A 56173-nucleotide genomic window follows, 5' to 3' on the forward strand; every position below is an offset into this window, starting at 1 on the left:
ACCCGTTCCCATGCCGAACACGGAAGTTAAGCGTCTCAGCGCCGAAAGTAGTTGGGGGATCTCCCCCTGTGAGGATAGGACGTTGCCAGGCAAGAACAGAGAGGACGACCGAGCATACGCTCGGTCGTTTTTTTGTTTCATTGAAACTTTATCCCTTCTTTTTCGTACTAAGTATGAGAAAGAGGGGATTGTTTTGTATATTCGTTTAGCCACTTTAAAGGATATTTCGAGGATTACAGAAGTTTCAACTGCAAGCTTTCGACAAGAGGCAGACACCTTGCAGCTACCAGTAAGAGATTTGAATGTCGAGCCTCCTGGATACGACAATGAACCAATGACACACTATTTGATCGAAGAGTTGACAACCTATGTGACGGAGCAAGACGGTAAACTTGTAGGTGGCATTGTGCTTACATTGACAGGGGAAGACTATGCACGAATCGATCGTGTTTTTGTACATCCTGATGTTCAAGGGCAAGGAATCGGTAAGGCATTGATTCAATACGTGGAAGCTGAGTATCCACATGTACGAATTTGGGAGCTAGAAACATCAACTTATCAAAAGAGAAATATTCGCTTTTATAAACAGTTAGGATTCCAAGTCGTGTATGAGTCGGATGATGAAGTATGTTTTGTCAAACGAACAAAAGCAAAACCGAGTACACATTGCTTTGAAGAACGGTCATGTGAAGGATGGCAGGCGTACGGGGTAAACGCGAGTCATCTGGCAGTGACGAACAGTAACATTTCTTTATTTGATGCGAGTAACTGTAATTTCAGTCAAAGTCGTTTTCGGAACATTAATTTCCGCGACAGTAAGTTCAGTGATTTGAATTTGTCAGGTTCACAATTCAATTTTGTAACGATGCAAGAGAATGAACGTACTATTCAAATGCATCATTCGAATCTGAGAGGTGCTACATTTAATCAATGTGACCTGACGAATGTGACGTTAACAGGATGTGACATCAAAGGTATGAAGATAAATGGTATTTCAATTGACACCTTGATCAGTACAAAGAGAGGAGAAATGTAATGGAAAACCTTGTACAACTCCAATTAGACCTACAACAACGTATCGCCGAACGCGATCGACTTGTTCGCAAACAAAAGACACTTGAAAAACAATTAAAGGAACATGAAGCGGTACGGAAAGAATTGTTGAATACATTTACGAAAGAACAGCGTGATGTTTACGATCTTGAAAATTTTTCGCTCGTCAATACGTGGCGGAAGTTACGAGGCACGTTTGATGAGCAACGCATAAAGGAAGTAGAAGAAGCTGCTCGTGCCGAACTGAAATTGCGCGAACACGAGAAGATGATTGATGAATTGACGCTCGAGCATCGAGATTTACAAGAACAGCTCGAGAGATATGAAAGCATCGATACGGAGTGGGAGACTTTCCTCGAAACAAAAGAAGCTCACCTCACAAAAGATCCAGTTGTTCGCCGAGACCTACATGATCTCACCAATCAACAAGCTAAGACGAATGAACTTCTCATCGAATATCGAGAAGCCATTGTTGCGGGTAAAGCAGCACGAGCAACGATTACGAGGACGCTAAAGCACTTAGACAGCGCCAAAGGTTGGTCGACATATGATACGTTCTTCGGGGGAGGTTTGTTTGCGACGGCAATGAAACATGATGCGCTAGATGCTTCCGAGCAAACGATGCATGAATTACAATCTGCATTGGAACGTTTTTCCCGTGAATTAGCAGATGTCCAAGAAATTGTTCAAGAATTGCATGTCGATCGAGGTTCACTCATTCAGTTCGCAGATTACTTTTTAGATGATATTTTTTCAGAATGGACGATGCATGGGCGAATCAATGATTCATTAGATCAAGTGAACGGACTGGATAAGGAGATCAGTCAGCTGATTGCTCGTATGACGATACAAGTGGAACAGTTAGAACAGAAACTTGAAGAGACTGAAGAAAAAAGAAGACAGCTCATCCTAACGCGATGAGCTGTCTGTCGTAAGAGAACAAACTGAAGAGGTTCATGATGTAGCAGATTCGTTTTCTTACTTGAAAGGAGAAACGCACGGATGAATAAATCAATCTCATTTCTCATTAGAGGAATGGGAATCACAGGTGCCTTACTCGTATTATCGATTCCTTTTTTCTTTAACCCTCCTATATCGACCACACTTAAAGTGGTCAGTCTTGGATTATTGATGATTTTCATCATTTTCGCTGCATCAGCCATCAGACTTCGGAAACGGATGGAAGATGAATGACGCGTTCTATCGTTAAAGGTGATCCAAAGTAGGCGCGAGCGTTTGATTCACCTACATGAGGTCAGCTAATTCGGAGTGCTCGTTCATTCCGGTCGTTTTAACCAGTGGCGAAGTCCTTTCCCTGCATGAGGTCCTGCCTCGTAACGAGGAATGACGTGCAGATGGGCATGAGGCACGGTTTGGTTTGATGCAGTGCCGACGTTCCAACCTAGTGTGTATCCGTCAGGTTGAAACGTTTGATCAAGATGTTCCTTCGCCTGATGAAGTAATTCGTATGTATGTTGCCACTCTAAAGGCGTTAAGTCGAATGTCGTCGCGCGGTGTGCTTTCGGGACAATCACACCCGAGCCAACGAGGACATCTTGCTCGTGGTCATGCATGAGAAAGTAACAAGAGTCATTCTCGGCAATAATAGTTTGATGTGGATCGAGTGTCGGGTGACAAAATGGACAAGTAGACATGAGATAGGTACACTTCCTTTCTATATTAAGTGTACCAAAGGGGGAGAATCATGGAACGACTCATCAATGAAATCGTGCAAAATGTGCAAACAGGAAAACGAACGCTGATTGCGATTTCCGGACATGGGGCAGCAGGAAAATCGACGTTGGCCGAAACATTACGGGAACAACTCGGTGATATAAACCTGCTTCACACAGATCCATACATCATCGATTCACAGTTACGGAAACAAACGATCCTCACATATCAACACGATGGAAAAACCCATCATTATAAGATGACGGCGTGTCATCCGGCTGCGCATCATCTGCTGTCACTCGAGCGTGACGTTCTTATGATTCGAGAGGGAATCGGCTTTTACACCATCGATGTCTCATATTTAGAACGTACGTGGATTGACCCGAAAAAAATGATTACGATTATTGAGGGCATGAGTGTCGCATTTCTGGATCTCTCTTCTTTTGACCAGTCGATTTATCTTTATACGGACGGAGAGACAGAATTTAGACGCAGAGCGAATCGTGATATCCAGGAACGAGGAATGAAAATGGATTACTTACGCGCCTCGCATGACGAGCGACGTCTTCAATATGAGTTGTTCATGCATCCGTATCGCCATCACTTCCAAACCATCGTCAATACGAGTGGGGATATGATTCAAATTGAAAAAACCGCTCACGAGGAGCGGTGACTGCGTAGCGTATCTTGAATACCGAGACCGAGCTGTTCTTGCTCACGTTCGAGTTGTTCCCAGGTGAGGGAGCGATGACGCAATTCGACGTCAGTCGCCATCGACTCGAGCGTTCGTTGTGTTTCGATGTTGTCGAGCCAGTAGTAGAGGTCGATTCCATCTTCATGCAGACGCCAAAATGATTTGACGACCTCAAACTCATCGGCCCACTCACCGACCGGTTTGAATCCATACTTTTCGACAAACGGATAAGGACGCTCTTCTCCGAGCGGGTCAATCACGTTCCGAACAAACATCGGTTCAAGTCCAGCATGAGCCGTTGCGTCGAGCAATCGTTTCAGTTCAGGCATCGGTTCGATTTCAATGTGTTCAATCACGTCAAACCAGACACGTTTCATGTCCTTGTCCCATAACGTTGCTTCCACGCTGTATGGGGCGCCAGCAGACGAAGGGGCATACATCGTCAATTCGAAGGAGAACGGAACATCTTCCTTCGCACCAGGTTCTAGTACGACAGTGAGTGGAATCGGGATCTCTTGGATGTCGGCTTCTCGATTGAACTCATTTCCTTCCATGGTGATGTCTTTAAATGTCGTCAAAAAGTTAAGTGTCAGTTCTTGTAACCGGACGACAGTCGTCGTCGGGTTGGATACATGCAGGGTCCCGGTCACTACCTGCTTCGGAATGAGTGCTGCCGGGTCAAACGTGATGTCGGCTTCGATCTCCGAAAAGAACCATTTCTTGAATCGGTTTCCCCATTTGGACATGGCGGTCGCGCCCCTTTTCTCTAAATTCTATGCTGTTATACCTGTTCCCGATTCCATTTTTCAAAAAACATTGAGAAAAAGGTTGCTTTTTATAACTGTCTCACTTATTATAGAGGATGTCGAAACAATTCAAACCATCGCGGGGTGGAGCAGTCTGGTAGCTCGTCGGGCTCATAACCCGAAGGTCGTCGGTTCAAATCCGGCCCCCGCAACCAATTTTTATTTAATTTCATATGTCGTCGCGGGGTGGAGCAGTCTGGTAGCTCGTCGGGCTCATAACCCGAAGGTCGTTGGTTCAAATCCAGCCCCCGCAACCAATTTTTAAATGAGATAGCGAAACGATGGCGTTTCGTGTTTTTTTTTGCTTAAAATGAAGTGTACAATGAGTACGTATGAGAAGTGATAAAAGGAGAACCATTCATGTATACATTGATTACGCATTCTGCGGCGGAGACGCAGGCAGTGGCAGAACGTTTGGCCACGCTCGTCGAAGCAGGAACGGTCATCACGTTAAACGGTGACCTTGGTGCCGGCAAGACGACGTTCACACAAGGGTTCGCAAAAGGACTCGGAGTCACGCGGAACGTCAACAGTCCGACCTTCACCATTATGAAACAATACAAAGGGCGATTGCCGCTCTATCATATGGATGTCTATCGTCTTGAGGATACGGGGGATGACATCGGGCTTGAGGAATATATTAACGGTGATGGTGTCGCCATCGTAGAGTGGTCGAACTTGATCGAGTCTTCTCTTCCGGAAGAACGCTTGGCGATTACGATTGAACGGGTCAGTGATGAAGAACGGAAATTGACACTCGCTCCAACGGGTGAGCGTTACGTTCAAATCGCCAAGGAGGTGCTCGCATGAAGCAATTGATGATTGATACCGCGACGACACGTTTGTCTGTCGCATTAAGTGAGGCTGGAGAAATTCAAGCAGAAGCGACGGTCATGGTCTCGAAAAACCATGCGGTCACACTCATGCCGATGATTGAACAACTCATGGCAGCTGTGAAATGGACTCCGAATATGCTCGAACGCATCGTTGTTACGACAGGTCCTGGGTCGTACACGGGGATTCGGATTGGAGTGACGACGGCGAAGACACTTGCTTATACATTGAACATTCCACTAATCGGCGTGTCTGCCCTTCAACTCATGGCAGCGGCCCCAAATACGGAATTGCCCGTTGTCTCGTTGATTGACGCACGACGCGGCAACGCCTATATCGGATATTATCAACAGAACAAGGCACTGACGCACGATCAACATGCGTCTGTCGCCGACTGGCTACGACTGAATATCCAAGGACGTTTCCTCGTCGTTGGAGACGTTGAACCGTTCCGTGACGTGTTGAGTGAATATGAGTATGTCGAAGCGCCGGCTGCACATCGTTACGGCCGCGCGAGTGATTTGGTCGTCTTTAGCGATGAGACGAGTGATGTCCATGCGTTTGAGCCAGAGTATTTGCGACTCGCTGAAGCGGAAGCGAAATGGTTAGAGGGTCAAAACAATGGCTGACGTTAAAATTCGTCGAATGACGTGGCTCGATGTCGAAGAAGTGACGAAAGTCGAAGAAGCGTCGTTCTCCATTCCTTGGACAAAAGAGGCGTTCATGAACGAGATGCTTCGAAATGAACAGGCTATTTATTTTGTCGCGGTCCATGACAAACGGGTCGTCGGTTTTGTCGGAGTATGGCAAATCGTCGACGAAGGACATATCACGAACATTGCCGTCTTACCTGAATTCCGTGGGCAAGGAATCGGTAATCAACTGTTAGCGGAACTTGTCGCGTTTGCCAAGTCAAAGGGGCTTGTCGGATTGACGTTAGAAGTCCGTGTGTCGAACGTTGGGGCGCAAAAACTGTATGAACAGTTTGGGTTTATGCAAGCGGGACGAAGAAGACGCTACTATCAGGATAATAATGAAGACGCCTATATTTATTGGGCGAAGTTAGGAAGTGACTCAGAATGAACACATCACTGATTCTCTCGATCGAGTCGAGCTGTGACGAGACGTCTGTTGCGCTCGTCAAAGACGGAAAGACGCTCTTGTCGAACGTTGTCTCTTCTCAAATTGAGAGCCATAAACGATTTGGTGGCGTCGTCCCTGAAGTGGCGTCTCGTCATCACGTGGAGCGGATCACGTATGTCATTGACGATGCGTTGAGCGAAGCAGGCGTGACGATGGAAGACGTCGATGCGGTCGCCGTCACACAAGGACCGGGTCTCGTCGGTGCCCTTCTCGTCGGGATTAGTGCGGCCAAAGCATTGTCGTTCGCCCATCAAAAACCGCTCATCGGCGTCCATCATATCGCGGGACACATTTACGCGAACGAACTCGTCGAAGAGATGGAGTTTCCACTCGTCTGTCTCGTTGTCTCGGGTGGACATACAGAACTCGTCTATATGCCAGAACACGGTGTCTTCGAAGTCATCGGGGAGACACGTGACGACGCGGCAGGTGAGGCATACGATAAGGTCGCGCGCACGCTCAGTCTCCCATATCCGGGAGGTCCTGCGATTGACCGCTTGGCAGCGGTTGGGGAAGATACGTACAACTTCCCACGTGTTCGTCTCGAACCGGGTAGCTTCGACTTCAGCTTTAGTGGCTTGAAGTCATCGGTCATCAACGCCGTACACAATGCGGAGCAACGTGGGGAGACGGTCATTCCGGAAAACTTGGCAGCGAGTTTTCAAGCAAGTGTCGTCGAAGTGCTCGTTGAGAAAGCGATTCGCGCCGTGAAAGAAAAAGGAGCGAAGCAATTGCTTGTTGCCGGTGGTGTCGCGGCAAACCGTGGACTTCGCGCAGCGCTTCAAGAAGCGACTGCTGCTGAAGGGATTCAACTTGTCATCCCACCACTCGATCTTTGTGGAGACAATGCCGGCATGATTGGGGTCGCGGCACATCACGCGTATGTGCGCGGGAAGCGCGATACACTAGCGATGAATGCGGTTCCTGGGTTATCCTTAGAAGAGAGCATGACAGTCTAGGGGGAAATAGAGACATGACGAAACGCATCATCATTGGAGGACTCATCGTACTACTCGTCGTCGCGACGTTTTTACAAGTACGAGAAATCATCCGCGCTTACAATATCGCCTATCAAGAGGAAATTGTGCCAGAAGAGACACGAGTGAAGTCGTTGACTGGAGAAGAGTCATTAGAAGGTATCGGTCGTGTGACCGGAGAGAATACGCTCATCGAGTCATTGTATGGTTACACGAGTGTCATCGACCAAGAACCAGAGCGTGTGATTGTCGTTGATCGCAATCTCGGTGTTCAGCCAAAAGCGAGCGATGCTTACTATGAAATTGAGCGGGGTCGCGAGGCAACAGAAGAAGAGGCTGCGAAGTTTGATGATTTGATCGAGAAGCTCGACGAACAGCAACTGTTCGCACAAGTCATCTCGACACACGAAGCACGCTATGTGACGAATGACGAAAAATCGTTGACGTTCTATAAAGTGTTCACACGTGACGTCGATACGAACGAGGCGGTCTTCTTTATCGCTGAGGACGGGACGAAGCTCGATTTCCATACGGTAGGATTCCAACCGTTACGATACTTTTAAGATAAAGAGAGGCCAGCGTATTAAAAACGCTGACCTCTTTTTTCATGCCTTCAAATTGGCAACGATCTTCCCGACGACATGTCGGTCCGAGAGTTCGACCAATTTCTTCGGGATATCCGCAAATGGAATTTTCTCTTGAATCATCGGTTGAATCTCACCCGCTGCAAGCAGTTCGAGCATGTGCGTACCGATGCGGACGATGTTTGCTTCGCTCACACGGTCTTGTTGATGATGAATCGCATTAAGTGCGACCTCATGGTAGGAGATGACACGTGTGAACGGTTTGATGACACTCATGTCAGGGGCTCCTGCGATATGGGCGATGTGTCCGTTGTAGGCGATAACTTGGAGGGAAGCGGTCGCCGTCTCCCGACCGACGGGATCGATGACGGCGTTGACACCGTGACCGCTCGTCAGTTCCATCACCCGTTGTTGCCAATCTTCCGTATTGTAGTCAATCGCCTCGTCGGCTCCGAGCTGTTTGACCCAGTCATGGTTACGCGCTGAAGCGGTCGTGATGACACGTTTTCCAAGATACTTCGCCAGCTGAATGGCAAAGCCACCGACACCACCGGCACCCGCGTGAATGAGGATTGTATCGATTGCATTCATCGGAAGTTTTTCAAAAATGGCTTGGTACGCTGTGAATCCAGCTGTCGGTAAAGCGACCGCATCAGCGAACGAGATCGATTCTGGAATCGGGACGACCATGTGCGCCTTGGCACGAGTGAACTCGGCGAAGCCACCCCATTCATTCCAGTTGCTGTGGTAGAGGACACGGTCACCGATTTGTACGTTCGTCACGTCATCCGCGACAGCGGCAATCGTACCCGCGACATCGAGCCCGAGTACGTGAGGATATGACCATTCGGGTTTGCCGTTAGTCGCCGTTTTATAGTCGACGGGGTTGAGCCCTGCATATTCTCCCTCAATCAATACCTCGCCGGAGCGAAGCGTCGGTGTATCGACCTCCTCGATTTGCATCGTCTGCCACGTGTTCGGTTCATGTAGTAATAAAGCTTTCATCTAACATCCACTCCTTATAAATTTATTTATCGATTGATGATTTAAACGTTATTTGTCTTATGATTTACTGCCTTTTATACTGAAGATAATGAATATAAAAGGAGTTTACACAGATGATTGATTTTGAATGGTATCGCAGTTTTATCCACGTGTACCAACAACGTTCCGTATCGGCAGCGGCGCGTGTTCGCTTTTTGACCCAACCGGCTGTCAGCCAACATATCGCCGCACTCGAAGCAGAACTCGAAACGTCCCTCTTCACACGGGCACCACGTCAGATGATTCCGACGGATGCGGGGAAGGAACTATACACGCAAGTGGTCGGCTTGATTGACCGTCTCGAGGAACTATCGCTTGAGATGAAATATGTCTCAGGGGAACAACCGCGTCCTGTCCTCAAGTTCGGTGGACCGACCGAGTTCGTCACACATGAGATTATACCCGCTTTGCCGCTTGATGCTGCACAGTACATCGCAGATTTCGGGATGACAGCAAATTTAATCAAACGCTTAGCAGACGGGGAGCTCGACTTTGTCATCGCGACGAAGCGGATGGAGGAGCCTGGTATCCAATACGTCCCGATTGCCGACGAATCGTTTTTGTTAGTGGCACCGAACGATTGGGAAATCCCAACCGACGAGTTAAAAGACTGGATGGATCGTCAGCCGTGGATCAGTTACGGACTGGAGCTTCCCATCATCCGGCGTTACTATCAGACACAGTTCGGGGAACGTCCAGACATCCGTCCGGAGATGATCTTACCAAACGTCGACGCCATCCTTGCGGCAATCGAATCGAAGTGCGGCATCAGTATCTTACCGAACTATTTGATTCGACACGCACTCGAGCGAGGAAGCGTTCAAATCGTAGCACCGGAGCGTTTTGCGACGAACGTTATTTACCTCGCGCATCGGACCGAATCGAAGCATGACCCTGTCATCAACCAAGTCATCCGAGCGCTGCAGGATGCAAAATGAAGTAGGACCCACGTGGGTCCTACTTTTTATAATGCATTTTTTAGGATTGTCGCTACGTCTTGTTGACGGAGCGGGACGTACTGGCCGATTTGTTCAGCGACCATTGCCCGTTCTGCCATCAATTCGAGATGCGTGGCGTCAATTTCATAATCACTGAGACGTGACGGTGCACCAATCGATGTCCAGAAGCCTTGTAACGCCTGAACTGTCTCCTCGACAAGGACGTCATCCGATTTGTCGTTCACGTCAATGCCGAAGACGCGTTCACCGAGTTGAATGATGCGTTCAGGACATGTCTTCCCGACATAGCGAAGCCATTCCGGGAAGAGAATCGCAAGTCCGCCACCGTGTGGGATATCGTAGACGGCAGAGACCGCGTGTTCAATCATATGAGTCGCCCAGTCCGTCTTCACGCCCATCGATAAGGTCCCGTTTAAGGCAAATGTTCCGTTCAACAACATCGTTTCCCGTGCGTCGAAATCATTCAAGTTTTCAACGAGGCGAGGTGCCGTCTCCATCATGGTCCGTAAAATCGATTCCCCGAACCGTTCTTGGAGTAAAGCGTTCTCTGAAGCGTGGAAATATTGTTCGAAGACGTGCGACATGATATCAACGATTCCGTAAACCGTTTGGTTCGCCGGTACACTCAACGTATAGGTCGGGTCGAGTACGCTGAATTTCGGGTAAGTGAGGGGCGAGCCGAACGAGCGCTTATCTTGCGCCTCCCAGTTGGTGATGACGGCGCCACCGTTCATTTCTGATCCCGTTGCCGCCAATGTTAAGACTGTCCCAATCGGTAATGCATCTGTGACGGGGACTTGTCGTGTCACGATGTCCCACGGATTCCCGTCATATTTTACACCGGCTGCGATTCCTTTCGCACAGTCGATGACGCTACCTCCACCGACAGCTAGGATGAGGTCGATTTGATGTTCATGGACTAAGTCAATCCCTGTTTGAACTGTCGTTAGACGCGGATTTGGTTCGACACCAGAAAGTTCGACGACGGTTACGTTCATGTCGGCTAATAGAGCGGTTACTTCTTCATAAAGACCGTTCGCTTTGATGCTCCCTCCACCGTATAAAAGAAGGACACGGTCCCCGTATCGTGGGATTTCGGTACGGAGTGATTCCAGTTGTCCTTTTCCGAATAAAAGTTTGGTCGGGTTGTGATATTGAAAACGTTCCATTGGTTAATAAACCTCCTTGATTTCTTCTAAGTATTGAACGTCCCGACTAGCGAGAAGTGCCTCTGCTTCTTTGCGATACGTTTGATAGTGGGGTGAGGCGATATGCGCATCGAATGCCTCCTTGTCAGCCCACTGTTCGTAAAAGACGAACGTGTCTGGGTTGCCTTCGACACGGTGTAGCGTATAGAAGACACAACCTGCCTCCGCGCGTGATGGGGTGACGACTTGGCGTAAGTGTGTCTCAAGCGCGGACCCGAGACCGGGCTTCGCTTGAATCTGAGCTAAGATGGTAATCATCTTCATTCCTCCTCATCTATAAAACCCGCCTGTTTGAGAACAGGCGGGTCGCTCTCTTTCATCGATTGGCAACGAGAAAGAATCGATTAGTTTAACGTGTTGATGACGGCTTTTGCGACAGCAACGGTCGATTGTGGATTTTGGCCTGTTACCAAGTTTCCATCGACTTGAACGTTTTCTGTGAAGTTGTCTGCGAGCACGATGTTCGCACCGAGTTCACGAAGACGCGTTTCAAGCATGAACGGCATGTAGATATCAAGACCTGTCGCACGTTCTTCTTCATCCGTGAACGTCGCAATCGTTTTACCGTTCACGAGTGGTGTGCCGTCAGACAATGTCGCACCGACAAGACCAGCGGGACCGTGGCAGACGGCAGCAACCGTTTTGCCTGCTTCAAATAGTGAACGGATCGCAACATTCAATGCTTCGCTTTGTGGAAGGTCGAACATCGTTCCGTGACCACCTGGCATGAAGATGGCATCGAATTGATCGAAGTTGGTAATCGTCTTCAAATCAATCGTATCTTCGAGAAGGGGAGCCGTCGCTTGAATGTCAGCCGGTACTTCGCCTTCTAAACTGCGTGCGTCGATTGGAGATTGACCACCGTTCGGGCTAGCGACTGTGATGTCATATCCTTGTTGTTTGAACTCAACGTATGCCTCACCAAACTCGGACAACCAAAGTCCAGTCGTGTGACCGTCCTTCATTTCTTTTGCGTTCGTCACGACCATTAATACATGTTTACTCATCTGTCATTCCTCCTAAGAAATCATCCGTCATTTCGGTACGTGACTAGAATAACGCGCACTCTAACGAAAAACAAATTAAGAAAAATCACCTTATCTATAAATAAATTTATACATAAATGAAAAAGCCGTCCCCTTCGAAAAAGAGGACGGACTGTTTACGCTTTCGGTTGTCGATAATTCTCTCGGTGCCACGTATTGATGCGGCTCACGATGAACACGAGAAGGGCAAGGATCCACATGAAGAGCGTCTCTTCATAGAAGTGGGCCCACACCGATCCCGGCGAATAGAACGTGTGAACAGTCACATCGACCGGCCAGACGACAATACGGATGAAGAGCGTGCTCATGAGCAGGCCACTGAAAAGACTGAGTAGAATCCCTGGCCACGTCTGAATGATGAAGCCGATGACGACTGGTAAAAAGTAAAAAAGAATAGAAGGGACAATCGTCGGCTCCCCGCGGATGAGTTCAGATACGAACTCGGTTCCGGTTGGCACGATATAGGCCAGTCCCGTGAGGAACGCTTGGATGAGCTCGATTCGCATGGCACGTGTACGCATCATGTATGGAGTTCCTCCCATTCCGCATAAAGTGCGGTGATGGATTCTTTCGCTGCGTCCGATTCGGTCGACAACTCCTGGGCACGGGCGAAGTCGTTGAAGACGTCCGGCTCACAAAGCAACTGTTCGATTTCGTCGAGGCGATTTTCATGTTGCTCGATTGCCAACTCAATCTCTTCGATGCGCTGTTTGATGCGGCGCTCTTCCCGTTGTTGTTCCTTATCGGCACGCTGTTTTTTCACGACGACCTGCTTTGTCTCTTCACGGGCGAGTCGCGCGAGTTCTTCTAGTTCTTCTTTCTTCTCGACGTAGTACGAATAGTCACCGAGATACTCGTCGATGCCGTTCGGCGTGATTTCTAACACACGCGTCGCGAGACGGTCGATGAAGTAGCGGTCGTGCGAGACGAAGAGAATCGTACCTGGATAGTCGAGAAGGGCGTTCTCTAAGATCATCTTCGAGTCGAGGTCCAAGTGGTTCGTCGGCTCATCCAAAATGAGGAGGTTCGGTTGCTCGAGCTTCAGCTTGGCCAACGTGAGACGTGCGCGTTCGCCGCCTGATAATTCATGGACACGCTTCATGACGTCATCGCCGCTGAAGAGGAACTGTCCGAGAAGACTCCGCACTTCTTGCTCGCGCATGAGTGGCCAGTCGTTCCAAATCTCGTCGATGACACGGTTCGCGTCCGACAAGTTCTGCTGCTCCTGATCGTAGTAGCCGATCTCGACGCCGGTCCCGTAGCGGATATCACCGGTAAGGGCGGCTTGTTGTTTCGTCAACACTTTGAGAAGTGTCGACTTCCCGACCCCGTTCGGACCGACGAGAGCGACGGATTCCCCGCGCTGTAGCTGGAAACGGAGATTTTGGGCAATCGGTTCTTCATACCCGATGGCGAGGTCACTCGCGCTCAACACATCGTTCCCGCTCTGTCGTTTGATGGAGAACGAGAGGACCGCACTGCGTTCGTCACCGTCCGGAGCATCGAGACGGTCGACTTTCTCCAGACGCTTCCGTACGCTTTGCGCCCGTTTCGTCGTTGTCGCCCGGGCGATGTTTCGCTGAATGAAGTCCTGCATCTTGGCAATCTCTTCTTGCTGCGACTCAAACTGCTTCTTCTCTTGTTCGTAGAGAGCGGCCTTCTGTTCGAGATACTTCGTGTAGTTCCCGACGAAGCGGCGGCTCCGGTGACGCGACAACTCATAGACGACCGAGACGACACGGTCGAGGAAGTATCGGTCGTGGGAGACGATGAGGACGGCCCCTTTATAGCCGCTTAAGTACTTCTCAAGCCATGCGAGCGTCTCGATGTCCAAGTGGTTCGTCGGCTCGTCCAAGATGAGCAGGTCGGGACTTTGAAGGAGCATCTTCGCCAAGGCGAGACGCGTCCGTTGTCCACCAGAGAGCGTGTCGATCCGACGCTCGAAGTCGTCCGGATAAAAGCGCATCCCGTGAAGGACCGAGCGGATGGTCGCTTCATATTGATAACCGCCACGCTCTTTGAATGTATGCTGCTCTTCATCGTAAGAGGAGAGGAGGCGTTCATACGCAGCGGCGTCATTTAGGATTCGTTCTGAGCCCATGTCGGCTTCCATGCGACGGAGCGTCTTCTCTTGCTCAATCAAGTCCGTGAAGACGGTGAGCATCTCGTTCCAAATAGTCTCGTCGGATTCTAACCCTGAGTCTTGGGCGAGATAGCCGATTGTGACGTCTTTTGGCTTCATGATGTCCCCGGAGTCATAGTTATATTCACCAGCGATGACTTTCAAAAGCGTCGACTTCCCGGCCCCGTTTCGGCCGACGAGGGCGACGCGTTCGCCTTCTTGGATTTCGAGTTTGACGTTTTCTAAAATCGGCTCGACGCCGAAGGATTTGGATAAGTTATTGACTTGCAGTAGGATCAAGTGAAAAAACCCCTTTCTCTCTATTTAGTATACTGTATTTTTCAGCGATTTTAGGTATATTCGTTGAGTGGTCATGTGAATTCGTTTACAATCAAGGTGTATGAAATTCAGATTCGTTTGTAACGTGTCGTAAAAAGGAGGCTCTTTCCGTTGAGTCAAAACGAACCAAAGATTCCACAAGCGACAGCCAAACGGTTGCCACTATACTATCGATTTATTCAAAGCCTGCACGCGTCAGGTAAACAACGTGTCTCTTCAGCAGAACTGAGTGAGGCGGTCAAGGTCGATTCGGCTACGATTCGCCGTGATTTCTCGTACTTCGGTGCGCTCGGTAAAAAGGGATATGGCTATAACGTGCAGTATCTGTTAGACTTTTTCCGAAAGACACTGAATCAGGACGAGATTACGAATGTCGCCTTGGTCGGGGTCGGTCACCTTGGGACGGCATTCGTCAACTATAACTTCCTTAAAAACAATAACACACATATCGTCGTCGGGTTCGACGCAGACGAGACAAAAGTCGGCACGACGATGTCAGGCGTCCCAATTCATCACGTCGATGAGATGGAACAGATTATGAAGCAAAACAAGATTGACGTCGCCATTTTGACGGTACCTTCTGCCTATGCGCAGTCCGTCGCAGACGACTTGGTCCGTTTCGGTATCAAGGGCATCTTGAACTTCACACCGGCACGACTTACCGTACCGGACACGGTTCGCGTCCATCACATCGATTTGTCGATTGAGCTGCAGTCACTCATTTACTTTATGCAACACTATCCAACCGCTGAGGGGGTCCATCAATAATGGAATTACTAGCATCATCACTCGTCGTCGGGATTCCGGGTGGGGCGAGTCTATTCATCATCGCCATCATCGCGCTCATCATCTTCGGACCGAAGAAATTACCGGAGTTTGGTCGCGCGGCCGGACAAACGCTTCGTGAGTTCAAAAATGCAACGAACGGCATGATGAACGAGCACGACGAGAACGACAAGAAAGCTATCGAAAAGAAAGAGCAGTAAGCCATGAATCATCAACCTGATCAAGAGCGGGAAATCACCGATCACTTGACAGAGCTGCGGAGACGACTGATGCTATCTGCATTTGTCGTCTTTGCCTTCTTTTTGATGGCTTTGCCGAGTGTCAAATATGTACTCGCGTACTTGCAAGAAGATCTCGTCGAACGCGGGCTCGAACTGAACGCCTTTGGGGTCGCGGACCCGCTCATGATTTACTTGAACTTGGCGCTCATCATCGGCCTGATTGCGGCGAGCCCATTCCTACTGTATCAAGTGTGGGCGTTTGTCGCACCCGGTCTGCATCCGAATGAACGAAAAGGTACGCTCGCTTATATCCCGATCATCTTCGGATTGTTCTTGATCGGCCTTGCGTTCGCCTACTACTGGTTATTCCCGCTCGTCCTCGATATCTCGACGGACCTCGGGCAAGACCTCGGACTCGAACAAATCATCGGGGCGAACAATTACTTCACGTTCTTGTTGCAACTGACGATTCCGTTCGGTCTATTGTTCCAATTGCCGGTCGTGACGATGTTCTTGACCCGAATTGGTGTCGTGACACCATACTTCTTATCGAAGATTCGTAAGTATGCGTACTTCGCGCTATTCGTAGTCGCGGCATTCATCACACCACCGGATTTGACGTCGCACCTTATGGTGTCATTGCCACTCTTCTTCCTATATGAGATTAGTTTATCGATTTCACGCGTCACCTACAAAGGGGTGTTGCGCCGGGAGAAAGAAGCGATGGTGCAAGAACAGATGGATTTAATGAAACAGATGAATGAGAAATAAGCATCGTTCCGTAAATGGGACGATGCTTTTTATATGCATTACACTGTAGTTCAACTGGTGTTCAAACTTTAGACACTTTTACGTGAAATAGTGAGCATAGTCGTTGAATCCTATATTGTGAAATAGTACACTAAGGTCAAGAAGTTAATGTGATATTTATCACAATCTAAAAACGAAACGTACTGTCTAACATAAAAGGAGAGACGACTCATATGAAAATCGCAGTCATCGGATGTACACACGCAGGAACAGCAGCTGTCAAAGGATTACTCGCCAAGCACAACAATCTTGATATCACCGTTTACGAGCGGAACGATAACGTCAGCTTCCTCTCGTGTGGGATTGCGCTCCATGTCGGTGGGGTCGTCCAACGTGCAGAAGAATTATTCTACTCCTCTCCACGTGAGCTTGAAGAGCTCGGAGCAACCATGCGCATGAAACATGATGTCTTATCCATCGACACCGACGCGAAGACGGTCCACGCCAAAAATCTCGAAACAGGGGAAGACGTGCACGACACGTATGACCGCTTGATCGTCACGACGGGTTCATGGCCGATTGTCCCAACGCTCCCAGGAATCGAAATGAATGGAATCGAACTCTGTAAAAACTATGCGCATGCACAACGTATCATTGAGCGCGCGACAGATGCAACGAAGATTGCTGTCATCGGAGCGGGTTATATCGGAGTCGAACTCGTCGAGGCGTTCGAAGCATACGGTAAACATGTTACGTTCATCGATAGTGCCGACCGCATCTTGAACAAATATCTCGATAAGTCGTTCACGGATCCATTAGAAGCAGACATGACAAGTCGCGGGATCGACCTCGAACTCGGTCAGACGGTCGAAGCGTTCCGTGGTACAGATGGAAATGTCACACATGTCGTGACGGACAAAGGTGAATTCGAGGCGGATCTCGTGATCCTCTGCGTCGGATTCCGTCCGAACACAGGACTCCTCGAAGGGCAGGTCGATATGCTCGGGAACGGCGCCATCATCGTCGACGAATACATGCGCACGAGCAACCCGGACATTTTTGCGGCAGGTGACAGCTGTGCCGTCTACTACAACCCGGCACGCACACACGCCTATATCCCACTTGCGACGAACGCTGTCCGCATGGGAACGCTCGTCGCGGAAAATATGATGCAACCACGTGTCCGCTACCAAGGGACGCAAGGAACGTCAGGACTTCGTCTCTACGACTGGAACATCGCGTCGTCTGGATTAACGGAAGAAGCGGCAGTCCTATTCGGACTCGACGTAGAAAGTGTCGTCATTGAGGATGCATATCGTCCGGAGTTCATGCCGACTGCAGAGAAAGTCGAATTCAAACTCGTCTATGAAAAAGAGACACATCGCATTGTCGGTGGACAAGTATTGTCAAAAGCGGATTTGACACAAGCAGTCAACACGCTCTCCCTCGCTATCCAAAACGAGATGACGGTCGAAGAGCTCGCGTACGTCGACTTCTTCTTCCAACCGCACTACAACAAACCATGGCACTTCTTGAACAGCGGAGCGCTTGAAGCGATGAAAGACAAAGTGAATGCTTAATAGAAAACGCGGAAGCTAACAGCTTTCGCGTTTTCTTATAGATAGCGTGGCGCATCTTTCATGGAATTCGTCAAAATCATATAAAGAAGGAAACTCCCAGGGAGAATCAAAAAGATGAGTCGAACTCCGATTGAAGAAATACCAAAGTATTCAGCAATCCCACCGCATACTCCAGACAGAGAGCGGTCCGTCGCGGACTTACGAAGTGTACGTTGCATAGCAAAGCTCCTTTTAAGTTGATATGTAAATTTTACCATATGTATGTATGAAAAAGCGCACCAATACAATTGGCGCGCTACTCATTATTTCAACATGTCGACGAGTTCATCAAGCACTTGGTTGGCAGAAAGGACGCCACCCGATGTGTTCCAAATGTCATCACTGACCTCTGTTACTTCGCCTGCTTTGACGGCATCAAGGTCTTTCCATAACTGATTCGACTGCCATTCTTCGGCTGTTTTTGATCCGTCTGCTCCGCCATAGGTGAAGTAGACAATATGATCGCCAGCCATCTCTGGGATGCGTTCCATCGTGATTTCTTCAGCGAACTCGGTACGATCTTGCGAAGCTGGGCGTTTTACTCCGACATCTCCTAAGATGACACCCGAGAAGCTATCCGTGAAGTAAATGCGTGACGCACCAGGAAGGAAGCGGACGACCGAAAGTTCTTTGTTCACAGCGTCTCCGAGTTCAGCCTTTGTGTCTTCGACATGCTGATCGTAATCTGCCAACACTTCGTTCCCTTCTTCTTCAAGGTTAAGTGCGTTCGCATAAAGGGCGAAGTTTTCTTGCCAATCGCCTTTGAGTGTTTCTGACATGACTGTTGGCGCAATGGCGTTCAATTTGTCGTAGATGTTCTCTTGACGAAGTTTTGTTCCGATGATGAGATCTGGCTTAAGTTTCGCGATGGCCTCTAAGTTGACTTCACTTTCTGTCCCGACTTCCGTGACATCTGTCATTTCAGACTCGATGTGTGGGTACCACGGGTCACCGTTCCAAGATTTGACGGCCCCGACCGGTTTGATGTCAAGGGCGAGAAGGGCCTCTGTCCCTTCGTTCGTCAAGACGACGACACGTTCCGGGTTTTCAGGCACATCCGCCGTTCCCATTGCGTGTTCGATTGAGCGAGTTGCTGTCTCTGAACTTGTATCGTTCTCTGTTTCGTCTGACCCGCCGCAAGCAGCGAGGACGACGGTTAAGCAAAGCGTCAGTAACGCGAGTATCCACTTTTTCATTGCAATTCTCCTCTATGTAAGTGATTTTCCTACCTGACTATAAATGATAATGATTCTCACTGTCAACCCCTTTTTCTGGAACGCAATATTTGCTATGGTAGGAAAGGAAAGAAGTGAGGACATGAAAAAACCTTGGATCAAACTACTTCTCTTGATCATTTGCTTACCAATTTTAAGCTATATCAGCTTGCGGGTCGGTGTCATTGCCGTCAGTCATGAAGATGTGATGATGTTTCAAGCAGACGGTTCATCACAAGCGATGATTGCGTTGGCAGACAATCGAATCCCACGTACAGTCGTTGCGCTACTCGTTGGGAGCGTACTCGGTCTCGCCGGTCTCATCTTTCAACTCGTGACGCGTAACCCGCTCGCATCTCCCGATATTTTGGCTGTGAACGCAGGTGCGAGCCTGGCCATCGTGCTCGTGACCCTTTTTGGGTTTAGCAGTATCGCCTCATTCACGACAGCTTCGCTCATCGGAGCGTTTATCGCCGGTGTGATTGTGTATCTGCTAAGTGCGAATGGTGGGAACGTCATGTATATGACACTTGCAGGTGCATCGCTCGCTGCTCTATTCAGCTCATTCACTCAGTCGATTATCGCTTATGAGGAAGGAGCGCTCGATGAGGTACTGTTCTGGTTGACCGGGTCGGTCGCTGGACGTTCGCTCAGTCTTGTCGAGGTCTTATTGCCATGGATGATGGGGGCGGTCGTGCTCGTCCTGCTTCTCAGTAAAGAGCTTGAGACGTTATCGCTCGGAGATCAGGTCGCACGTTCGCTCGGACAAAATGTCGGTGTCATCAAGTTTCTCGCGGTGACACTAGCTGTCGTGCTCTCCGCATTCGGGGTGGCGCTCGCAGGACCGATTGCATTTGTCGGCCTGCTCGCTCCCCATTTGGCGAAATATGTGTTCGGAACGGCCTTTTTCGCTCGTCTCGCAGGAAGTGCCCTGATCGGAAGTGTCCTGTTGCTTGCGGCCGATATTTTAGGACGAGTCATCTTGTTCCCACGCGAAGTGACGGTGGGCGTCGTGCTCGCGGTCGTCGGTGGGGCATTCTTCATCTATCTCGTCAGTGTCAGACAAGGAGTCTTTAAATCATGAAAACATATCGCTTTCGAAAAGGTCCCGTCTCGTTCACGCTCCGAAAGCGTGAAATCGAGTTGGCCCTCCTACTGATCACAGGGTTACTCCTGTCAATCTATTTCGGGCTCGCAATCGGCGACACGTTCCTCAGCCCGGCTTCGCTCGTTGCTTTGTTCGTCGGAGCGGGGGATGCGTTCGAACAGCTCGTCGTCTTCGAGTTTCGGATGCCACGCGTGTTGATGGCCATGACTGCCGGTGCGAGTCTCGCCGTCAGTGGCCATTTGTTACAACTGACGATTAAAAATGAATTGGCCTCCCCAGAGATTTTCGGGATTGTCGGTGGCGCCGGAGTTGCGACAGCCACGTTTTTCACCGTCTTCACGGATGAGCGAACGAACCAACTGTCGGTCCCGCTCGCTTATATCCCGATTGCCTCGTTTCTAGGAGCAATCATTGTCGGCATGTTCCTCTTTTATTTATTAAAACGTGGAGTTCCACCCGTCCGTCTTGCCCTCGTCGGGATTGGAATCAGCATCTTCTCGCAAGGGATTGTTCAGTTCATGATGCTCGCCTCGAACGTCTATCGGAAGAACGATATCCAACAATGGCTTACCGGTACTGTGTACGCCGCGACGTGGAATCAATTGAAGATCATGGTGCCGTTCGTGCTCCTCTTTTTATTGGCGGCCTTTTTGATTGAACGTCACGTGCGCCCGCTCCATATCAGTGAGGCGACGGCGACTAGCATCGGTGTTCCGGTACGCGGGATTCAGCGTGGAACGCTATTGCTATCGTGTCTACTCGCGGGAATTGGTGTCGCTTTCGTCGGTGCGATCGGGTTTGTCGGATTGATGGCACCCCATATCGCCCGTCAAGGATTGAAGCTCCCTTACGTCTGGGCGACGCTTCTCGTTGGGGCAACAATCGTGGTGTTGGCGGACGTACTCGCCCGGACTATTTTTTATCCGTACGAATTAAGGACTGGCGTGATGACGGCTGTCATCGGAGCGCCGTATTTCTTCTATTTACTTCGACGGATGATGAAAGGAAGCATGAGATGAACACATTTGATTTGAAACAAGTGACCATCGGATATGAACAAAAGACAGTGCTCGATCATTTATCGTTCTCTATTCCCCATGGAAAAATCACCGTTCTTCTCGGGGCGAACGGATGTGGGAAGTCAACGCTCCTCTCGACGCTCGCGAGACAGCGAGATGCACTAGGCGGGGAGATCGCATTTCGGGAAAAACCGCTTGATTCGTATCGGGCGAAAGAGGCGGCGCGACTCATGGCATTTATGCCGCAAGTAAACGTGGCACCGGATGGATTGACCGTCGAACAACTTGTCCGCTTCGGTCGTTATCCGTATCAGACGTTCTTCAAACGATACTCGGAAGACGATGAACGGGCGGTTGAGCGGGCACTCGCCTTCACGGATACAGTGTCGCTCCGTGACACGCTCGTTAGCAACCTTTCCGGTGGACAAAAGCAACGGGTATGGATCGCCTTGGCACTCGCCCAAGAGTCGGAGACGATTTTGCTCGATGAACCGACGACATACTTGGATATGTCGCACCAAATCGAGATTTTGGATTTAATGTATCGATTGAATCGGTTAGAAGGCAAAACCATCATCATGGTACTTCATGACCTCCATCTCGCTTGTCGCTATGCCGATCATGTCATCGCTCTCGCAGGTGGTAACGTGTATCGGGAAGGCAGTCCGAACGATGTCGTCGACGAGACGTTCATGAAAGACGTATTCGGTCTCAAGGTCGTCGTAACCGAAGACCCGCTATATGGGACACCACTCTGTGTACCGTATTCGCACTACGAGTTGAATGAAAAACGACCGATCTGAACCTAGTCTACGGACTAGGTTTTTTTACGGAAAAGCAGGGAAAAAGAGTAGGGTAAGTGCGCGTCGTGTTTTTTACCTTAGAGGAGGAATTTTTCATGGCTAAAAAGGAAAAACAACCGTATCACATCGTCACGTTCACGTTCCCGGAAGAGGCCATCTCGTATCAGGCGTTCAGTAAACTGAAAAAGTATCATTCGGATGGACTCGTCGGATTCGAACAATTGGTCGTCATCAAGCGTGAAGAAAACGGGGCGTTCTCGTTTGAGGATGCGGCGCAACTCGCACCCGTCAACAAGTCAACGAAAGGTGCGCTCATCGGGATGGCGGTTGGAATCCTCGGAGGTCCGTTCGGAATTTTGTTCGGGACACTCACAGGTGGTCTCATCGGCGGTACGAAAGACGTGAAGCATATGCAAGGCATTCAAGATACATTCAAACGAACTGTCGGTAACATCGAACCCGGTCAGACCGGCGTCATGGCCATCGGGGAAGAATTTGACCCATCGATTTTAGACGGGCTTGCAGAAGAGTATGGAGGAACGGTCACACGGACAGACGAGGAGTTGTGAGATATGAAACTCGGAATCTTAGGTGCCGGGAAAGTCGGGCGCACGCTCGGAGAGCAATTCGAACAGGCCGGTTATGAGGTGCTGTACGGAACACGGACTGAGCGGGAAGGGACGTTGACGTTACAAGAAGTCGCCTCAGCAAGCGATGCCCTTCTGCTATGTACACCTTTTGCGGCAGCGGTGGATCTGCTGCCGACACTTGATGGACTGAATGGGAAAGTCCTGATTGATGTGACGAATCCGATCGCCATCGAGTTTAACGAAGTCGAGCGACCGGACGGGGTGTCGGGCGCGGAGTATTTGCAGCGACTCGTTCCCGATACGAAAGTCGTCAAGGCGTTCAACCAGACAGGCGTCGAGAATTTAGGTAATCCGGATGGTTCTGTCATGTTTGTCGCAGGAGATGATGAAGAAGCGGTGCGACTTGTCGTCGAGCTATCGAACAAGATCGATTTCGATACGCATCCGCTCCATGGGTTGAAGCTTGCCCGTGAACTAGAAGGGTTAGCGTGGCTATGGATTCATTATGCGGTGAAAGAACGGAAGACACGGGACTTCGCATTCTACTTAAAAGAACAGTGAAAAACGATCGGGGCGAGTAGCCTCGATCGTTTTTTGATTAGAATCCTGTATAGCGATCAGAACGTGTTTGAAGCAGCTCAATCGTCTCGCGTTCGATTTGTTCGACTTCGCGCTGTTGCCAACCTGGCATGAGAAACGCATCGACGAGTGCCCAGATTCCTGTGATGATGGCACCGAAACCGAGCGTCAAGACGACGAGGAGGACCATCGCAATTCCTGACCCAATCTTTTTGAAATAAAAGCGATGTGCACCGAGTGCACCGAGGAAAAACCAAAGTAAATACGCGACGAGTAAGCTGCGCTTGCGCTTCTCGACTTCGCTGTTGACGAGCTGCATTTCTTCCGTCATCAAATCCATGCGTGACACATTCATCGGATTTCAACTCCCTATCCATAATTGTTATAATAAGTTCGGACTCTAGTATATCGGAAAATGGATTTGTTTCCATGATTTCCTAAAAAGAAAAGAGGTTTGCTATGCTTTTTCCGATTTTGACGTTCATCGTCGCGTTTGTTCACGTCGTCGGTGGGGCGATTGCGCTGTATCAATTTCCACAATATAAACGAATGGCCATCAGTGCCATCGTACTCGGATTCGTCTACGGTGGGTTGACTGTGGCTGTGATCGGGTTATGAAGTGGGGGGGCAAATGGACCACTTCGTTCGCGTCTTCACATGCAGAGTGGCTATCAGTTGGGGACATATCTATTTTTAGGTCTCATCATCTTTGATTTACTTTTAGGTGACGTTCCGAGAACCTCATTTGCGATGTATGCCTTGTTCTTTTACTTTTGGCAACGGGAACGTGTCGAGAAAGAAGAGAAGGGGTTAGCCGAAAAGATGAAGCAGCGGTCGAACGAGTGGACGATCACACTTGTCGTCTTGCTTTGCTTCGGAGGCTATGTCGTCTCGCTCGGTTTACAAGATCCTTCTATTTCATTGCTCGAGCTGAGCATTTACGGCTTCTCGACAGTCTTTTGTATCCGGGCGTTGACATTGATTTATGCCATGCACCAAGAACAGCTCGATTAAAACCCATCCCTCCGCATGAGAAAGGATGGGTTTTATTTAGGAAGCCGCTCGTCGTAGGACGAGCTTTTCTTTTACATAAATTCCGCTATAGACGAGGAAGCAGCCGAAGCTGACCAACAGTCCGATATAGACGCTCATCATGAACGGGGTGAGAAGCGACCCGATCAAAATCGTCGAACGTGATAAGAAGTCGGCACCGGCGAACGACGTTCCGGCAAATGCTGAGTACGCACCACGTCGGTCTTCTGGCATCATGTTCGCCTTCTCCGTGTTCAATACGGGTGAGTACAACAATTCTCCGAACGTGGCGATGAGCATGAAGCCGAGAAGGAGCATCATCGAGTTCGCGCTCGTGATGACCGCGTAGCCGATTGTGTACAACGCGAGCCCGCCGAGTAATGTGTATTTATTCGAGAAGCGTGAGGCGAGACGTTGAATGAAGAACGTCAACGCGACGACGATGAGCGTGTTCTCGATTTGAATGAGACTCATCATCCGCACCCCGTTGATCGTCCAGTCTTCGAACGAGAGCGGTTCAAATGAATCGGCGAGTCGGACGGCGACATAACTACCCATCGAGAACTCAGCGGCGAGGATACACATCGAGCCGAAGACGACTTTGACGAACGGGCGGTCACGCCAGGCGATTTGATAGCTTTGAAACACGTCGACGAAGACGAGCTTGAGCTTTTGTGAGGTCCACGTCTGTTTCGTGTCTTCAAGGAAGATGGCGTACGCAATCGGCAACATGCTTGACGTGAACGTCAAAATCCAAAACAGTAACAGCTGATTACTGACATAGAGCCAGCCTCCGAGCGCCGTCCCAATCGTGATCGATAAGTTGATCAACCAGTAATCGAGCGCGTATACGGCTTTTCGGTTCTCCGGCGTCGTCGCATCGATGATGATCGCGCTCATCGCCGGCCGACCGAGGTTATTTGTGACCGTGAAGATCGTATAGGCGATCATGAAGACGATCATCTGGTCGAACTGAAGACTGAGCGTCATGACGAGAAACATGAATGCTGTGAGGCTAGCCGTCAACACGAGGAGTCGCTTCCGTGAAAATTTATCAGCGAGGTATCCCCCGATTAACCCGATGACGTATCCGAGACAGACGAGCGAGACTAAGAAGATGCCTGCAATCAATTCATTGAACGCTTTGACAAAGAGGAGTGCCATAAACGGCATGATGGCGAATGAGACCGAACGATTGAAAAATGATGTCACGAGTCGAACTTTAATTGGCTTAGGTATATCTTTCCATTTCATCTTGTCACCTTCCATTCTGTACCTGTATGATAAACAAGACAATGGATTTGAAAAATGGACGATATGGGGAAAAGATGTCCACTTTTAGGGGGATGCGACGTGGATGCATATTTATTTCGATTGTGGAAAGAGTGTCGGGACGGGGCGTACACGATTTCTGATATGGCGGAAGCTATCCATTTAAGCCCGAAGCAGACGAAGCGTCATTTGGCACGATGGCAAGAGGAAGGATGGCTCACGTATACGAGCGGACGCGGTCGCGGAAACTTGACGCGACTTGAATGGCTGCGACACGTGGAGCGCGACTTGGCGAAACAGCTACTCGAACGCATGGAGAAAGAGTCGGTCGAGGCGGTGACGAGTCAGCTCGAATGGGACTGGTCGCCTGCGCAGGCAGGGCGCTTCATGCGCCAGCTTGAGAAGAAGTTCGGTTACGTCCAAACATCGAGCGATGCGCTCATCATTCCGCGCCGTCGTCACTTTTTAACGACACATCCGCTTGAGGCGGCTGACATTCATAGCGCTCACCTCGTCCAAAACGTATTCAATCGTCTCTTCATGATTGATGCGTCCGGAGAGGTCACAGGAGAGCTTGCCCATCATTACGAATGGCAAGGAAGTACGCTCGTCTTGTTTCTTCGGAAAGGCGTCCGTTTTCATGACGGGTCGCTCATGACGAGTAAAGACGTGACGAAGAGTTTACGCACACTCGTTCAGTCGGATGTGTATCGCTATATGTACCGGCACGTCCGGCACATCGCATCGAACGGCACGTATCGCGTCGATGTCACGCTCGACCGGCGCCGAAATTCCTACATCCCGAAACTGTCGATGATTCATACGAGCATCGCGAAAGGGAGCGTCGGGACGGGTCCGTTTCAATTGGATCGCCACGACAAGGAGAAGACGGTCCTTCTCGCTTTCGAGAACTATTTTGGAGTCCGAGCGCTCTTAGATCGTGTCGAGTTCATCAAAGTGCCGGACGGATATGACCCGACGTATCGAATCTCGTCGCGGGATTCCAAGGAGACCGGACTGATCTCGACACCGTCCGGGTTCGGGCTTGTCATCTTAAACAGTCATCCGCATAGTGTGTTCGCGAATGAAGAGGCGAGGCATTATATGCATCGCTTGATTGCGGAGATTCGTCCGGAAATCGGGACGTTGAATGAGCGAAGAACACCGAACGACCGAGGTTTTCTCGGTTCGCTGAGTGAGACGTATGATGTTCCAAAAGGGGTACCCGTCACGTTCGACCGTCCGATACGAATCAAACAGACGGACTATACGAACGATACGACCGACTGGATTGCCGAGATGTTGACGCGTCATGGGATTGCCTATGAGTTCGTGCCCATCAGCTTCAAAGATTCGATTCACGACAAAACGTATTATGAATATGTCGACCTGGTCGTTCACGGGGAAGTGTTCGAGCGGAACGTGACGCTCGGGTTCGAACAATTTATGTCGAACGAGTACTCGCCGCCGCATAAGGTGTTCCCTTACATGGAGGGGATAGCGGAACGGATCGAACAGTATGACGAGTTACCGTTTGAGGACTGGTTGCCCCTGCACCGCGAGATTGAGCGTGAGTTGAAAGAGAAGTCGTACTTCATCCCGCTCTATAACGAGGAGCGGACGATTCCGTTCCCAGTCGAGCTGAAAGACGTCTGTGTCGACTTGTTCGGTTATTTTGATTTTGCAAAACTATGGATTCCGTCGTAAGGAGGGGTATGGTGCGTAAGAAGTTACTCATTGGGTTCATGATCTTTTTTGTAGGACTGTTTTTGTTCGCGCTATGGGATGGTGAATTCGTCGCCTTGTCAATCACTGGTCTAGGGTTTGCGATTTATGGTTATCGACACGAAGAGATTGAAAAGCTTGAGGAAAAGGTGACGAAGAGAATTATGAGACAAGTCGATGCGACACTCATGAGCATCACAATCTATGGATTGTTGGTCATTAGCATTATCATCAATTTCTTTATTGATGAACCACAAATCTCATTGATTGATGTCATTTATGTCGCATTAGGTGTGTTGTTCGGTCTGCGTGGACTGCTCATTCGGAGTGTCTATCAAGAAGAAATACAGGATCAATCGAAAGTGACAACGATAAGAAAAACCCCGAGTTCGTAAGACTCGGGGATGATGAAAAATAAAGTAAACATCTCATATCGTTTCAATAATCAGGAACGCAATAATGATTTTGATTTAGGCACCAACAATTAAAATGATACGACCTTCTTCTAGGGCAAGAGATTTAATGTTTCCAACCTTTACTTTTTGAAGAATTCCCATCGTACTCAAATCTAGAGTGAGAGTGCGAGCATCATAGGAAATATAGGGATCGTGGTTTAAAAACATAGCATTAAACATCTCTTTGTCAGTCGGTTCAACGTTGACCACTGAGAAGACAATTTTTCGTCCTAAAGCTTCTTTAGGTACAACTGTTAATTTAAAACGTACATCTTTTGAAAAAAAGGATACTCCAACTTTTTTGGTCCCACTTAAGATGAGTTGTCCGTCCGTCACTGCAACAGTGACATCCGATAGTTCCTTAATTTTTGGATCTAGAAAAGATTGAAGTAATGACGCCTCGATTGGGACAGTAACAGCTAAGTTATTCATAAGATTTTTAAACATAATACCAGCTCCAATTCCCATTTTATACTTAATAATGTAATTATAATCATGGAAAGCGAATTAGTGTTCAATATCTTCTGTAAGAGGTCAATAAAAACCCCGAGCTCGTAAGACTCGGGGTTTCGTTATGCGGATTTGTCCGTGCCTTCTTTTTTGACTTTTCGGGCGAGTGCCAAGATTTGATACACTTTGAAAAAGTCGTAAGCGGCGACGGCGATGATGAAGTACGTCCAGAAGCTGAACCCATACTCTTGTACCGAGAAGTACGCGAGGACGGTGAACAACACACCGAACGAGAGACTGAAGAGCATCATCACTTTTAATTGTCGCGGCATAACTGCCACCTCATTTCTACATTAAAAATAGTACGAGCATCACGAGCGCGTTGTTGAACGCGTGGATGGCGATTGGCACGATTAAGCGTCTCGTTTTCGCATACGCGTATGAGAACGCGAAGCTCATCGCGATATACACGAGGAACCGATTGTCTTGGTGGATGAGCGCGAATAGGATCGAACTGACCCCAAAAGCAATCCAGAACCCGAAGCGAGCGTTCAAGTTTCCGAACAAAATATGACGGAAGAGAATCTCTTCAATAATCGGTCCGAGCAAGACGACCGGCAAAATCATGAGTGGAATGACTTCCACCATCTCGGCAATATTTTGTGTGTTCATCGACTCGACCAGTTCACCAGAGATGGCCGTCTCAATCAAGTTCGCCACGATGACAAGTCCATATTGCATCAAAATTCCGAGCCCGATCCATTTAACCGTGTCGTTCAAGTTCGACTGAATGCCTTGCGCCTTGTATTGTTTCAAGTCCGGCCAGATGAGTAAAATCGACAGAACAATCGTCACACCGAATCCGATGGCGAGCCAGAGCCCGACGAACGTTTCTGTTAACCATTCCGGTCGCACTTCGCTAATCACGAGCGGGAACAGTTGGACGAACGCATATAGTAAAATCGGGGTGAGGTGCCGGAGACGAATGTTAGGCGCCATCGAAAAACGGGTATTTATCGATTGGTTTGAGTTTAGTGTAGCCAATTCAACACGTCCTTAATCATAAGAGTGAACCTACCTTTTTCTCATTGTAACAAATAAGTTCTCTTGACCGCGAGTAAGAGCATTTTTTAATGTATCCCCCTTGATTTTTTTATCGACACATACTACACTAATCAGTGTTAGCACTCCTTTTAACTGAGTGCTAAAACCTTACGATACACATTACATCATTCATATTCGGAGGAGGGTTTTTCCATGTTAAAACCACTAGGCGATCGTGTCATCATCGAAGTCGTGGAGAAAGAAGAAAAGACGATCGGGGGCATCGTGCTTCCTGATACAGCGAAAGAAAAGCCACAACAAGGGAAAGTCGTCGCAGTCGGAACAGGCCGCGTGACAGACGAAGGCAAGCGCATCGATCTCGACGTGAAAGAAAATGATTTGGTCATCTACTCGAAGTACGCAGGTACCGAAGTGAAGCATGATGGAAAAGAGTACTTAATCGTTCGCGAGAGCGATATTCTCGCAATCGTAGGCTAAGCACCATTATTCAAAAACTTTTTTAGGGGGAAATGAACGATGGCAAAAGATATCAAATTCTCAGAAGATGCACGTCACGCGATGCTTCGCGGCGTCGACGCACTCGCTGACGCAGTCAAAGTAACGATTGGACCAAAAGGACGTAACGTCGTCCTCGAGAAAAAATTCGGTTCACCACTCATCACGAACGATGGCGTGACAATCGCGAAAGAAATCGAACTCGAAGACCGCTTCGAAAACATGGGCGCGAAACTCGTTGCTGAAGTCGCGTCGAAGACGAACGAAGTCGCAGGGGACGGTACGACAACAGCGACAGTCCTCGCACAAGCGATGATTCGTGAAGGGCTCAAGAACGTCACAGCGGGCGCAAACCCGATGATCCTTCGTAAAGGAATCGACAAAGCGGTGCGTCGCGCACTCGAAGAATTGAAATTGATTTCAAAACCGATCGAGTCAAAAGAAGCGATCGCACAAGTCGCAGCCATCTCGGCAGCTGACGAAGAAGTTGGTGAATTGATCGCAGAAGCGATGGAGCGCGTCGGTAACGACGGTGTCATCACCATCGAAGAATCACGCGGCTTCACGACTGAACTCGACGTCGTCGAAGGGATGCAGTTCGACCGTGGCTACTTGTCACCATACATGATCTCGGACTCTGACAAGATGGAAGCGTCACTCGACAACCCGTACATCTTGATCACAGATAAGAAGATCTCAAACATTCAAGAGATCATCCCAGTGCTCGAGCAAGTCGTGCAACAAGGGAAGCCAATCTTGATCGTCGCAGAAGATATCGAAGGCGATGCCCTCGCGACACTCGTCTTGAACAAACTCCGTGGTACGTTCAACGCGGTAGCCGTCAAAGCACCAGGATTTGGTGACCGTCGTAAAGCGATGCTCGAAGACCTTGCGACACTCACAGGTGGTCAAGTCATCACAGAAGACCTCGGTCTCGACCTCAAATCAGCATCACTCGACATGCTCGGTCGCGCATCGAAAGTCGTCGTCACAAAAGACACAACGACTGTCGTTGAAGGTGCAGGGAACGAAGAAACGATCAAAGCACGCGTTCAAACGATCCGTAACCAAATCGAAGAGACAACGTCTGACTTCGACCGTGAAAAACTCCAAGAGCGTCTCGCGAAACTCGCGGGTGGCGTAGCCGTCGTCAAAGTCGGTGCAGCTACGGAGACAGAGCTCAAAGAGCGTAAACTCCGCATTGAAGACGCACTCAACGCGACACGTGCAGCAGTTGAAGAAGGAATTGTTGCGGGTGGTGGTACATCACTCATCAACGTCATCCCAGCTGTTCGTGCGTTGCTTGCAGAAGTGACAGCGGATGAAGCGACTGGTGTCAAACTCGTCCTTCGTGCGCTCGAAGCACCGGTCCGTCAAATCGCGGAAAACGCGGGTGAAGAAGGTTCGGTCATCGTTGAAAAGCTCAAGAACGAGTCAGTCGGTGTCGGGTACAACGCGGCAACTGGCGAATACGTCGACATGATCGCACATGGTATCGTCGACCCGGCGAAAGTGACGCGTTCAGCACTTCAAAACGCAGCATCTGTTTCAGCGATGTTCCTCACAACAGAGGCCGTCATCGCAGACAAGCCAGAAAAAGACGCTCCTGCAATGCCTGACATGGGCGGTATGGGTGGAATGGGCGGTATGATGTAAGTCTATTCTTCAGAGTTGAAGGGAGAAACTCGGTTTATAGAGTTTCTCCTTTTTAATATGAATTTTAATAAAACCCTGATAAAGTGCACTGCGAAAAACGAATATTTGAGCTACAAAATAACTGCTATTAGACTATAATTAGTGTAAGTTATCTTCCAGAAAAATAGAAAAGAATAGATTTATAAACGACAGATTCTTAATAAATGTAAAATGAGGTATTCAAAATGATTAATTTTCAAGACAAAGTAAGTTTTATTTGGTCAATCGCAGAGGTTTTACGTGGACCTTACAAACCAGAAGACTACGGAAAAATTGTACTGCCATTAGCCGTATTGCGCCGATTTGACTGTGTGTTAGAAAGTACGAAAGAAGAAGTATTAGCAAAAGCTGATCGATTTTCATCAATGAGTGAAGAGGCTCGTGAACCCATTTTGAATCGCATCTCTAAGCAAAATTTTCACAATACAAGCAAATATGATTTTAATAAGTTATTAACGGATTCGGATAATATCGCTGATAACTTACGCGACTACATAAATGGCTTTTCAAAAGTGGCACGAGATATCATGGATCATTTTGATTTTGATCGCCAAATTGATAAGTTGGATCAAAACAACTTATTATATTTAACGATTAAGCGCTTTAGCGAAATCGACTTACATCCTGAAACTGTTTCGAACATTGAAATGGGTTATGTATTTGAGGAATTAATTCGTCGATTTAATGAGAATGCAGAAGCAGGGGACCATTATACGCCTCGTGAAGTAATTACCTTAATGACCCATCTATTGTTCTTACATGACGATGCAAGTGTTCTAACCAAGCCGGGTTTAACACAAACATTGTACGACTGTGCTGCTGGGACTGGCGGAATGGGGTCTGTAGCTCAAGATTATCTATCAAGTCAAAACCCTACGGCGCACTTAGAATTTTTCGGACAGGAAATCAACCCAGAATCATATGCGATTTGTAAAGCAGACTTACTCATTAAAGGTGAAGATGCACGAAATATTCGTTTAGGAAATACATTGTCCAACGACCAGTTCTCTCGTGAAAAATTTGATTATCTCATTTCGAACCCTCCTTATGGAGTTGATTGGAAATCATATGAGAAACCAATCAAAGAAGAACATGCGCAACAAGGTTTCAGTGGAAGGTTCGGTCCAGGGACACCTCGTACGAGTGATGGACAACTACTATTTTTATTGCATTTATTATCGAAAATGAAGCCTGTAACACCTGAAAATCCACAAGGTTCACGTTTGGCCATTATTATGAACGGATCTCCTTTATTTACAGGAGATGCTGGTTCTGGTGAAAGTGAAATTCGTAAATATGTTCTAGAAAACGATTTAGTAGAAGGTATCGTGGCGTTACCAAATGATCTATTCTACAACACAGGTATTTCAACGTATATTTGGATCCTAACAAATAATAAGTCTCCACTTCATAAAGGAAAAGTGCGCTTAGTTAATGCGGTAGACTTCTCGAAAAAGATGAAAAAATCTATGGGTAGCAAGCGTAATGAAATTACAGAAGAACAAATCAATGAAATCGTGCGTTTATACGGGGATGCGCAGCCACATGAAAATGTAAAGATTTTCGATAATGAAGACTTTGGTTATTCGAAAATTACAGTAGAACGCCCGTTACGATTGAACTTCCAAGTGAGCGAAGAGCGTTTAGCACGTGTTGCTGAAGAAAAAGGGTTCGTGAACTTAGCAACATCAAAGAAGAAAGGCGATGCAGGTCACTTTGAAGTTGAAGAAGGGAAGAAGCTACAAACACAAATTTTATATGTGTTACGTACATTAGAGAGCGATACAGTATATAAAAATCGTGATGAGTTTACGAAGGTGTTAAAAGCTGCTTTCAAAGAAGCAGACATCAAGATTGGAGCACCTGTATTAAAAGCGATTTTAGCAGGTCTTGCTGAAAAAGATGAAACAGCTGATGTATGCATGAAGAACAAAACGGAAATCGAGCCTGATTCAGATTTACGTGATACAGAAATCGTTCCGTTAAAAGAAAAGATTGAAGACTATTTTGCTCGTGAAGTGTTACCGCACGTACCTGATGCATGGATTGACGAAACGAAAACAAAAATTGGGTACGAGATTCCATTCACTCGCCAGTTTTATAAATACACAGCATTGCGTAGCTCAGCAGAAATTATGGATGAAATTCGTACGTTAGAAACGGAGATTGCGGAGCAGTTAAAGAAGGTGATGGGTAAATGACGTATCCATTAGTCAGAATGAAATTCATTGCAGATGAAAAGTTAATGTATGGTGCAAATGAATCAGCAGAATTAGATGATAGAGACTTACCACGATACATTCGAATAACAGACTTAAATTCAGAAGGTAATTTGAAAGAAGACACTTTTAAGTCTCTAGAGTGGGAAAAAGCCAAACCATATTTATTGAGAAAAGGTGATATTTTATTTGCACGTAGTGGAGCAACTGTCGGTAAAGCTTATATTCACGAAACGGGTGAACCGGCTTGTTATGCAGGGTATTTAATAAAATTAAAGGTGGATTTAAAGAAGTGTTTGCCAAAGTTCGTTTTTTATTACACACAGACAAATAAGTATGCGGCATGGATTGCAGAAAATACAATTCAAGCTACTATTCAAAATGTTAGTGCAGAAAAATACGCAAATTTATTTTTACCACTGCCTAGTCTTAAATTACAAGAAATCATCATAAAATATTTAGAGAACAATGTTGCACATATAGACGGGCTTATTGCTAAAAAGATAAAATACATTGATTTATTAGAACAACAACGCCAATCAATCATCACAGAAGCGGTAACAAAAGGGTTAAATCCGAATGTAAAAATGAAAGATTCAGGTGTTAAGTGGATAGGTGAAATTCCAGAAAAATGGAAAAATGTTAAGTTAGGTTGGTATATATCGATTTTTGGAAGTGTTGAAATATCAGGTGGTTATTTTACTGCACCTTTTTTCAAAGTCAATGATTTGAATATGGACAAAGGCAAGTTAGTTTTAAGTAAATCTAATGGAATGGTAGAAAACAATACTCCACCAATTACGGGAAAGAAAATTTTAATTCCAAAGAGGGGAGCTGCTATTTTTACAAATAAGGTGAGAGTTATTTATGAGGACTGTTATATTGACTCTAATCTTATGGCTATCGTACCTAAAAAAGAACTTAAGATTAAATATTTAGCTTATCTTTTATGGGCAAGAAAATTAGGAGATATAGCTGATACTTCAACGATTCCACAAATTAACAATAAACAAATTAATCCATTAAAAGTTCCTTTACCTTCTATTGAAGAACAAAGTGAAATTGTACGTTATATTGAACATTCTTCTGATGAAATACTAAATTTAATTAGAAATATAGAAAACCAAATTAACAATCTAAAAGAATACCGCCAAGCCCTAATTTACGAAGCAGTTACAGGCAAGATTGACGTACGTGATATGGAACTTGATTAAGTGAGGTGAGTTGTAATGGCGATGGATACTTCAGAAAAAGGATTCGAATCGAATATTGAAGTTGAGTTAATTGCGAATGGCTATAAAAAACGCGTGCTGGAAGGTGACGCAAGTAAAGCTTTTAAGCAGCATGCTATCGACGTAGAGGAACTGTTTGCGTTCTTAGAGGATACACAGGAAAAACGCATGCGTACGCTTGAGAAGTCGTATGGTCCTTCTTACAAAGAAGAAGTGCTAAAGCGCATTAAAGATCAACTGCATAAGCAAGGGCTAGTCGAGTGCTTACGTAAAGGAATTAAAGATCGTGGTGTGACGTTAAACCTTGCTTATAATAAGCCACCAACGGATATGAACAAGACGTTGAACGAGCAATATCAATTGAACCGTTTTAATGTGTCTCGCCAAGTCTATTACAGCGACAAGCATAACAATAGTTTGGATATGGTGTTGTTCCTAAACGGTCTACCACTAGTCGTGATGGAGCTAAAGAATCCGCTAACGAATCAAACGGTGGAACATGCGATGAAACAGTTAAAAAATGATCGAGATCCTTGGGAGCAACTGTTTAAGTTTAACGAACGAGTGGCAGTTTATTTTGCTGTGGATCCGGACGAAGTGTTCATGACGACAAAACTCGATAAAGGGAAAACCTATTTCTTACCTTTCAATAAAGGGAATCAGGGAGGCAAAGGAAATCCTTTGCCTCAGGACAGCAATTATCGGACACATTATTTGTGGGATGAGATTTTAGCACCTGACAGTCTCCTTGATATCCTTTATCGTTTCATTTTCGTGAAAAAAGATGATATTAAGGACTCGAACGGTGAGATTATTGGAGAGCGACAAATGCTCATCTTCCCTCGTTTTCATCAATTGGATGCAGTTCGTAAAATCGAGACAGATGTATCTCGTCATCTCGTCGGTCGTAACTATCTAATCCAACACTCTGCTGGCTCAGGGAAAACGAACTCGATTTCATGGCTCGCCCATCGATTGGCGAAATTACATAACGAGAACAACGAATCGATTTTTAGTAGCGTCATCGTCATTACAGATCGGCGCGTCTTAGATAAGCAGTTGCAAGATGCGGTTTATCAGTTGGAGCATAAAGCAGGGATGGTTGAGCCGATTGATAAAAACTCTGACCAACTCGCACGTGCGATTAACAACGAGACACGCATTATCATTACGACGCTTCAAAAGTTCCCGTTCGTTTTAGAAAAGGTGGCGGGACTAGAACGTAAAAAGTATGCAGTCATCATTGATGAAGCGCACTCCTCTCAAGGTGGTAAAGCATCGACCGCTCTGACAAACGTCTTATCCGATAAGACGTTAGAAGCAGCATACGAAGAAGATCGGATTGCCGAGGATAACTTGGATGATGTCGATGAGAAAATCGTAGAAGCTATCATGAAGAGTGGGAAACAAGATAATGTGTCATTCTTCGCGTTTACGGCTACCCCAAAACCAAAGACGCTAGAAAAGTTTGGAACAGTCGGTCCAGACGGTAAACCGGCAGCATTCCATCAGTATACGATGCGCCAGGCAATCGAAGAAGGATTTATTCTAGATGTCCTCGAGAATTACACGACGTACAAGACGTTTTGGAAGATTGCGAAAACCGTAGACGATGATCCAGAAGTCTCGCAAAAGCAAGCGACGAAGAAATTGGCTCAATACGTGTCTCTGCACCCACATAGTATTGCGCAGAAGGCAGAAATTATCATTGAGCATTATCGGAATTTTGTACAGCGTAAAATCGGAGGTAGAGCCAAAGCAATGGTGGTAACGGCGAGCCGATTGCACGCCGTACGCTACAAAATCGCCTTTGATCGTTATATTAATGAGATGGGGTACAATGACTTGAAAACAGTGGTGGCGTTTTCCGGAACTGTTCAAGACGGTGGACTCAATTACACAGAGCCGGATATGAATCAGTTTTCAGAAAGAGAGCTCCCGGAAAAGTTCAACTCCGATGAATATAAGGTCTTGCTAGTAGCGGAAAAATATCAAACTGGATTTGATGAACCACTCCTCCACACGATGTATGTAGATAAACCGTTAAGCGGTATAAAGGCGGTTCAAACTTTGTCTCGTTTGAATCGGACTTGCCCCGGTAAAGAAGATACATTCGTACTAGATTTTGTAAATGAACCAGAAGAAATTCAGGCATCGTTCCAACCTTATTATGAATCGACGAGCTTATCTGAAGTGACTGACCCGAACATCTTGTATGATATGCAGGCTGAAATCGAACCATATCAATTATTTACGACCGAAGAAGTGCAAAGGGTCAACGAACTTGAAGTGACAGGTGGAGCGAACAAGTCCACAAAAGCTCAGATTGAGTTGAATGCGATTCTTGATAAAGGTGTAGACCGATTCAAAAACCTTTCAAACGAGGAACAGGATGCATTTAAACAAGTAGCTACTAAGTTTGCACGAACATATGGATTCATTTTACAAGTCATTACGTTCATCGATTTGGACTTACACAAGTTATATATTTATCTGACGTACTTACTCCGTAAGTTACCTCGAGGTCGGGATGACAAAGATGTTTACTTGGCTGATGATGTGACGCTTGAATACTATCGCAACCAAAAAGTGTTTGAAGGTGGCATCGAGCTCCAGAAAACCGGAGGATATGACTTGAGCCCTCAGAAGCATGGGTCAGGTGTTGCAGGAGATGACGAGAAGGTCCGCTTATCGAGTGTATTAGACAAATTAAATGAACGCTTTGGCACACAATTCACGGAAACAGATTTTCTTTCGCGTGAGCAAGTAAAAGAGGATATGTTAAATAGTGAAGATATTCGTGAAAAGGCAAAGAACAATACAAAAGAGAATTTTAAATTCGCATTCGAGAAGACGTTCATCAACTTCGTCATTGACCGAATGAGTAGCAATGAAGAGTTCTTCCTGAAAATCTTAGAAAACGATGAGTTTAAAACGGTGATTATGGAAGATATGATGAATGAAGTGTATGGGGAAGTGAATAATTAAAAAATGGTGTGAAGACTCACATAAAGTCTTCGCACCATTCTTGTATCTTGCCTTTTACTGACGACAGGTTATAGATCAAAGAACGCAAGATGATCATCCGATAACTTTGGATGAAGTGTCCGCCGATCTAACAGTTCATTGTTCCATTCACAGGATGTCTCACTTAAGAACAAACAACAATGGCATGCTGCAGCTTTGCGATCTTGTCCACCTTCCAGGCAAGTCGGGTCTGAGGAGCAGTACTCCGTCAATTCAATGGCACGCTTTAACATCAATGACATCTTCTCTGGCTTGGCGAGTTCAATTAATCCTCCTAAACTGCTTTCAGAGTCACCTTCGGCCGTATGGATTAGTACAGAGGCAGCACCATTCTCAAAATATAATCGTTCCCGTAAGGAGGTAGAAGAATAACCGCTCGTTTCAGCGAACGCTCGAATTAAAGCGTGAGCAAATGTGTGAAGCAAGATGTGACGCGGATATAATTCGATCTCAGCTTGGTCACGTTTCAGACGTTTTTGTTGAAATCTTGCTAACTGACTTTCAAAGATACGCTTTACAGAGTCGCGACTTTCCCATTCTTCAATCATCTCTGGATTTAATTCAATAAATATCCCTTCGCCAAAAATTTCGATTCCTGGATACCAGTTTGTATGATTTTTAAAGATGGAAACACCATCTCCTGCTTTACGTTCGACGAATGAATCGGCATATTTCAAACGATTAAAACTAGTCAAGGCACGGACTTCGCGCATCAAATCTACACGTGTAATGTGACTGATGTAGTCCGTCCAGTCTTCGGGAACAGGCACCCGCTCCGCTTGGCAATCTTTTTCTTGGAGTGGCGCAGTTTTCGTATGCTTCCATGCACTAAGTTCACGTTGCTTAATAGAACCAAAAGAAATGTCGTCCAATTGTCGATTAGAGTCTAAGTAATGAACTCCTTTTTGAATATCATTTTCTGTCCAATCTCCGTCACTTAATATGCCTTTCAACATGACGATTTTTTGTTCTGAGGAAAAATTTGACCATGTATTTTTAAATAACTCATATTTTTTATCGATTTCTTGATAAATCGCTTCAGAACTTGCTGTTTTAAGTGGAAGTGTAATCACGCTTTGGACATTTGGAATGTGTAGTTTTGTCTCTCCACGCAAAGCCACTGTCATTTCAGCATCGCAAGTCTCGACTTGATGATGTAAAATCCATGGTTTGGTTCCAGCGCATTTTTTACCCGTGACGCGTTCGAGCTCTCCTTTTTCTTTGATTCTTGCTAAAGAAACGGGAGGTGCTTCACAATTCATGCATATAATTCGCATTGTTTTGTAAGAACTCGATAGCGTCCCCTTATCTGTCATCAATCGTAAACGAGGCTTATCGCAAACATCATGTCCTTGATGCGCCCACTTTACCCAAGGGAAATCGCTAATGTGTCCCTTACGACATACCGTTACAAAACGCATCGGCGCATATTTCACTCCAAGAGGTTCACATTTTGGATTCGTACAAAACGTACGTCTCGGTTGATCTGTCATGGATCCACAATTCGGACAGAAGCGCCAGATTGGAAAACGTGATACTTTCGTTCGGATTGCTTCGGGGTTGCTATTTAGTAGGCGAATCGGCTTCTGATTGAATGCGCTCATGACAGCATCATGATCTTCCTCTCGAATTTGACCGTATTTAAACTTCCATTGATCCACTGCATTCGTGATAAAACTACCATCCGGCAAATCAACGATCGCTCCCGGTCCAAAGTGATGAAGTAATTGAGCCGCTCGAATTGAGCCACGTTGATAAGAATGCTTTGAATCACCAGCTGTCATAGCGATTGACCTCCTCTTCCACTTTAATTTCAGGTTCCACACTACGTAAAGAAGTGAGTGCAAACATCGCCTCGTGAGTATAAGGTGTTTCTTCAAAGTACTTCAACAAATGATGTGACGTATTCATCGGTCTACCATTCACAATTTTTTGCCGATAGGCTAGTTCGTGATTTGTACGAGTAGCGAGTGATTCCCATGTATCTAACACTTCACTGACGAGCTGACGAGTTTCTGTTTCTGAACAATCGTAAACAGATTTAGCTCGAGCAACGAAGCGATCAATCATCGAAGCATCTACGGCATCTAAGTTAAATTGACCTGCACTATTGGCTTTTGAAATAGGAGGTGAGGTCATCGTTTGACGAATTAATCCCACGAGAACACCAGTAATTCCACGTTTTAATGCACCTTTTGAGAATGGTGTGACACTTGTAGGTTCGACATATTGATAGAACGACTGATGAAATGATTTGAACTGCTCAAAGTGGAACAAATCGCGTGTCCGTCGAGGATTCAGAATTGTCACGACAATACCAGGGTGTTGACGCCCAACTCGGCTTGTAGCTTGAATATACTCAGCAGTTGTCTTCGGTTGACCATGCACAACCATCAAGCCAAGGCGGTTGACGTCAACTCCAACTGAAATCATATTTGTACATAGCACAGCATCCAATACTTCATCATTCTCAAATGTTCGTTCCATTCGAGCTAATAATTCAGGAATTTCCTGTGCTTTTTTGCGACTCGTTAACTCTTCGAAATCGAGTAATGGTTCTTCAACTTCATTTGCCTGAAGATAGGTTCGAATTTCGTCATAAAACATTGTATTCGTTCCGGCCAATTCACGTATGGTATTGAAATATCCGACGACGGTCCAATACGGATCGAGTTCTGCTTGCTTTTCTTGTTTCCGAGTCGCTGCAATTAGCGCTCCATATACATTCACTGTATGGATTTTCATACTGACGCCTGGCGAAGAAACTCCTACATACAGACGTCCTGGTTTCTCATCAATCGGAACTGTTTTAGAGAAAAATGAGTCGTCAGGTGATTGAATATAGACAGGGAATTGATTTGCCGGGCGGTCATATAGCCCTCGAATCTGAGATTCTGCCCCACTGATTGTAGCAGTTGAAGCTACTATTTTTGGTTTTGATTCCCCGAAGCCCATAAGCTCCTCAATCACAAACTCATATAATCCTGTTAAAGAGCCCAGCGGACCATTTAATAGATGTAGCTCATCTTGAATTACGAGATCCGCAGGTGGGAGCCAAGTCTGTTGCTGAGTCAAATCTTGTGTCGGAGAATCACCTATAAACTTATTACTAGAGGCTCGATAGGATGATTTGCGACCAAACAATTCGCCAATTCGTGGTTGCCAAGCGATTTGTGCTAGTTTATCGACTGTTCCAATGACGAGTGACGGTAAATGGTCATAAATCGCCTCGTCAATCGTATAAGCTGGTATACCACTATGAAACGTGCATCTTGCCTTTGGACATTTGATTGTCGCTTTACTCCGATCGACAGAATAGCATTGTACATTTAACTTCTCACCACACCAAGGACAATGGCTAAGTTGCATCGGGTTTCCGACCTCACCGTTCTCGAGAGGCTCGTTACTTTCTAGTTTTTGGAGAGCAATTTTTGCATCATCATAATTATTTGGTGTAGATGCACTTCCGATCCAAAGTCCAATTGAAAACGGGACGGTGCCTAGATCTGCTGATTGAATATCAGAAATCTGTTTTGAGTAAGTATCTTCGTGTCGACGAATTGCTTCCATGGCACATATAAGAAGTGTCGCGCGTTGGAACTGTTGAATGGTTAGTAAGCGGAGTGTGTAGCGCATCATGACACTCATGCCACCATAACTCATTGGATTGCTAACATCATTCTTTAAGCGGCGAACAAACATCACAAACGCTGCTAGACCGAGATAAGCTTCCGTTTTACCTCCACCGGTCGGAAACCACAGCAAGTCGACAAGCTGACGGTCTTCATGTTGCTCGTCAAAACTACTAGGTAAGTTCATGAGAATAAAGGCTAACTGAAATAAACGCCATTCGCTTTTAACGGGTTCAAAATCATATCGTCCTGTTTCTTTATAGACCGAGGCATGGATTCCTTGCTCGCGTTGAATATGCATCGCTAAGTTCGAGAGTCTGAAACCGGTCCATGCTTTGTCGTTCGTCTCCAAAAGACGAATGCCATCGTACATACGCGAGCAAGTTTCTCTTGCTTGTTCAACTTGTTGTAAAAGTAAGGATTGATCCATTTCGCTAAGTCCATCTAACTTCGCTGATTCATCCCTAATCCATTCCATATACGCATCTGGTAATTTGTTTAATCGAGAAATGACTTCATCTTTAGGCTGTTTAGCCAAATCGAGCATATTAAACGACGTATCTGTCAAACGTTGATGCTCGACAAGTGGCACTTCTTCTTTTGGTAACCATGTTGTTGTGAAGTAGTAGGTTGTATCATCTACAGACCAATCTGTACCGATTTGGTGACCGATAATCGGTACAGTTCGTTCGCGATATAAGAAGTTAATTAAGTTATTCATGCCGTAAGCAGGACGAGGCACAATCGACTGCTTATTAATGCTAAACGATAGTTGCGGTTGGAAGATGATTTCGTCTTGTCTCGGAAAACGGTTAGTTGAACTCAAATCCAAGCTATGGACGAGATAAAGACTAATGTCTAACCCTGATTTACCTGAGCGAACATACCATTTTAAAAGTAGGTTTGAATCTAAGTCGACTGACAGTTCACCACTTTGTTTTAAATCGAGTGAGATAGTTTTTGAGAACGGACGCCGCTTGTAATGAAAAGAGCTGTCTTCTTCTACGGATTCATAACGAGCCCAATTGATGTGACAAGTTAGTGGGGTAATGTCATTTAAAATGAAACTAACGCCCATGCTTGAATTACGGAATTGGTCTTGAGAAGTAATGATTTCTTCAATGGCTTCACCTTCAACAGTAATGCCTTCCACTTCATTTAAAGGTTGATCCGTTTCTTCTTCATGAATGACGTTAGATGAGGCACCATATGGAAAGAGGCGACCGGTCAAATAGTAAGAACTTGGTGCAGCTTTGAGTGTTTCATATTCACCATTTTGTGGTCCTATCAATCTTTTTTCTAGGTTTTCAACGAGTGCAGTTCGTTGTTTAGGTGTAAAAGCTTTAGCTTGTGTAGATTGCTTCTTCTGACTAATTAATTGAAGAGTTTCCTCATTCATTTGAATTTGCGATTGATGTGTTAAAATCTGTCGAAGTTGTCGCAAATCGATGAACTCATCTTCAAGTAAATCTAATACCTCATCAATCGAGGCTTGTTGATTATCTTTACCTGATAAAAAATTAACTAGGCTTTGGATAATATCATTCATTATTTTGCCCCTTTCTTATATAATTTAATTGTAAAACATTTGAATAAAGGGGGCGAGGGGAAATGATGGAATCTTCAGGGGTAGTCTCTTCAAATATTAGTTATATTCAGTTGGCATTTAACTCACTTCACACTGACGTATTGACGCGAGAGAAATTAATTGAATATTTGATGATGATTTGGGATTCAGGGCGAGGCTGTAAGCGAGAAGATGCTGTACGGAATTTAACTACAGCGTTAGAAGCAAACGTACCGTCAGTCATTAGCGAAGGAGATTATGTAAGACGAAAAAATGATCCTTCGTCACAATTTGACTCGCTTGAGCGTGAACTACGTCAAAACCGAGAACCTATTTTAATGAGTAATAACTTGAAAAACAAAATAGCAAGTTTATATAAAGACCCTCGATTTATTGTTTTAAACGGAAAGCACGGGCATAAAGACGCACAGTATGTCATTCTTAGCGAATGGCAATTGCTAAATGATTTGGTCCATCGCTATATGTACAAGAATAAGCTTGAAAATATCGTCAGACATGATGTGATTGCAAAAGTAAAATCATACTATGACATTCAAGATTCTAACGTCTTGTTCTTTCCTAAAGTAGATTCTCGTTTCAAGACATCTTATCAACGGATTAGTTTAAATGATTATGATAATCCACCAATGGATTACAACATCACCGTTTCACCAGATATTCTTGAAGAAATTGAAGCACAGAAAGGCGCCATTGTTGAGCACCTGAAACGGAATCGTGAAACACCAATTAAAATTCGAGAAGTGATTCAAAAATATTTTCGAAAACAGCCATATGAAAATATATTCTCTGCTTATTATGAAGGGTTGAGACAAGTTTTAAAGATGGAACGAAATATTGTTATTTCTCAAAACACAATTATTTATGATGATTCCAAACCTAAAGAACTACTAGATCTCACTTTAAATAAAACGCGAGGGAAAACAATTATTTCTCCAATTCCATCGCCACGACTAAAGCAGAGCTTAAACGTTACCGAACCAAATAAACGTGAACGTACAGCCAATAATCGTGTGACGGTTCGTTTATCTACACTCGAACGAAGAAATTCTACGTTTCAGGTGTCTGGTGAGTTGGCAAAGTATTTTGCCGCTGGACAGTTAGAGGTATTAAATCAGTCGAGTCCTTTTATCCTTACCATGAACGCAAAAGGTCAGGCAGGAAGCCACAGCTTTAGCGATTTTCTCTTTGAACATCGAATTAAACCGGGGCAAAAGATGATATTCGAGAATCTTCAGGAGGGTAAAGCGACTGTCAGATTGGCTCCGTATCTACCAGAGGATATACTCGAAGCTGAGCGGCTTAACCGTCTACAAGAACTCGATCCATCCATCGAACATCCAAGCGCACGTTCACTCTTAGTAAACTATTTATTGAAACAGAAATCTCCCGTTCCTGTGGATAAGTTAATTGAAGAGGTTCAACAGCAATATCCATATTCACCGAAAACGGTCGAGTCAATTCTGTACAAACATCCCTACTTCATTCAAGATACGCTTCACACATGGCGCTTTGATCCGGGCCTTTGGAATTCACGTCAAGAATCCAATAGTTTGTTAAATATGAACGAAGAATTGATTCAGATTTGGGGAGAGTTAATACCATTCATATATGAAGGTAGTAACGCACCAGCTCCACATTTTATCCCACAAGATGTCGAAGACGTTCGTGTCATTATATGGGGTGGTCAATCTCCATTAAATCGAACTCAGGAATTTGAGTATAGAGAAGGTGGAATGCTACTTAACCCTAATTCAATCAATCAGAATTTGGACGAAGAACAGTTTTTGACATGGGCGTCTCTCATATATGAACAAGGAAAAAGTAGTTCGACTACAAGACATGCTTTTGATCAAAAAATCGAACGTTTCTTTCGACTAGCTGGAGTTAAAACGAATGTACTAGCGATCCCTACTTTCCCAGCTTTACGGTTACCTCATCGATTAAAGTGTTCCCGATTAACGAAATCAATCTTGAATGGTAGCCATCCTGAAAGTACGCTTTTAGCACCGTTGTTATTTGAACAGTATCGGATAATGATGTGGTTTATTAACGAACATAATGCACATGTCGTTGTCTTGAATTTTGATGAGACGGAGTACTCATACTTCCTCTATGCGATGCTTGGATACTCTGAGCCGATAGAACGCAAAGCGCTCACTGCATTGTTAGAAGATCGACAAATGCCAATTAGAGAAGACAAGCGTGTGTTGTGGAATTGGAGCGAATCTACAAAACCATTCTTTAATCTAGGTAACGTAGCATTTGAGCGGAATTACCAATTGGCTAGCGAGTTGTTTAAATTGTATGACGGTGAAGCATGGAAAACTGTTAAGCAAGAAGAGTTTGTGGTGCGTTGAGATCAGGTTTTCAAACATGGAGGTATCTGATGGAAAAATCCGTTATTTTCTTAGATCGGTTCCATAACATTGAAACGATGTTGCGTCAGCAATTAAGACAAGAAGAGCATATTTCGTTTTCTTATCTTGTGGATCAAGCCGCTAAACAGAATCCCTTGATTCGACAAAAAGCGGAGCGGCTCAAAAGTTTTGGACGCTTGCGCAACGCAATTCAACATGGGAGTGGATTGAACGGTGAGCCTATTGCGGAACCGCACGAGAAAATTGTGAGTGAAATTATTGAAATTGAAGAGAAGTTACGTTCTCCAAAGCGAATGAATAACTTCTTCTGTGACGTCTATTCATTGAATGAATCGGATTCGATGAGTAAAATGCTTCAGTTCGTTCAACAGTTTCAGTACTCTCAATTTCCTGTATTTAATTCTAAGGGAGAGTTTATTTCACTTGTTACTGAGAGCGGTATCACAAATTGGTTGGCATCAAAGGTTAAGGAAGATCTTATTTCATTTGAAGAGACTAAAGTGAGTGATCTTCTTTCCGTCGATGAACTTGCTGAGACGTATCGCTTTATTTCAAAAAGAAACACTATCTATGAAGCGAAAGATTATTTTTTACAGGCAGCAAATGAAGGACGAAAACTAGAGGCACTATTGATTACTGAATCAGGGAAGTCAAATCAATCATTATTGGGGATTGTGACACATTGGGATTTAGCAACGTTCGATTAAATGAAAGGGGAGAGTTAGTGTTTAAATATCAGAAATCTACTATACAAAAGATACCTATTGACTATATAACGGACCAATTAAAAGTAAATATTGGAATTGGAACAGTTAGCGTCTGTTTTCAAAATATGACTGAAAGTAGATTAATTAACAATCAATTATTCCACATCGCGACTCTAGATAAAGTGACATTGCATCGTTCAAATATGTTTCAAATATTAATATCTCGGGAGGAACGATGCCTTGAGATTGAAACACGCTTCAATCCAGACGAACTAAAGAAAAAGATGCAATTTAGTATTTCTGAATCGAAGTATGAAACATCTTATACAATTCAATTTCGCAATAAAGAGCATAAAGAAAAATTAGTCCATCCAATGAGACAAAATGATACGAATGTAACGTCAATTGATGTTCAAATGACACACATTCTTCAAACTTTCGAAGAGACTGGTCGCTTTATCCTCATTGAACGGGAGTTAGATGACTTATTAAGTAAACGAAAATCATTAAATAAACAGAAGGGAAGGTTGAATCAATTTTTAAAACTATTGCAAGTCATCCATTATTCGGGTGGTACGTCTTTTAATACATGGATATTGAAAAACTTTAATGTGATACGCGATTTACCAGATCTGCATAAAGAGATTCACCCAATTATCTATTTTAGAATTATACGTTTTTACTTTTCATGTTTTTCAAAACAACAGTATAAGGAAAAATTTAATCAAAGTAGTAGAATCCCTGCTGAACAAGATGCCATTAGTTTCTATGGACGAATGCTCGGATTAAAATTACCGTATCGCGCTGTGACTCCATATGGGATGTTCTTAAAAGATTGGGACCGAAAAGAATTGAACGCTCGTATGTTAGATAAAATACTGAGTTATTTGCAATTAACGAATCGAGAAACAATAGTGATTGAAAATATGATTCAAGATACCTTCTATAAAAAAGTCCCACTTCAACTAAATAAAAAAAGTGAATTAGCTGCTTATGGATATATTAAAGTCACATCTATTTCAATGAAAAAACGAAGAGAAATTTTAGTTAGAAAGTGCATTCCTGAATTAGGTCTGCAAAGAACTGTCGATTTATTGTTCGGTATTTCAAATTTACATAAGCATCATAAAAATGCTCATCTTGTTTATACGAGTGATTTGCAATATTTAAAGAGAAATTTTAAAGAACAGAATATTAAATGGCCACGTATAGAAATCACATAACGAAAGAAAAAATAGAGTGGTAAGCGAGGAGGTTCATGAAAGTGACGGCTGTTATAGAGCAGGAACAAAAAAGATTGAATGATTTTTGCACAATCATTGAATCTCATTTAACGGGAAAAAATACTAAAGAAAAACCAGGTCTTGAATCAAGCGACTATGAAATGATTGACATGCGAGGACATTCACGTCAATCGGAAAGCGCACAGGAACGCCAAAAGTATGAGGACGCCCTGAAAGAACTGTATTCGTTCACATTCGTAATTGAGGACGAAGGGGAAGAAGAGATTTATCCGGTCGGGAAGTTCGGGGTGGCGCACCCTCGTTCACCTGAGATCCCGCTCGTCCTAGATTGGCGGAGTGAGATGGCGATGCGTGCGTCTATGTTTAACGGGGAGGCGATTGAAACGCCAGGTGGTGACATCATCGGGATGACACAGCTCGAGCTTGATCGAAGACAGCGACGTGTCGTTCAGGCAAATCATCGTCGTGCTCCAAAACGGCAACCGAGCTCACTGACAAAACGATTTACCGAGCAAATCAAATCGACATTCAAAAAGCCGTCGACGGTGCCTGACGTCCCACAAGAGAGTTTTATGGAGAAAGAGTTGACGAAGAAGCAAAAAGATCGTTCTATTGATGGATTCATTGCAACACGGCAAGCCGAACAAAACCACATTATCCAGGCACCCGTGAATACATATATGATTGTCCAAGGTGCGGCCGGGACTGGGAAATCGTTAACTGCGTTGCACCGTATGTCTTATTTGCAGTATCAAGATGAACGCCGAAAGATGCTTTATTTAGCTCCGAACGAAGCGACGATTCATCAATTGTTGAAGGATGCGGAGCATTTACAAATTCAATCGGTTTCTACAATGGCATTTGATGATTTTGCAGTTCAATTGAACAAAAAGTTTTTAAATCAGAATGGCCATTTGGAATTACTTCCGCTGTATGAATCGAACCATTTAATCAAGTGGGTTGATGAGGCGCTGGCAGAATGGAACGAAGACATCTGTGAAACGCTTTTTAGTTATGAACCAATGGATGAGTTAGTCCATTTACATGAAAAAGCAATTGATATGTGGATGTCCGGAAATGGGACATTTCACGAAAAGAGATTGCGGATTCTTCAAACGATTCGAAGTGAACTTGAAAAAATCCATATTTTAAATAAAAAGGAATATGAACAAGAATATATTGAAACAGCCTCGATTTGGACAAAATACTTGTATGATGAAAAACGTCAAAAGTTAAGTGAATTGATGAAAGAGAATTTTGAAAATCGATTACTATCCGAAAAGAAAAAGCGAGAAGCATTTTTAAACTTTTGGAGTGAGATCTTACGAATTGATGCCGAAACGGTTTGGAAAATGCTAAAAAATCCATTGATGCTTGAACACATGAAAGTAGATGTGGATGAGACCCTATTGAAGGCATGGCATAAATATAAATCTCCGACTAGATTAGATCTCTTCCTCTGGATGTATCTTCACTATGAAACTAATGGGTATCCTGAAAAATGGAGCCATCTCTTTGTTGATGAAGCACAGACGCTTCGTCCGCTCGATTTAATGGTGCTCGAAAAAATCTGTCATGGGATGACGGTATTCGGAGATACGTTACAAAGCTATCAAGCGTTTGACATGGAATCATGGGATTCAATTCAAACTCATGGAAAGTCAAAATGGCGCATCGAGTATTTAACGAAAGCATTCCGAACGACGAAACCTATTATTAATTTTGCTAAAGAAATACTGTATGACTCAGATCACGATACAACATGGATTGATCCATTTAACCGAGATGGGCAACCTATCGAATTTCTAGTGACAAAGAAAAGTAGAGAAATAAAAGACGTACTAGCTCGTTGGCGAAAACAACAATTTACGATTTGTATAATCACACCAACATTAGAACGTGCACAGTTCTTACACGCAAAACTTAATTTACGTACTCAACTCATTGTATCTGATACTACTAAAGTTGGAGAAGAAATTGTTATTTCTACAGTAGACTACTTGCGCGGTATGGAATTTGATGCAGTGCTTTTAATGGATGTCGATCAAGAAAACTATCCTGAATTTCCACAAGAAGCGCGGCGATTATATGTCTCATTGACACGAGCCTTACATGAAGTAGTTGTTCATACGACAGAAGACTACTCATTGCTATTCCGCAGTATACAATTCAGAAAATAGAAAATCAAATTACATGATATGAAAAAACAAAGTGTGAGTAGTTTTTGACAAAATCAAGCGTAGTAAAATCTTATGTCGTTGAAAAGCGGAGATAGAAAATATAAGATGTAAGACCCCATCAATAAACCAATTACTTATAGCCTTTTTAAATTGTGTACTTGGATAATAAATAAAAGACCTATACATTTTTTGTACACCCCTATCTTCAAGTCTTTTTGTATAGTGAATGCATATGAATGTATGAAAGGTTGGAGAATGATTGGGGATTTATTATACACATCAGCATGAAGACGCTTGGAAAGCAGCATTGGAGCGAGGGTATCTACAAGGTGATCCTCAGTACGCTTTTTTCAACGACGAAGGGTTTGAATTTTTTAAACCAGCCTATGATTGGATGGTTGAACAATATGAGCAACGAATTGGAATTTCGTTATGTGGGAACTATCCGGTCTGGTGTTGGGATGAGTTTCCTGACTTAAGCAGGGGTGGACATATCGGACAAGGAAACAAAGGTGTTGTGTTGACAGTTGAATTACCGGATGATCAAGTACTAGCTTCAGAAATTTCATTTTGGGAGTTTGTTCCGTATCATTCTACTTTTTGCGATACAGCCGAGGCCTTTGATCACAGAGAGAATATTGATCCGGCCTATACCCGAAAGTCATGGGAAAAAATCTTTGATAAAAAATGGTGTGAGGAGATGGCGATTCATCGGTCTATCGAGGCACCAGACTATCAATACGTGATTCATCGGATTGAACTGCATCAGGTTCGGGCTGTCATGCCTTTTCGGGACTTGGATGATCATTTGATGGACCGGGTTCGAGGATTAGCCTGGCAGCTCAGTTATAATCTTGGATTGAAAAAGTCGATTCCGTTTAGTTTAGAAAATCAGAAACGCTAAGCGATACTATGTTTTCTACCAAGCCTTCCATTGTGAAGGCTTTTTCTTATTCTCAAGTAAAGGAGCAAGTTGTGTTGCCATCGCATATGTAATTTGTTTACCTGTTCTAGAAACCGATTGCCTTTCCTAAACATACCTCGTGTTGCACAATTGTTCATTTAATTGTACATTTGTGCAAAGGGGTGTGACTGAATGTCAGAAGAACTGAAGAGGCTTTATGAAGTAGCGCATTTGTATTACGAACAGAATCAAACACAACATCAGATTGCAGAGACGCTCGATGTCAATCGGGCAACCATCAGTCGCATGTTAAAACGCATTCGGGAATTAGGAATTGTGAAATTTCAAATCGATTATGATCGCTATCAATCAATTGACGTGGCAGTCCAACTGAAAGAGCGGTTTGGTCTAAAACATGTCATCCTTGTACCTGAAAAGTCAGGACAACGCGAAGAGACGTTACAGCGTATGGGGGAAGCGTGCGCAACATACGTCGAGTCGATGGTGACCGATGACGATGTGATCGGCTTTTCTTGGGGGACAGCACTCGCTTCCGTCGTGGAAGCACTGACATCGAAAGAGGAATATTCAACTATTCAATGTGTGCCCCTCATCGGTGGGCCGGACGGAAAGCTCGAGAGTCGTTTTCATGCGAACACGTTAGCCTATGACGCCTCACGAAAATGGCGTGGACGTTCTAAACTTATCGACGTTCCTGCTATTTTACCGAATGCTGCCATCAAACAAGCATTGACGCAATCAACACATGCTCAAGAAGTCGTGGAGCTGTGGGGGCGGATGAACATCGCCCTCTTTGGAATCGGTTCGGCCCAACTGAACCAGGAATCCAACTGGTTGGCTTTCTATGGTCAAACGTTTACCGAAGAAATGAACGACCTCCAAATCATCGGAGATCTTTGCTCGCACTTCTATAATCAAAATGGAGAGACCGTGACCACTTCGTTATCGGATCGAACAGTCCATATTGAGCATCAACAACTCGCGAAGGTGCCGCTTAAAATCGGAGTGGCCTATGGAAGTGAGAAAGTAGAGGCGATTCGAGTCGCCGTCGAGCATCGATTGATTGATGTCATCGTGACAACTGATCGCACGGCCCAACAACTGTTACAGGGGGAATGAACAGATGGATGTGAAAGAGAAGTGTGCGGAAGCCGCGCTCCATTGGATTGAATCGGGGATGACAATCGGTCTTGGGGGTGGCAGTACGATTCAACACCTCATCAATATGATTCATGCGAATGAACTGGACGTGACGATCGTGACGCCTTCTTTTGTAACGCGACGCGCTTGTCTGGAAAAAGGGCTTCGGGTTGTCGAGACGGGGGATGTCTCGCTGATCGACCTTGCTTTTGACGGATGTGACCAAGTCGATACACGACACCACGCCTTGAAGAGTGGAGGCGGGATTCATACGGAAGAAAAACTTATTGCAACCATGGCGAAGCGGTATGTATTACTGGTGGATGATTCTAAATTTGTTGAACGATTGACGTTTGATCATCCGGTTGTCTTAGAGGTTCTTCCACAAGCATTCACTTATGTGAACCAAAAAATTCAAGAGTTCCCTTGGGTGACATCTCTACAAGTTCGTCAAAGTTTGAACAGTGACGGGGCCTTGGTGACCGTGAACGGAAACCGATTACTCGACGTGGTTGTCCTCCCGTCTGAAGATCCAATTGAGGTGCACCACCAGTTATCTCAAGTGCGTGGCGTGGTTGATACGTCCTTGTTCACAGATGTCGTCACGCACGTCATCGTTGCATCGCATCACGATACAGTCGTCTATTCAACAGAAACGGGGGAAGTGAAATGAAGCGATGGGGAATCATTGGACCAGGTGCGATTGCTACAGAATTCGCTCAAGCACTCGCACAATCAGATGGTATTGCCTACGGGGTATGGGGACGAGATGTAGAAAAAGCCGAAAAATTCGCGCAAGAATATGGTGTGAGATATGTGTACCAAACGTTAGATGAGATGTTGTCTTCACCTGACATCGACATCGTCTACGTGGCGACACCTCATCACCTCCATTATTCGATGATGGAACAAGCCATCGCACATGGAAAACATGTCCTTTGCGAAAAAGCCATCACACTAAACAGTGAAGAGCTGGAGAACATTAAACGTCTGGCTGATGATCAAGGGGTGATTGTGCTCGAAGCAATGACGATTTATCATATGCCGCTCTTTGAAGAGTTGAGACGGCGTGTTCAGGAAGGTGCAATCGGACGAGTCAATATGATTCATGTGACGTTCGGCAGTTATAAAGAAGATGATCCGTCTAACCGATTCTTCAATCCGGAATTGGCTGGGGGTGCGATGCTCGATATCGGAACATACGCCTTATCGTTCGCTCGAAATTTCTTAGACGAAGAAGTGGTGGAAGTGTTGACGACAATGAAGCCATACAAGACCGGGGTCGATGAACAATCAAGTACGATCCTTCGTACGGATTCTGATCAAATAGTGAACATTACCCTTGCGATGCGCACAAAGTTACCGAAACAAGGAGTAGTCGCTGGAGAAGACGGGTACATTACCGTCAATTCGTTTCCTCGTGCAACGGAGGCGACCATCACGTACACGAAAGATGGATCGATTGAGACCGTTCAGCTTGGGGAGACGGAGCAGGCATTACGCTATGAAATCGACGCGATGCATCGTGTCATTTCTGGTGAATCTGACGAGACGCGACTTTATTCACGGGATGTCATGACGTGGATGGATCAGATCCGTCAACAATGGAAGGGGACTCATCATGAACAGAGGAATTGATCACATCGGCATGACAGTGCCTTCTATTGAGGAGGCAACTACTTTTTTGAAAGATGCGTTCCACGCTGAGATTTGCTATGACGTGCAGCGTCCAGAAGATGAACCGATGGAAGGGAAAGAGGCAGAGCAGCAACTAGACTTACCAGACGGACAACAAATCATCCATATGCGACTGCTTCAAATCAAATCAGGACCGTCTATCGAATTGTTTCAAGTCTCACGTGTAAATGAAACCGAACCGACAGGAATCTCATCGTACGGTTTACATCATTTCGCGATTTATGTGGATGATATGCAAGAGGCGGCTCAGCGCTTTGAACGTGCGGGTGGACAGTTGTTATCGAAACCACACCCGTTAGCCGGCGTCGAAGACAATGGGGATAACCAAGGTGTATACGGGAAGGCACCGTGGGGGTCACTCATCGAGCTGATTGCCTATCCGGATGGAATTGATTATCCTACGTCGAGTGAACAGGAGCGTTGGACACCGGCGGAACATAAATGAGTGTATACGAAAAGAATCGCCCGTTCTCAGGCGATTCATTTTTAGTCCGTATTATTTGTCATTCACAAAAATTATTAGGGGCATATGTGAACAGAAAAAAGCATAATAAAGTGCCATTTTTTGGTAATATGGAATTATGTTTAATGAGAGCAAAATTGTGAATGAGGACGTGGAGAACATGAACGAAGTGCAACGATTAATGGACGAGGTCATTAAATTCCGGGATGAGCGCGACTGGGCGTTTCACCATAACCCGAAAGACTTGGCACTTTCCTTGTCGCTCGAGGCGAGTGAGTTACTTGAAGATCTCGAGTGAAGAAGCGCTTGAGACGAAAAAGACGGAGATGGAAGAGGAGCTTGCCGATGTGTTGATCTATGCGCTGACGTTCGCGCATGCTGCTAACATCAATGTGTCGAAAGCGATTGAAGACAAGCTCGTGAAAAACGCAGTGAAGTATCCGATTGTGACTGGGAATGATTCACGATGAAGTCGAATCATCGATTGCTATTCGTCATGTATCTTGGAGCAGGTATATTGAATTTGGCTCTCTTTCTTGCGATTCCCTTATTCCACATAGAACGTTCGAACTGGATGAACGTCATGTTCCCACTGTTGACAATTATTTGGTTTGCGAATGCGCTTGTGCACTGGGGACAGATGAAACGAATTCATGTAGAGTGATGCATTAAGTTTCATCAAAAAAGTCATCTTCTTCGTAAGGATTCGCATACAAGTCAATATCAAACTCGGCTCGAATTCGGTGAGCAAACTGGATTGTATCCGTATCGATGACTAGCGCTGGAGCCTGTCCATCTTCAATCACGATGACGATGACAAATTTGGCTTGTAGATTTTCATATGTTTGATAGAGTTGGTCTAATATTAGTTCTTTCCCATTTAATGTTTTAATAATTTGTTTTAGCTGATCGTTCACGTCAAATGAAGGTTGATACCCCGTACCAATCATCCATGCGGTAAAGGTAGATGGACGTTTAGAAGGTTCCCGTATCTCGCCCAATTTATAGAATTCGGTTGGGGTTAAATCCAGTAGCCTTGTCACTTCATCAATCGAAAAATCATCACCGACAAGCTTGAAGTAGACATTTACTTCTGACTTTGTAGTAAACATTTCATTCCTTCTTTCATACTTAATGATTATGTCCATAGTATCAGTAAAGGTGATATACACAGAAGGGGGATTCTCTAGATGAATAGTGCTGAGCGATTTTCTCAACTTTACGCATCTGGAAAACGTTCGACCCGTCTTGCAATTCGAGTAGGACTATTGATTACTTTGAGCGGTGCCTTGTTTTACTGGAATGATGATCAGCGGTTAGCCGAAATCACTTGGTTCATCGTCTTATTTCCGGTCACGGCGTGTATCAAGCTTGTGTTTCGGACGAATGTTCTTTTGACATTTAACGAAAGTGTGCGATATCGACGGCTCGTCTGGTCTGAGTGTGCCCTAGGTCTTGGAATCATTGTACTATTTACACTATTGAGTATGATGACTTTGTATAGAGAAGGGTTCACTTCGGGATTGCTGTTGGCTTGTAGTCTCGTTTTATTTGGAATCGTTGCATCCTCGAATCTTGACCGCAAATTGAAGCAAGTCGATGCGTCTCATGTGACCCACCGATTATACAATCGGGGGAAAGTTGGTCATTTTGATTGAAAGCACTCCAATCATATTGAAAAAAAGAAGGTCATGTATCATTATTTGAACAATACTCATCGGTGTGAGGCGTTCCGTGAATTTTGTCGTCAACAGCCGTCCGTGATTGAATGTCATCGTTTAGCCGGGCAGTATAGCTACCTTGTCAAAGTCGTGACGGAAAACGTGCGCACGTTAGAGTCGTTCATCGACGAATCAATGGAGTATGGTCGTCCCTCGTCCCTGATTAATCTATCTTCACCCGTATCATTCAGACCCATCATATAATATAACCTGGTTATTTTTTTATCGTAGTTCTTCTGCTGAAATCTTTTAAACTAGCAGACGAGTAACGATGAAAGGATTGAAAGGTCATGGGCATCTACTACACACATCAACGAGAAGAAGCATGGCGACAAGCTTTGAGGAAAGGATATCTTGAAGCGAGTGGAGAATATGCGTTGTTCAGTGAAGACGGGTTGGAAGAGTTCAAGCCTGCCTATGATTGGATGGTCGAACAATACGAGAAGCGTATCGGTATCTCATTGAATGGGAACTATCCGATCTGGTGTTGGGACGAGTTTCCCGATTTGGGACGGGGTGGACATATTGGTGAGGGGAACCGAGGTGTCGTCTTGACTGTTGAGATACCCGATGAAGAAGTGTTGGCATCCGAGTTTTCGTATTGGCATCATGTGCTTAGTAACTTTCCATTGTATGAGACGTTAGAAGAGTATGACCG

58 protein-coding genes, 2 tRNA genes, 1 rRNA gene and 2 pseudogenes (1 of these 63 cut by a window edge) are annotated in these 56173 nt (G+C 45.4%); 45 read left to right on the forward strand and 18 right to left on the reverse strand.

Features of this window, described 5'->3' with window-relative positions; translation table 11 throughout:
* The 4 genes from rrf to ACQKD4_RS13240 form a co-directional block, all read left to right on the forward strand.
* A 5S ribosomal RNA gene (gene rrf, locus ACQKD4_RS13225) occupies positions 1 to 91 on the forward strand; the annotation flags it as partial.
* A gap of 243 nt (positions 92 to 334) precedes the next feature.
* Positions 335 to 1036 (forward strand): GNAT family N-acetyltransferase, encoded by a 702-nt coding sequence (locus ACQKD4_RS13230; RefSeq protein ID WP_427373800.1) that lies wholly within the window; start codon positions 335 to 337, stop codon positions 1034 to 1036.
* Positions 1036 to 1974 carry a hypothetical protein gene (locus ACQKD4_RS13235; protein ID WP_427373640.1) on the forward strand — a complete coding sequence of 313 codons (939 nt, stop codon included), beginning with the start codon at positions 1036 to 1038 and terminating at the stop codon, positions 1972 to 1974. The genes ACQKD4_RS13230 and ACQKD4_RS13235 overlap by 1 nt, the downstream gene beginning before the upstream one ends.
* Before the next feature lie 81 nt (positions 1975 to 2055).
* The gene (locus ACQKD4_RS13240) at positions 2056 to 2247 is read left to right on the forward strand and encodes a hypothetical protein (RefSeq protein ID WP_427373642.1); all 192 of its coding nucleotides are present in this window, start codon (positions 2056 to 2058) and stop codon (positions 2245 to 2247) included.
* An 83-nt stretch (positions 2248 to 2330) separates the two neighbouring features.
* Here the strand turns inward: ACQKD4_RS13240 and ACQKD4_RS13245 are convergent, their stop codons facing one another.
* Complete coding sequence (locus ACQKD4_RS13245) at positions 2331 to 2708, reverse strand: HIT family protein (RefSeq protein WP_214697096.1); 378 nt, start codon at positions 2706 to 2708, stop codon at positions 2331 to 2333.
* Positions 2709 to 2758: 50 nt separating this feature from the next.
* On the opposite strand from ACQKD4_RS13245, the gene ACQKD4_RS13250 reads away from it, so the two are divergent.
* Positions 2759 to 3400, forward strand: a complete 642-nt coding sequence (locus ACQKD4_RS13250; protein ID WP_427373643.1) for a uridine kinase family protein — start codon at positions 2759 to 2761, stop codon at positions 3398 to 3400.
* Here the strand turns inward: ACQKD4_RS13250 and ACQKD4_RS13255 are convergent.
* A complete protein-coding gene (locus ACQKD4_RS13255) occupies positions 3385 to 4167 on the reverse strand; it encodes a sporulation protein (RefSeq protein WP_214748859.1) in 783 nt (260 codons plus the stop codon). The two genes, ACQKD4_RS13250 and ACQKD4_RS13255, sit on opposite strands and share 16 nt — an antisense overlap.
* 138 nt (positions 4168 to 4305) lie before the next feature.
* Here ACQKD4_RS13255 and ACQKD4_RS13260 point away from each other — a divergent pair.
* From ACQKD4_RS13260 to ACQKD4_RS13290, 7 genes are all read left to right on the forward strand, one after another.
* Positions 4306 to 4382: transfer RNA gene (locus ACQKD4_RS13260), tRNA-Met, on the forward strand.
* A gap of 25 nt (positions 4383 to 4407) precedes the next feature.
* A tRNA-Met gene (locus tag ACQKD4_RS13265) sits at positions 4408 to 4484 on the forward strand.
* Between the two features lie 103 nt (positions 4485 to 4587).
* Positions 4588 to 5037: a tRNA (adenosine(37)-N6)-threonylcarbamoyltransferase complex ATPase subunit type 1 TsaE gene (tsaE, locus tag ACQKD4_RS13270; RefSeq protein WP_074032590.1), complete on the forward strand. Its 450-nt coding sequence runs from the start codon at positions 4588 to 4590 to the stop codon at positions 5035 to 5037.
* Entirely contained in the window at positions 5034 to 5690 is a 657-nt protein-coding gene (gene tsaB / locus ACQKD4_RS13275; protein WP_271306188.1) for a tRNA (adenosine(37)-N6)-threonylcarbamoyltransferase complex dimerization subunit type 1 TsaB, read from the forward strand. Before tsaE ends, tsaB begins: the two co-directional genes overlap by 4 nt.
* Entirely contained in the window at positions 5683 to 6144 is a 462-nt protein-coding gene (gene rimI, locus ACQKD4_RS13280; RefSeq protein WP_214761456.1) for a ribosomal protein S18-alanine N-acetyltransferase, read from the forward strand. Before tsaB ends, rimI begins: the two co-directional genes overlap by 8 nt.
* Positions 6141 to 7163: a tRNA (adenosine(37)-N6)-threonylcarbamoyltransferase complex transferase subunit TsaD gene (gene tsaD / locus ACQKD4_RS13285; RefSeq protein WP_274665514.1), complete on the forward strand. Its 1023-nt coding sequence runs from the start codon at positions 6141 to 6143 to the stop codon at positions 7161 to 7163. Before rimI ends, tsaD begins: the two co-directional genes overlap by 4 nt.
* Positions 7164 to 7177: 14 nt before the next feature.
* Positions 7178 to 7744: a hypothetical protein gene (locus ACQKD4_RS13290; RefSeq protein ID WP_427373644.1), complete on the forward strand. Its 567-nt coding sequence runs from the start codon at positions 7178 to 7180 to the stop codon at positions 7742 to 7744.
* A 42-nt stretch (positions 7745 to 7786) separates the two neighbouring features.
* Here ACQKD4_RS13290 and ACQKD4_RS13295 read toward each other — a convergent pair whose 3' ends face one another.
* Positions 7787 to 8770, reverse strand: coding sequence for a zinc-binding dehydrogenase (locus tag ACQKD4_RS13295; protein ID WP_427373645.1), 984 nt, complete (start codon positions 8768 to 8770; stop codon positions 7787 to 7789).
* Between the two features lie 113 nt (positions 8771 to 8883).
* On the opposite strand from ACQKD4_RS13295, the gene ACQKD4_RS13300 reads away from it, so the two are divergent.
* A complete protein-coding gene (locus ACQKD4_RS13300; protein WP_427373646.1) occupies positions 8884 to 9747 on the forward strand; it encodes a LysR family transcriptional regulator in 864 nt (287 codons plus the stop codon).
* Positions 9748 to 9773: 26 nt separating this feature from the next.
* On the opposite strand, the gene ACQKD4_RS13305 is transcribed toward ACQKD4_RS13300, so the two are convergent.
* The 5 genes from ACQKD4_RS13305 to ACQKD4_RS13325 all read right to left on the reverse strand — a co-directional run bounded on the left by ACQKD4_RS13305 (position 9774) and on the right by ACQKD4_RS13325 (position 14444).
* Positions 9774 to 10937, reverse strand: coding sequence for an iron-containing alcohol dehydrogenase (locus ACQKD4_RS13305; protein ID WP_427373648.1), 1164 nt, complete (start codon positions 10935 to 10937; stop codon positions 9774 to 9776).
* A 3-nt stretch (positions 10938 to 10940) separates the two neighbouring features.
* The gene (locus ACQKD4_RS13310) at positions 10941 to 11234 is read right to left on the reverse strand and encodes a putative quinol monooxygenase (protein ID WP_427373650.1); all 294 of its coding nucleotides are present in this window, start codon (positions 11232 to 11234) and stop codon (positions 10941 to 10943) included.
* An 86-nt stretch (positions 11235 to 11320) separates the two neighbouring features.
* On the reverse strand, positions 11321 to 11983 hold the full coding sequence (locus ACQKD4_RS13315; protein ID WP_015880576.1) for a type 1 glutamine amidotransferase domain-containing protein: 663 nt from the start codon (positions 11981 to 11983) through the stop codon (positions 11321 to 11323).
* Between the two features lie 155 nt (positions 11984 to 12138).
* Positions 12139 to 12546 (reverse strand): hypothetical protein, encoded by a 408-nt coding sequence (locus tag ACQKD4_RS13320; protein ID WP_427373651.1) that lies wholly within the window; start codon positions 12544 to 12546, stop codon positions 12139 to 12141.
* Positions 12543 to 14444 (reverse strand): ABC-F family ATP-binding cassette domain-containing protein, encoded by a 1902-nt coding sequence (locus tag ACQKD4_RS13325; RefSeq protein ID WP_214748835.1) that lies wholly within the window; start codon positions 14442 to 14444, stop codon positions 12543 to 12545. The genes ACQKD4_RS13320 and ACQKD4_RS13325 overlap by 4 nt, the downstream gene beginning before the upstream one ends.
* Before the next feature lie 150 nt (positions 14445 to 14594).
* On the opposite strand from ACQKD4_RS13325, the gene ACQKD4_RS13330 reads away from it, so the two are divergent.
* From ACQKD4_RS13330 to ACQKD4_RS13345, 4 genes are all read left to right on the forward strand, one after another.
* Positions 14595 to 15251, forward strand: a complete 657-nt coding sequence (locus ACQKD4_RS13330; protein ID WP_015880579.1) for a redox-sensing transcriptional repressor Rex — start codon at positions 14595 to 14597, stop codon at positions 15249 to 15251.
* On the forward strand, positions 15251 to 15469 hold the full coding sequence (gene tatA, locus ACQKD4_RS13335; protein WP_034770678.1) for a twin-arginine translocase TatA/TatE family subunit: 219 nt from the start codon (positions 15251 to 15253) through the stop codon (positions 15467 to 15469). The genes ACQKD4_RS13330 and tatA overlap by 1 nt, the downstream gene beginning before the upstream one ends.
* A gap of 3 nt (positions 15470 to 15472) precedes the next feature.
* Positions 15473 to 16261: a twin-arginine translocase subunit TatC gene (tatC, locus tag ACQKD4_RS13340; protein ID WP_427373652.1), complete on the forward strand. Its 789-nt coding sequence runs from the start codon at positions 15473 to 15475 to the stop codon at positions 16259 to 16261.
* Positions 16262 to 16473: 212 nt separating this feature from the next.
* On the forward strand, positions 16474 to 17820 hold the full coding sequence (locus tag ACQKD4_RS13345) for an FAD-dependent oxidoreductase (RefSeq protein ID WP_427373653.1): 1347 nt from the start codon (positions 16474 to 16476) through the stop codon (positions 17818 to 17820).
* 35 nt (positions 17821 to 17855) lie between these two features.
* Here ACQKD4_RS13345 and ACQKD4_RS13350 read toward each other — a convergent pair whose 3' ends face one another.
* Together ACQKD4_RS13350 and ACQKD4_RS13355 are read right to left on the reverse strand one after the other, a co-directional pair.
* Entirely contained in the window at positions 17856 to 18038 is a 183-nt protein-coding gene (locus ACQKD4_RS13350) for a PspC domain-containing protein (RefSeq protein WP_074032578.1), read from the reverse strand.
* A gap of 84 nt (positions 18039 to 18122) precedes the next feature.
* Positions 18123 to 19055, reverse strand: a complete 933-nt coding sequence (locus ACQKD4_RS13355; protein WP_427373655.1) for an ABC transporter substrate-binding protein — start codon at positions 19053 to 19055, stop codon at positions 18123 to 18125.
* 121 nt (positions 19056 to 19176) lie between these two features.
* Between ACQKD4_RS13355 and ACQKD4_RS13360 the strand changes: the two genes are divergently transcribed.
* From ACQKD4_RS13360 to ACQKD4_RS13380, 5 genes are all read left to right on the forward strand, one after another.
* Positions 19177 to 20157 (forward strand): FecCD family ABC transporter permease, encoded by a 981-nt coding sequence (locus ACQKD4_RS13360; RefSeq protein WP_274665259.1) that lies wholly within the window; start codon positions 19177 to 19179, stop codon positions 20155 to 20157.
* The gene (locus ACQKD4_RS13365) at positions 20154 to 21200 is read left to right on the forward strand and encodes a FecCD family ABC transporter permease (RefSeq protein WP_427373657.1); all 1047 of its coding nucleotides are present in this window, start codon (positions 20154 to 20156) and stop codon (positions 21198 to 21200) included. Before ACQKD4_RS13360 ends, ACQKD4_RS13365 begins: the two co-directional genes overlap by 4 nt.
* Positions 21197 to 22003, forward strand: coding sequence for an ABC transporter ATP-binding protein (locus ACQKD4_RS13370; protein WP_337874774.1), 807 nt, complete (start codon positions 21197 to 21199; stop codon positions 22001 to 22003). The genes ACQKD4_RS13365 and ACQKD4_RS13370 overlap by 4 nt, the downstream gene beginning before the upstream one ends.
* Positions 22004 to 22098: 95 nt before the next feature.
* A complete protein-coding gene (locus ACQKD4_RS13375) occupies positions 22099 to 22572 on the forward strand; it encodes a hypothetical protein (protein ID WP_214697041.1) in 474 nt (157 codons plus the stop codon).
* A gap of 3 nt (positions 22573 to 22575) precedes the next feature.
* Positions 22576 to 23154, forward strand: a complete 579-nt coding sequence (locus ACQKD4_RS13380; protein ID WP_427373658.1) for an NADPH-dependent F420 reductase — start codon at positions 22576 to 22578, stop codon at positions 23152 to 23154.
* A gap of 37 nt (positions 23155 to 23191) precedes the next feature.
* Here ACQKD4_RS13380 and ACQKD4_RS13385 read toward each other — a convergent pair whose 3' ends face one another.
* Positions 23192 to 23527, reverse strand: a complete 336-nt coding sequence (locus ACQKD4_RS13385; RefSeq protein ID WP_427373660.1) for a TM2 domain-containing protein — start codon at positions 23525 to 23527, stop codon at positions 23192 to 23194.
* Between the two features lie 104 nt (positions 23528 to 23631).
* Here ACQKD4_RS13385 and ACQKD4_RS13390 point away from each other — a divergent pair, with 104 nt between their 5' ends.
* Together ACQKD4_RS13390 and ACQKD4_RS13395 are read left to right on the forward strand one after the other, a co-directional pair.
* The gene (locus tag ACQKD4_RS13390) at positions 23632 to 23790 is read left to right on the forward strand and encodes a hypothetical protein (RefSeq protein WP_427373661.1); all 159 of its coding nucleotides are present in this window, start codon (positions 23632 to 23634) and stop codon (positions 23788 to 23790) included.
* A 57-nt stretch (positions 23791 to 23847) separates the two neighbouring features.
* The gene (locus ACQKD4_RS13395; protein ID WP_427373662.1) at positions 23848 to 24186 is read left to right on the forward strand and encodes a hypothetical protein; all 339 of its coding nucleotides are present in this window, start codon (positions 23848 to 23850) and stop codon (positions 24184 to 24186) included.
* A gap of 36 nt (positions 24187 to 24222) precedes the next feature.
* Here ACQKD4_RS13395 and ACQKD4_RS13400 read toward each other — a convergent pair whose 3' ends face one another.
* A complete protein-coding gene (locus tag ACQKD4_RS13400) occupies positions 24223 to 25458 on the reverse strand; it encodes an MDR family MFS transporter (protein WP_427373663.1) in 1236 nt (411 codons plus the stop codon).
* Between the two features lie 99 nt (positions 25459 to 25557).
* Between ACQKD4_RS13400 and ACQKD4_RS13405 the strand changes: the two genes are divergently transcribed.
* Positions 25558 to 27183: an ABC transporter substrate-binding protein gene (locus ACQKD4_RS13405; protein ID WP_427373665.1), complete on the forward strand. Its 1626-nt coding sequence runs from the start codon at positions 25558 to 25560 to the stop codon at positions 27181 to 27183.
* 11 nt (positions 27184 to 27194) lie between these two features.
* The gene (locus ACQKD4_RS13410; RefSeq protein ID WP_427373667.1) at positions 27195 to 27596 is read left to right on the forward strand and encodes a hypothetical protein; all 402 of its coding nucleotides are present in this window, start codon (positions 27195 to 27197) and stop codon (positions 27594 to 27596) included.
* 75 nt (positions 27597 to 27671) lie between these two features.
* Here the strand turns inward: ACQKD4_RS13410 and ACQKD4_RS13415 are convergent, their stop codons facing one another.
* The 3 genes from ACQKD4_RS13415 to ACQKD4_RS13425 form a co-directional block, all read right to left on the reverse strand.
* Positions 27672 to 28103, reverse strand: a complete 432-nt coding sequence (locus ACQKD4_RS13415; RefSeq protein ID WP_427373668.1) for a hypothetical protein — start codon at positions 28101 to 28103, stop codon at positions 27672 to 27674.
* 125 nt (positions 28104 to 28228) lie between these two features.
* Positions 28229 to 28438, reverse strand: coding sequence for a YdiK family protein (locus ACQKD4_RS13420; RefSeq protein WP_015880600.1), 210 nt, complete (start codon positions 28436 to 28438; stop codon positions 28229 to 28231).
* Positions 28439 to 28454: 16 nt separating this feature from the next.
* Positions 28455 to 29150 (reverse strand): CPBP family intramembrane glutamic endopeptidase, encoded by a 696-nt coding sequence (locus tag ACQKD4_RS13425; RefSeq protein ID WP_084156048.1) that lies wholly within the window; start codon positions 29148 to 29150, stop codon positions 28455 to 28457.
* 213 nt (positions 29151 to 29363) lie between these two features.
* On the opposite strand from ACQKD4_RS13425, the gene groES reads away from it, so the two are divergent.
* The 5 genes from groES to ACQKD4_RS13450 all read left to right on the forward strand — a co-directional run bounded on the left by groES (position 29364) and on the right by ACQKD4_RS13450 (position 37800).
* A complete protein-coding gene (gene groES, locus ACQKD4_RS13430; RefSeq protein ID WP_015880602.1) occupies positions 29364 to 29648 on the forward strand; it encodes a co-chaperone GroES in 285 nt (94 codons plus the stop codon).
* A 39-nt stretch (positions 29649 to 29687) separates the two neighbouring features.
* Positions 29688 to 31322 carry a chaperonin GroEL gene (gene groL, locus ACQKD4_RS13435; protein WP_214697033.1) on the forward strand — a complete coding sequence of 545 codons (1635 nt, stop codon included), beginning with the start codon at positions 29688 to 29690 and terminating at the stop codon, positions 31320 to 31322.
* A gap of 224 nt (positions 31323 to 31546) precedes the next feature.
* On the forward strand, positions 31547 to 33562 hold the full coding sequence (locus ACQKD4_RS13440) for a type I restriction-modification system subunit M (protein ID WP_427373669.1): 2016 nt from the start codon (positions 31547 to 31549) through the stop codon (positions 33560 to 33562).
* Entirely contained in the window at positions 33559 to 34794 is a 1236-nt protein-coding gene (locus ACQKD4_RS13445; RefSeq protein WP_427373671.1) for a restriction endonuclease subunit S, read from the forward strand. Before ACQKD4_RS13440 ends, ACQKD4_RS13445 begins: the two co-directional genes overlap by 4 nt.
* 15 nt (positions 34795 to 34809) lie before the next feature.
* A complete protein-coding gene (locus tag ACQKD4_RS13450) occupies positions 34810 to 37800 on the forward strand; it encodes a type I restriction endonuclease subunit R (RefSeq protein ID WP_427373673.1) in 2991 nt (996 codons plus the stop codon).
* 68 nt (positions 37801 to 37868) lie between these two features.
* On the opposite strand, the gene drmB is transcribed toward ACQKD4_RS13450, so the two are convergent.
* Positions 37869 to 39623 (reverse strand): DrmB family protein, encoded by a 1755-nt coding sequence (drmB, locus tag ACQKD4_RS13455; protein ID WP_427373675.1) that lies wholly within the window; start codon positions 39621 to 39623, stop codon positions 37869 to 37871.
* Positions 39610 to 43020, reverse strand: coding sequence for a DISARM system helicase DrmA (gene drmA / locus ACQKD4_RS13460; protein WP_427373677.1), 3411 nt, complete (start codon positions 43018 to 43020; stop codon positions 39610 to 39612). The genes drmB and drmA overlap by 14 nt, the downstream gene beginning before the upstream one ends.
* Positions 43021 to 43082: 62 nt before the next feature.
* Between drmA and ACQKD4_RS13465 the strand changes: the two genes are divergently transcribed.
* The 11 genes and pseudogenes from ACQKD4_RS13465 to ACQKD4_RS13515 all read left to right on the forward strand — a co-directional run bounded on the left by ACQKD4_RS13465 (position 43083) and on the right by ACQKD4_RS13515 (position 54458).
* Positions 43083 to 45416 carry a hypothetical protein gene (locus ACQKD4_RS13465; RefSeq protein ID WP_427373679.1) on the forward strand — a complete coding sequence of 778 codons (2334 nt, stop codon included), beginning with the start codon at positions 43083 to 43085 and terminating at the stop codon, positions 45414 to 45416.
* Between the two features lie 29 nt (positions 45417 to 45445).
* Positions 45446 to 46144, forward strand: a complete 699-nt coding sequence (locus tag ACQKD4_RS13470; protein WP_427373682.1) for a hypothetical protein — start codon at positions 45446 to 45448, stop codon at positions 46142 to 46144.
* Between the two features lie 17 nt (positions 46145 to 46161).
* On the forward strand, positions 46162 to 47367 hold the full coding sequence (locus ACQKD4_RS13475; protein ID WP_427373685.1) for a hypothetical protein: 1206 nt from the start codon (positions 46162 to 46164) through the stop codon (positions 47365 to 47367).
* Between the two features lie 41 nt (positions 47368 to 47408).
* A complete protein-coding gene (locus ACQKD4_RS13480) occupies positions 47409 to 49568 on the forward strand; it encodes a 3'-5' exonuclease (protein ID WP_427373686.1) in 2160 nt (719 codons plus the stop codon).
* 259 nt (positions 49569 to 49827) lie between these two features.
* Positions 49828 to 50472 (forward strand): DUF3841 domain-containing protein, encoded by a 645-nt coding sequence (locus ACQKD4_RS13485; protein ID WP_427373687.1) that lies wholly within the window; start codon positions 49828 to 49830, stop codon positions 50470 to 50472.
* 192 nt (positions 50473 to 50664) lie between these two features.
* Positions 50665 to 51612 carry a sugar-binding transcriptional regulator gene (locus tag ACQKD4_RS13490; RefSeq protein WP_427373689.1) on the forward strand — a complete coding sequence of 316 codons (948 nt, stop codon included), beginning with the start codon at positions 50665 to 50667 and terminating at the stop codon, positions 51610 to 51612.
* A gap of 4 nt (positions 51613 to 51616) precedes the next feature.
* Positions 51617 to 52306, forward strand: a complete 690-nt coding sequence (gene rpiA / locus ACQKD4_RS13495) for a ribose 5-phosphate isomerase A (RefSeq protein WP_427373691.1) — start codon at positions 51617 to 51619, stop codon at positions 52304 to 52306.
* Positions 52303 to 53271 carry a Gfo/Idh/MocA family protein gene (locus tag ACQKD4_RS13500; protein ID WP_427373693.1) on the forward strand — a complete coding sequence of 323 codons (969 nt, stop codon included), beginning with the start codon at positions 52303 to 52305 and terminating at the stop codon, positions 53269 to 53271. Before rpiA ends, ACQKD4_RS13500 begins: the two co-directional genes overlap by 4 nt.
* Positions 53255 to 53776 (forward strand): VOC family protein, encoded by a 522-nt coding sequence (locus tag ACQKD4_RS13505; RefSeq protein WP_427373695.1) that lies wholly within the window; start codon positions 53255 to 53257, stop codon positions 53774 to 53776. The genes ACQKD4_RS13500 and ACQKD4_RS13505 overlap by 17 nt, the downstream gene beginning before the upstream one ends.
* Positions 53777 to 53954: 178 nt before the next feature.
* Positions 53955 to 54264, forward strand: a pseudogene (locus tag ACQKD4_RS13510) (MazG-like family protein).
* On the forward strand, positions 54261 to 54458 hold the full coding sequence (locus ACQKD4_RS13515) for a hypothetical protein (RefSeq protein WP_427373696.1): 198 nt from the start codon (positions 54261 to 54263) through the stop codon (positions 54456 to 54458). The pseudogene ACQKD4_RS13510 and the gene ACQKD4_RS13515 overlap by 4 nt, the downstream one beginning before the upstream one ends.
* 4 nt (positions 54459 to 54462) lie before the next feature.
* Here ACQKD4_RS13515 and ACQKD4_RS13520 read toward each other — a convergent pair whose 3' ends face one another.
* Positions 54463 to 54906, reverse strand: coding sequence for a DUF4279 domain-containing protein (locus ACQKD4_RS13520; RefSeq protein WP_427373697.1), 444 nt, complete (start codon positions 54904 to 54906; stop codon positions 54463 to 54465).
* A gap of 78 nt (positions 54907 to 54984) precedes the next feature.
* Here ACQKD4_RS13520 and ACQKD4_RS13525 point away from each other — a divergent pair, with 78 nt between their 5' ends.
* The 3 genes and pseudogenes from ACQKD4_RS13525 to ACQKD4_RS13535 form a co-directional block, all read left to right on the forward strand.
* Complete coding sequence (locus ACQKD4_RS13525) at positions 54985 to 55452, forward strand: hypothetical protein (protein WP_427373699.1); 468 nt, start codon at positions 54985 to 54987, stop codon at positions 55450 to 55452.
* 63 nt (positions 55453 to 55515) lie between these two features.
* Positions 55516 to 55719 (forward strand): annotated as a pseudogene (locus ACQKD4_RS13530) (Lrp/AsnC ligand binding domain-containing protein); the annotation flags it as partial.
* Positions 55720 to 55805: 86 nt separating this feature from the next.
* A protein-coding gene (locus ACQKD4_RS13535; RefSeq protein ID WP_427373701.1) for a DUF3841 domain-containing protein crosses the window boundary here: on the forward strand, positions 55806 to 56173 show its 5' portion. The gene runs 268 nt beyond the window's last position; the window shows 368 of its 636 coding nt (coding positions 1-368); the start codon lies at positions 55806 to 55808; the stop codon falls past the right edge of the window.

This window comes from Exiguobacterium sp. NPDC077395, assembly GCF_050269125.1.
In the GTDB taxonomy this organism is placed as follows: domain Bacteria; phylum Bacillota; class Bacilli; order Exiguobacteriales; family Exiguobacteriaceae; genus Exiguobacterium; species Exiguobacterium aestuarii_A.

What these genes read in the sequence shown, in the direction of transcription:
- ACQKD4_RS13230 (WP_427373800.1), top strand. Translation starts at nt 335, where the DNA reads ATGACACACTATTTGATCGAAGAGTTGACAACCTATGTGACGGAGCAA.
- ACQKD4_RS13235 (WP_427373640.1), top strand. Translation starts at nt 1,036, where the DNA reads ATGGAAAACCTTGTACAACTCCAATTAGACCTACAACAACGTATCGCC.
- ACQKD4_RS13240 (WP_427373642.1), top strand. Translation starts at nt 2,056, where the DNA reads ATGAATAAATCAATCTCATTTCTCATTAGAGGAATGGGAATCACAGGT.
- ACQKD4_RS13245 (WP_214697096.1), bottom strand. Translation starts at nt 2,708, where the DNA reads ATGTCTACTTGTCCATTTTGTCACCCGACACTCGATCCACATCAAACT.
- ACQKD4_RS13250 (WP_427373643.1), top strand. Translation starts at nt 2,759, where the DNA reads ATGGAACGACTCATCAATGAAATCGTGCAAAATGTGCAAACAGGAAAA.
- ACQKD4_RS13255 (WP_214748859.1), bottom strand. Translation starts at nt 4,167, where the DNA reads ATGTCCAAATGGGGAAACCGATTCAAGAAATGGTTCTTTTCGGAGATC.
- tsaE (WP_074032590.1), top strand. Translation starts at nt 4,588, where the DNA reads ATGTATACATTGATTACGCATTCTGCGGCGGAGACGCAGGCAGTGGCA.
- tsaB (WP_271306188.1), top strand. Translation starts at nt 5,034, where the DNA reads ATGAAGCAATTGATGATTGATACCGCGACGACACGTTTGTCTGTCGCA.
- rimI (WP_214761456.1), top strand. Translation starts at nt 5,683, where the DNA reads ATGGCTGACGTTAAAATTCGTCGAATGACGTGGCTCGATGTCGAAGAA.
- tsaD (WP_274665514.1), top strand. Translation starts at nt 6,141, where the DNA reads ATGAACACATCACTGATTCTCTCGATCGAGTCGAGCTGTGACGAGACG.
- ACQKD4_RS13290 (WP_427373644.1), top strand. Translation starts at nt 7,178, where the DNA reads ATGACGAAACGCATCATCATTGGAGGACTCATCGTACTACTCGTCGTC.
- ACQKD4_RS13295 (WP_427373645.1), bottom strand. Translation starts at nt 8,770, where the DNA reads ATGAAAGCTTTATTACTACATGAACCGAACACGTGGCAGACGATGCAA.
- ACQKD4_RS13300 (WP_427373646.1), top strand. Translation starts at nt 8,884, where the DNA reads ATGATTGATTTTGAATGGTATCGCAGTTTTATCCACGTGTACCAACAA.
- ACQKD4_RS13305 (WP_427373648.1), bottom strand. Translation starts at nt 10,937, where the DNA reads ATGGAACGTTTTCAATATCACAACCCGACCAAACTTTTATTCGGAAAA.
- ACQKD4_RS13310 (WP_427373650.1), bottom strand. Translation starts at nt 11,234, where the DNA reads ATGATTACCATCTTAGCTCAGATTCAAGCGAAGCCCGGTCTCGGGTCC.
- ACQKD4_RS13315 (WP_015880576.1), bottom strand. Translation starts at nt 11,983, where the DNA reads ATGAGTAAACATGTATTAATGGTCGTGACGAACGCAAAAGAAATGAAG.
- ACQKD4_RS13320 (WP_427373651.1), bottom strand. Translation starts at nt 12,546, where the DNA reads ATGATGCGTACACGTGCCATGCGAATCGAGCTCATCCAAGCGTTCCTC.
- tatA (WP_034770678.1), top strand. Translation starts at nt 15,251, where the DNA reads ATGGAATTACTAGCATCATCACTCGTCGTCGGGATTCCGGGTGGGGCG.
- tatC (WP_427373652.1), top strand. Translation starts at nt 15,473, where the DNA reads ATGAATCATCAACCTGATCAAGAGCGGGAAATCACCGATCACTTGACA.
- ACQKD4_RS13345 (WP_427373653.1), top strand. Translation starts at nt 16,474, where the DNA reads ATGAAAATCGCAGTCATCGGATGTACACACGCAGGAACAGCAGCTGTC.
- ACQKD4_RS13350 (WP_074032578.1), bottom strand. Translation starts at nt 18,038, where the DNA reads ATGCAACGTACACTTCGTAAGTCCGCGACGGACCGCTCTCTGTCTGGA.
- ACQKD4_RS13355 (WP_427373655.1), bottom strand. Translation starts at nt 19,055, where the DNA reads ATGAAAAAGTGGATACTCGCGTTACTGACGCTTTGCTTAACCGTCGTC.
- ACQKD4_RS13360 (WP_274665259.1), top strand. Translation starts at nt 19,177, where the DNA reads ATGAAAAAACCTTGGATCAAACTACTTCTCTTGATCATTTGCTTACCA.
- ACQKD4_RS13365 (WP_427373657.1), top strand. Translation starts at nt 20,154, where the DNA reads ATGAAAACATATCGCTTTCGAAAAGGTCCCGTCTCGTTCACGCTCCGA.
- ACQKD4_RS13370 (WP_337874774.1), top strand. Translation starts at nt 21,197, where the DNA reads ATGAACACATTTGATTTGAAACAAGTGACCATCGGATATGAACAAAAG.
- ACQKD4_RS13375 (WP_214697041.1), top strand. Translation starts at nt 22,099, where the DNA reads ATGGCTAAAAAGGAAAAACAACCGTATCACATCGTCACGTTCACGTTC.
- ACQKD4_RS13380 (WP_427373658.1), top strand. Translation starts at nt 22,576, where the DNA reads ATGAAACTCGGAATCTTAGGTGCCGGGAAAGTCGGGCGCACGCTCGGA.
- ACQKD4_RS13385 (WP_427373660.1), bottom strand. Translation starts at nt 23,527, where the DNA reads ATGAATGTGTCACGCATGGATTTGATGACGGAAGAAATGCAGCTCGTC.
- ACQKD4_RS13390 (WP_427373661.1), top strand. Translation starts at nt 23,632, where the DNA reads ATGCTTTTTCCGATTTTGACGTTCATCGTCGCGTTTGTTCACGTCGTC.
- ACQKD4_RS13400 (WP_427373663.1), bottom strand. Translation starts at nt 25,458, where the DNA reads ATGAAATGGAAAGATATACCTAAGCCAATTAAAGTTCGACTCGTGACA.
- ACQKD4_RS13415 (WP_427373668.1), bottom strand. Translation starts at nt 28,103, where the DNA reads ATGTTTAAAAATCTTATGAATAACTTAGCTGTTACTGTCCCAATCGAG.
- ACQKD4_RS13420 (WP_015880600.1), bottom strand. Translation starts at nt 28,438, where the DNA reads ATGCCGCGACAATTAAAAGTGATGATGCTCTTCAGTCTCTCGTTCGGT.
- groES (WP_015880602.1), top strand. Translation starts at nt 29,364, where the DNA reads ATGTTAAAACCACTAGGCGATCGTGTCATCATCGAAGTCGTGGAGAAA.
- groL (WP_214697033.1), top strand. Translation starts at nt 29,688, where the DNA reads ATGGCAAAAGATATCAAATTCTCAGAAGATGCACGTCACGCGATGCTT.
- ACQKD4_RS13440 (WP_427373669.1), top strand. Translation starts at nt 31,547, where the DNA reads ATGATTAATTTTCAAGACAAAGTAAGTTTTATTTGGTCAATCGCAGAG.
- ACQKD4_RS13445 (WP_427373671.1), top strand. Translation starts at nt 33,559, where the DNA reads ATGACGTATCCATTAGTCAGAATGAAATTCATTGCAGATGAAAAGTTA.
- ACQKD4_RS13450 (WP_427373673.1), top strand. Translation starts at nt 34,810, where the DNA reads ATGGCGATGGATACTTCAGAAAAAGGATTCGAATCGAATATTGAAGTT.
- drmB (WP_427373675.1), bottom strand. Translation starts at nt 39,623, where the DNA reads ATGACAGCTGGTGATTCAAAGCATTCTTATCAACGTGGCTCAATTCGA.
- drmA (WP_427373677.1), bottom strand. Translation starts at nt 43,020, where the DNA reads ATGAATGATATTATCCAAAGCCTAGTTAATTTTTTATCAGGTAAAGAT.
- ACQKD4_RS13465 (WP_427373679.1), top strand. Translation starts at nt 43,083, where the DNA reads ATGATGGAATCTTCAGGGGTAGTCTCTTCAAATATTAGTTATATTCAG.
- ACQKD4_RS13470 (WP_427373682.1), top strand. Translation starts at nt 45,446, where the DNA reads ATGGAAAAATCCGTTATTTTCTTAGATCGGTTCCATAACATTGAAACG.
- ACQKD4_RS13490 (WP_427373689.1), top strand. Translation starts at nt 50,665, where the DNA reads ATGTCAGAAGAACTGAAGAGGCTTTATGAAGTAGCGCATTTGTATTAC.
- rpiA (WP_427373691.1), top strand. Translation starts at nt 51,617, where the DNA reads ATGGATGTGAAAGAGAAGTGTGCGGAAGCCGCGCTCCATTGGATTGAA.
- ACQKD4_RS13500 (WP_427373693.1), top strand. Translation starts at nt 52,303, where the DNA reads ATGAAGCGATGGGGAATCATTGGACCAGGTGCGATTGCTACAGAATTC.
- ACQKD4_RS13505 (WP_427373695.1), top strand. Translation starts at nt 53,255, where the DNA reads ATGAACAGAGGAATTGATCACATCGGCATGACAGTGCCTTCTATTGAG.
- ACQKD4_RS13515 (WP_427373696.1), top strand. Translation starts at nt 54,261, where the DNA reads ATGAAGTCGAATCATCGATTGCTATTCGTCATGTATCTTGGAGCAGGT.
- ACQKD4_RS13520 (WP_427373697.1), bottom strand. Translation starts at nt 54,906, where the DNA reads ATGTTTACTACAAAGTCAGAAGTAAATGTCTACTTCAAGCTTGTCGGT.
- ACQKD4_RS13525 (WP_427373699.1), top strand. Translation starts at nt 54,985, where the DNA reads ATGAATAGTGCTGAGCGATTTTCTCAACTTTACGCATCTGGAAAACGT.